Source organism: Streptomyces sp. MS06, assembly GCF_047200655.1.
Classification (GTDB): Bacteria; Actinomycetota; Actinomycetes; order Streptomycetales; family Streptomycetaceae; genus Streptomyces.
Genome location: NZ_JBJZOJ010000030.1, coordinates 1 through 57671, shown reverse-complemented (window position 1 = coordinate 57671; position 57671 = coordinate 1). Strand labels below are relative to the sequence as shown.

The 57671-nt window shown below is 73.4% G+C and carries 45 protein-coding genes, 1 tRNA gene, 1 pseudogene and 1 riboswitch (1 of these 48 running past the window's edge); of the genes and pseudogenes, 20 read left to right on the top strand and 27 right to left on the bottom strand.

Going from position 1 to position 57671, the window contains the following annotated elements:
• Nucleotides 1-233: the 3' portion of a hypothetical protein gene (locus ACL02U_RS18010; RefSeq protein ID WP_412791870.1), read on the top strand. It extends 25 nt beyond the left edge of the window; only the last 233 of its 258 coding nucleotides appear in the window; its start codon lies beyond the left edge, outside the window; the stop codon is at nt 231-233.
• Nucleotides 234-266: 33 nt separating this feature from the next.
• Here ACL02U_RS18010 and ACL02U_RS18005 read toward each other — a convergent pair whose 3' ends face one another.
• Complete coding sequence (locus ACL02U_RS18005) at nt 267-1433, bottom strand: helix-turn-helix domain-containing protein (RefSeq protein ID WP_412791869.1); 1167 nt, start codon at nt 1431-1433, stop codon at nt 267-269.
• A gap of 364 nt (nt 1434-1797) precedes the next feature.
• A complete protein-coding gene (locus ACL02U_RS18000; RefSeq protein ID WP_412791868.1) occupies nt 1798-2238 on the bottom strand; it encodes an ATP-binding protein in 441 nt (146 codons plus the stop codon).
• Nucleotides 2239-2391: 153 nt separating this feature from the next.
• Between ACL02U_RS18000 and ACL02U_RS17995 the strand changes: the two genes are divergently transcribed.
• From ACL02U_RS17995 to ACL02U_RS17985, 3 genes are all read left to right on the top strand, one after another.
• Nucleotides 2392-3267: a helix-turn-helix domain-containing protein gene (locus ACL02U_RS17995; protein ID WP_412791867.1), complete on the top strand. Its 876-nt coding sequence runs from the start codon at nt 2392-2394 to the stop codon at nt 3265-3267.
• Complete coding sequence (locus tag ACL02U_RS17990) at nt 3264-3467, top strand: DUF397 domain-containing protein (protein WP_412791866.1); 204 nt, start codon at nt 3264-3266, stop codon at nt 3465-3467. The genes ACL02U_RS17995 and ACL02U_RS17990 overlap by 4 nt, the downstream gene beginning before the upstream one ends.
• Nucleotides 3468-3971: 504 nt before the next feature.
• Nucleotides 3972-4664, top strand: coding sequence for a hypothetical protein (locus ACL02U_RS17985; RefSeq protein ID WP_412791865.1), 693 nt, complete (start codon nt 3972-3974; stop codon nt 4662-4664).
• A gap of 75 nt (nt 4665-4739) precedes the next feature.
• Here ACL02U_RS17985 and ACL02U_RS17980 read toward each other — a convergent pair whose 3' ends face one another.
• Nucleotides 4740-5543: a hypothetical protein gene (locus ACL02U_RS17980; RefSeq protein WP_412791864.1), complete on the bottom strand. Its 804-nt coding sequence runs from the start codon at nt 5541-5543 to the stop codon at nt 4740-4742.
• 243 nt (nt 5544-5786) lie between these two features.
• On the opposite strand from ACL02U_RS17980, the gene ACL02U_RS17975 reads away from it, so the two are divergent.
• Together ACL02U_RS17975 and ACL02U_RS17970 are read left to right on the top strand one after the other, a co-directional pair.
• Complete coding sequence (locus tag ACL02U_RS17975; protein ID WP_412791863.1) at nt 5787-6338, top strand: YcxB family protein; 552 nt, start codon at nt 5787-5789, stop codon at nt 6336-6338.
• A gap of 214 nt (nt 6339-6552) precedes the next feature.
• On the top strand, nt 6553-8199 hold the full coding sequence (locus tag ACL02U_RS17970; protein WP_412791862.1) for a PucR family transcriptional regulator: 1647 nt from the start codon (nt 6553-6555) through the stop codon (nt 8197-8199).
• A 204-nt stretch (nt 8200-8403) separates the two neighbouring features.
• Here ACL02U_RS17970 and ACL02U_RS17965 read toward each other — a convergent pair whose 3' ends face one another.
• The 5 genes from ACL02U_RS17965 to ACL02U_RS17945 form a co-directional block, all read right to left on the bottom strand.
• Nucleotides 8404-9846 (bottom strand): MFS transporter, encoded by a 1443-nt coding sequence (locus tag ACL02U_RS17965; protein ID WP_412791861.1) that lies wholly within the window; start codon nt 9844-9846, stop codon nt 8404-8406.
• A gap of 218 nt (nt 9847-10064) precedes the next feature.
• Entirely contained in the window at nt 10065-10484 is a 420-nt protein-coding gene (locus ACL02U_RS17960) for an SRPBCC family protein (RefSeq protein ID WP_412791860.1), read from the bottom strand.
• Nucleotides 10485-10664: 180 nt separating this feature from the next.
• Nucleotides 10665-12023 (bottom strand): FtsX-like permease family protein, encoded by a 1359-nt coding sequence (locus ACL02U_RS17955; protein ID WP_412791895.1) that lies wholly within the window; start codon nt 12021-12023, stop codon nt 10665-10667.
• Nucleotides 12024-12025: 2 nt separating this feature from the next.
• The gene (locus ACL02U_RS17950) at nt 12026-12817 is read right to left on the bottom strand and encodes an ABC transporter ATP-binding protein (RefSeq protein ID WP_412791859.1); all 792 of its coding nucleotides are present in this window, start codon (nt 12815-12817) and stop codon (nt 12026-12028) included.
• A gap of 200 nt (nt 12818-13017) precedes the next feature.
• Nucleotides 13018-15639 (bottom strand): AAA family ATPase, encoded by a 2622-nt coding sequence (locus tag ACL02U_RS17945; RefSeq protein ID WP_412791858.1) that lies wholly within the window; start codon nt 15637-15639, stop codon nt 13018-13020.
• A gap of 575 nt (nt 15640-16214) precedes the next feature.
• On the opposite strand from ACL02U_RS17945, the gene ACL02U_RS17940 reads away from it, so the two are divergent.
• Nucleotides 16215-16982 carry a thioesterase II family protein gene (locus ACL02U_RS17940; RefSeq protein WP_412791857.1) on the top strand — a complete coding sequence of 256 codons (768 nt, stop codon included), beginning with the start codon at nt 16215-16217 and terminating at the stop codon, nt 16980-16982.
• Nucleotides 16983-17285: 303 nt separating this feature from the next.
• Complete coding sequence (locus ACL02U_RS17935; RefSeq protein WP_412791856.1) at nt 17286-17552, top strand: PqqD family protein; 267 nt, start codon at nt 17286-17288, stop codon at nt 17550-17552.
• Nucleotides 17553-17598: 46 nt separating this feature from the next.
• Here the strand turns inward: ACL02U_RS17935 and ACL02U_RS17930 are convergent, their stop codons facing one another.
• The 3 genes from ACL02U_RS17930 to ACL02U_RS17920 form a co-directional block, all read right to left on the bottom strand.
• On the bottom strand, nt 17599-17868 hold the full coding sequence (locus ACL02U_RS17930) for a PqqD family protein (RefSeq protein ID WP_412791855.1): 270 nt from the start codon (nt 17866-17868) through the stop codon (nt 17599-17601).
• A gap of 223 nt (nt 17869-18091) precedes the next feature.
• Nucleotides 18092-20902 carry an AAA family ATPase gene (locus tag ACL02U_RS17925; protein ID WP_412791854.1) on the bottom strand — a complete coding sequence of 937 codons (2811 nt, stop codon included), beginning with the start codon at nt 20900-20902 and terminating at the stop codon, nt 18092-18094.
• Between the two features lie 320 nt (nt 20903-21222).
• Nucleotides 21223-22293 carry a fatty acid desaturase family protein gene (locus ACL02U_RS17920; protein ID WP_412791853.1) on the bottom strand — a complete coding sequence of 357 codons (1071 nt, stop codon included), beginning with the start codon at nt 22291-22293 and terminating at the stop codon, nt 21223-21225.
• A gap of 316 nt (nt 22294-22609) precedes the next feature.
• Here ACL02U_RS17920 and ACL02U_RS17915 point away from each other — a divergent pair, with 316 nt between their 5' ends.
• The 3 genes from ACL02U_RS17915 to ACL02U_RS17905 all read left to right on the top strand — a co-directional run bounded on the left by ACL02U_RS17915 (nt 22610) and on the right by ACL02U_RS17905 (nt 24847).
• The gene (locus ACL02U_RS17915) at nt 22610-23260 is read left to right on the top strand and encodes a LuxR C-terminal-related transcriptional regulator (RefSeq protein ID WP_412791894.1); all 651 of its coding nucleotides are present in this window, start codon (nt 22610-22612) and stop codon (nt 23258-23260) included.
• 192 nt (nt 23261-23452) lie between these two features.
• Nucleotides 23453-23959 carry a hypothetical protein gene (locus ACL02U_RS17910; RefSeq protein WP_412791852.1) on the top strand — a complete coding sequence of 169 codons (507 nt, stop codon included), beginning with the start codon at nt 23453-23455 and terminating at the stop codon, nt 23957-23959.
• Between the two features lie 102 nt (nt 23960-24061).
• The gene (locus ACL02U_RS17905; RefSeq protein ID WP_412791851.1) at nt 24062-24847 is read left to right on the top strand and encodes a DUF4097 family beta strand repeat-containing protein; all 786 of its coding nucleotides are present in this window, start codon (nt 24062-24064) and stop codon (nt 24845-24847) included.
• On the opposite strand, the gene mftF is transcribed toward ACL02U_RS17905, so the two are convergent.
• The 6 genes from mftF to mftA are packed head-to-tail and all read right to left on the bottom strand — an operon-like array spanning nt 24828 to nt 29977.
• The gene (gene mftF / locus ACL02U_RS17900; protein WP_412791850.1) at nt 24828-26318 is read right to left on the bottom strand and encodes a mycofactocin biosynthesis glycosyltransferase MftF; all 1491 of its coding nucleotides are present in this window, start codon (nt 26316-26318) and stop codon (nt 24828-24830) included. The two genes, ACL02U_RS17905 and mftF, sit on opposite strands and share 20 nt — an antisense overlap.
• Nucleotides 26315-27079 carry a mycofactocin biosynthesis peptidyl-dipeptidase MftE gene (gene mftE, locus ACL02U_RS17895; protein ID WP_412791849.1) on the bottom strand — a complete coding sequence of 255 codons (765 nt, stop codon included), beginning with the start codon at nt 27077-27079 and terminating at the stop codon, nt 26315-26317. Before mftE ends, mftF begins: the two co-directional genes overlap by 4 nt.
• The gene (gene mftD, locus ACL02U_RS17890; RefSeq protein ID WP_412791848.1) at nt 27066-28256 is read right to left on the bottom strand and encodes a pre-mycofactocin synthase MftD; all 1191 of its coding nucleotides are present in this window, start codon (nt 28254-28256) and stop codon (nt 27066-27068) included. Before mftD ends, mftE begins: the two co-directional genes overlap by 14 nt.
• Before the next feature lie 28 nt (nt 28257-28284).
• Nucleotides 28285-29520 carry a mycofactocin radical SAM maturase gene (gene mftC / locus ACL02U_RS17885; protein WP_412791847.1) on the bottom strand — a complete coding sequence of 412 codons (1236 nt, stop codon included), beginning with the start codon at nt 29518-29520 and terminating at the stop codon, nt 28285-28287.
• Nucleotides 29517-29819 (bottom strand): mycofactocin biosynthesis chaperone MftB, encoded by a 303-nt coding sequence (mftB, locus tag ACL02U_RS17880; RefSeq protein ID WP_412791846.1) that lies wholly within the window; start codon nt 29817-29819, stop codon nt 29517-29519. The genes mftC and mftB overlap by 4 nt, the downstream gene beginning before the upstream one ends.
• A gap of 14 nt (nt 29820-29833) precedes the next feature.
• On the bottom strand, nt 29834-29977 hold the full coding sequence (gene mftA / locus ACL02U_RS17875; protein ID WP_412791845.1) for a mycofactocin precursor MftA: 144 nt from the start codon (nt 29975-29977) through the stop codon (nt 29834-29836).
• A gap of 281 nt (nt 29978-30258) precedes the next feature.
• Between mftA and ACL02U_RS17870 the strand changes: the two genes are divergently transcribed.
• Nucleotides 30259-31830 (top strand): GMC family oxidoreductase, encoded by a 1572-nt coding sequence (locus ACL02U_RS17870; protein ID WP_412791844.1) that lies wholly within the window; start codon nt 30259-30261, stop codon nt 31828-31830.
• 5 nt (nt 31831-31835) lie between these two features.
• Here the strand turns inward: ACL02U_RS17870 and mftR are convergent, their stop codons facing one another.
• The 3 genes from mftR to ACL02U_RS17855 all read right to left on the bottom strand — a co-directional run bounded on the left by mftR (nt 31836) and on the right by ACL02U_RS17855 (nt 34591).
• Nucleotides 31836-32450 carry a mycofactocin system transcriptional regulator gene (gene mftR, locus ACL02U_RS17865; protein WP_412791843.1) on the bottom strand — a complete coding sequence of 205 codons (615 nt, stop codon included), beginning with the start codon at nt 32448-32450 and terminating at the stop codon, nt 31836-31838.
• 174 nt (nt 32451-32624) lie between these two features.
• Nucleotides 32625-33266, bottom strand: coding sequence for a hypothetical protein (locus ACL02U_RS17860; RefSeq protein WP_412791842.1), 642 nt, complete (start codon nt 33264-33266; stop codon nt 32625-32627).
• 188 nt (nt 33267-33454) lie between these two features.
• Entirely contained in the window at nt 33455-34591 is a 1137-nt protein-coding gene (locus tag ACL02U_RS17855; protein ID WP_412791841.1) for a dihydrofolate reductase family protein, read from the bottom strand.
• A 609-nt stretch (nt 34592-35200) separates the two neighbouring features.
• On the opposite strand from ACL02U_RS17855, the gene ACL02U_RS17850 reads away from it, so the two are divergent.
• The 3 genes from ACL02U_RS17850 (at nt 35201) to ACL02U_RS17840 (ending at nt 38319) form a co-directional block, all read left to right on the top strand.
• Nucleotides 35201-35274, top strand: a tRNA-Met gene (locus ACL02U_RS17850).
• A gap of 488 nt (nt 35275-35762) precedes the next feature.
• A riboswitch (cyclic di-AMP (ydaO/yuaA leader) is annotated at nt 35763-35920 on the top strand.
• 11 nt (nt 35921-35931) lie between these two features.
• On the top strand, nt 35932-36993 hold the full coding sequence (locus tag ACL02U_RS17845; RefSeq protein WP_412791840.1) for a M23 family metallopeptidase: 1062 nt from the start codon (nt 35932-35934) through the stop codon (nt 36991-36993).
• A gap of 381 nt (nt 36994-37374) precedes the next feature.
• Nucleotides 37375-38319 carry an aldo/keto reductase gene (locus ACL02U_RS17840; RefSeq protein ID WP_412791839.1) on the top strand — a complete coding sequence of 315 codons (945 nt, stop codon included), beginning with the start codon at nt 37375-37377 and terminating at the stop codon, nt 38317-38319.
• 130 nt (nt 38320-38449) lie between these two features.
• Here ACL02U_RS17840 and ACL02U_RS17835 read toward each other — a convergent pair whose 3' ends face one another.
• From ACL02U_RS17835 to ACL02U_RS17820, 4 genes are all read right to left on the bottom strand, one after another.
• Nucleotides 38450-39982, bottom strand: a complete 1533-nt coding sequence (locus ACL02U_RS17835) for a PrsW family intramembrane metalloprotease (protein ID WP_412791838.1) — start codon at nt 39980-39982, stop codon at nt 38450-38452.
• Between the two features lie 108 nt (nt 39983-40090).
• On the bottom strand, nt 40091-40957 hold the full coding sequence (trmB, locus tag ACL02U_RS17830) for a tRNA (guanosine(46)-N7)-methyltransferase TrmB (protein ID WP_412791837.1): 867 nt from the start codon (nt 40955-40957) through the stop codon (nt 40091-40093).
• A gap of 109 nt (nt 40958-41066) precedes the next feature.
• Nucleotides 41067-42275 (bottom strand): L-2-hydroxyglutarate oxidase, encoded by a 1209-nt coding sequence (gene lhgO, locus ACL02U_RS17825; protein ID WP_412791893.1) that lies wholly within the window; start codon nt 42273-42275, stop codon nt 41067-41069.
• A gap of 304 nt (nt 42276-42579) precedes the next feature.
• The gene (locus tag ACL02U_RS17820) at nt 42580-44001 is read right to left on the bottom strand and encodes an MFS transporter (protein ID WP_412791836.1); all 1422 of its coding nucleotides are present in this window, start codon (nt 43999-44001) and stop codon (nt 42580-42582) included.
• Nucleotides 44002-44709: 708 nt separating this feature from the next.
• Here ACL02U_RS17820 and ACL02U_RS17815 point away from each other — a divergent pair.
• Both ACL02U_RS17815 and ACL02U_RS17810 read left to right on the top strand, forming a co-directional pair.
• A complete protein-coding gene (locus ACL02U_RS17815) occupies nt 44710-46797 on the top strand; it encodes an asparagine synthase-related protein (RefSeq protein WP_412791835.1) in 2088 nt (695 codons plus the stop codon).
• 218 nt (nt 46798-47015) lie between these two features.
• A pseudogene (locus ACL02U_RS17810) lies at nt 47016-47663 on the top strand (AfsR/SARP family transcriptional regulator); the annotation flags it as partial.
• A 414-nt stretch (nt 47664-48077) separates the two neighbouring features.
• Here ACL02U_RS17810 and ACL02U_RS17805 read toward each other — a convergent pair.
• The gene (locus ACL02U_RS17805; RefSeq protein ID WP_412791834.1) at nt 48078-50120 is read right to left on the bottom strand and encodes a sigma-70 family RNA polymerase sigma factor; all 2043 of its coding nucleotides are present in this window, start codon (nt 50118-50120) and stop codon (nt 48078-48080) included.
• A 323-nt stretch (nt 50121-50443) separates the two neighbouring features.
• The gene (locus ACL02U_RS17800) at nt 50444-51205 is read right to left on the bottom strand and encodes a TetR family transcriptional regulator (RefSeq protein WP_412791833.1); all 762 of its coding nucleotides are present in this window, start codon (nt 51203-51205) and stop codon (nt 50444-50446) included.
• A gap of 372 nt (nt 51206-51577) precedes the next feature.
• Between ACL02U_RS17800 and ACL02U_RS17795 the strand changes: the two genes are divergently transcribed.
• Entirely contained in the window at nt 51578-52957 is a 1380-nt protein-coding gene (locus ACL02U_RS17795) for an NAD(P)/FAD-dependent oxidoreductase (protein ID WP_412791832.1), read from the top strand.
• Nucleotides 52958-53228: 271 nt separating this feature from the next.
• The gene (locus ACL02U_RS17790) at nt 53229-55187 is read left to right on the top strand and encodes a SpoIIE family protein phosphatase (RefSeq protein ID WP_412791831.1); all 1959 of its coding nucleotides are present in this window, start codon (nt 53229-53231) and stop codon (nt 55185-55187) included.
• 125 nt (nt 55188-55312) lie between these two features.
• On the opposite strand, the gene ACL02U_RS17785 is transcribed toward ACL02U_RS17790, so the two are convergent.
• Nucleotides 55313-56581, bottom strand: a complete 1269-nt coding sequence (locus ACL02U_RS17785) for an MFS transporter (protein WP_412791892.1) — start codon at nt 56579-56581, stop codon at nt 55313-55315.
• A 163-nt stretch (nt 56582-56744) separates the two neighbouring features.
• On the opposite strand from ACL02U_RS17785, the gene ACL02U_RS17780 reads away from it, so the two are divergent.
• Nucleotides 56745-57296: a MarR family winged helix-turn-helix transcriptional regulator gene (locus ACL02U_RS17780; RefSeq protein WP_412791830.1), complete on the top strand. Its 552-nt coding sequence runs from the start codon at nt 56745-56747 to the stop codon at nt 57294-57296.
• Nucleotides 57297-57671: the final 375 nt, after the last annotated feature.

Genomic DNA, 57671 nt, shown 5'->3' with positions numbered 1-57671 from the left:
TGCTCAAGCGGCTGCACGCCGGGGACCGTGTCACCGGCACGGTGTGGGGCGGGGAGGTGGTGGCGATCGCCGCGGACGGCAGTCGGCAGCGGACGGGCGCCGACCCGGTGAACGAGCCGTTCGGGTTCGTCCTCCTCGGCAGCTTCCTGGGCGTCGGCGGGATCACCGGACTCGGTATCGGCGTGTATCGACTGTCCGCATCGCGCCGCGCCAGGCGCGCTGGACAGCGGTAGCCCCGTCCTGCACCTCCGCCCCCGGACCGGAGGTCACTGCGCGGACCGGCATGTGCGGCAGCGGCCCGGTGCGGGGGCACGGAAGGCGCGGTCGCAGCCGTCGCAGTTCTGGAGCGGATGGCGGCGGGTCAGGCGCAACGGAGCCGGCGGCGAAGACGAGGACGATGACGGGGGCGGGCACGGTGCACCGAAAGGCTGCGGCGACGGTGCACCGAACGGCGGCGGGGGCGGCAGGTCGGCAGTGAGCCGGTGGGCCAGCACGGCGGCCGGGCGGCGCAGCTCCCCGCCGGGTGGAAGGTCGGCGGTCAGCGCCAGCCGTACGGAGCCGGCGGCGACGTCGCGCTCCAGCCAGGCGGCGACGCCGGGGGCGAGGTGGGCGGTGTCGCAGGCGGAGAGGAGCAGCCGCGGGTCGTGCCGTCGCAGACCCGTGAGCAGGTCGGTCGCGGCTGCCAGGAGCGCGGCTGCGGGGAAGGCGGGCTGCGGTACCGCCGGTAGCGGCCTGCGGGGCTTCCGCTTCCGCGCGGTCGGCGGGTTCACGGCCCGCAGTTCCGTGTTCGGAGTCTTCGCGACGGGGAGTTCCCCGTCGGGGGGTTCCGCGACGAAGGGGATCGGGCTCGGGGGTTCCGCGAAGGAGCGGGCCGCGCTCGGGGTTGCCGTGCCCGCCTCCTCCGCGCCGACGGCTCTGGCGCCCGCCGCTCCCGCCGCTTTCGTGCCCGCTGCTTCCGCGCCCTGCCGTTTCGTGCTCGGAGGGGGCGTGGACTGCGTCTCTCCGGGTGCCTGGCGGTACGGCTTCGGCCTGTCACGGGGCCGGCCGCCGGGCCGGTTGCAGGACGTGGTGCGGGTGACGACCCGGCCGTCGGCGGCCCGTAACCGCTCGCGGCGCAGGTAGCCGTGGGCCTCCAGCTCGCGCAGCGCGGCGGCGATGCGGACCGTCCCCTCGGGGAAGCGGGCGGCGAGCGACCTGATGTCGACGCGGGCACCGGCCGGGAGGGACTGGATGTGCGCGGCGAGTCCGATCGAGACCAGGGACAGGTCCGGGTGCTGCACCAGGTGGTTGCCGATCACCGTGAAGCGGGCGGTGTGGCGGGAGTTGTCGTGGTGCAGTCCACCGGAACGGAGTCGGAAACGCCGTTTCGAGTGGTTGTCGGCGGTATCGCGGGACTCGGCGCGCGGGTGCACGCTAGGGTTCTGCGTATCCATCGGGAAGTTGTTGCCTTCCTCGGTGGTCAGGCCCTCGCAGTGGGATCGCTACTCCCGGCGGGGGCCGACTCATGTCTGCGGTTGTCCGGTGCGGTGCCGTGCCCGGCGCTGCTCCGTTGCGCTGAGCGTAGAGCAAGCAACAGGTCCGAAATCCAGCCCGGTTGGGCATATTCACCCGCCCGGGTGAGCTGCCCGCGACGGGCGGGAGGGGTGGGGCTTGGCCGGGTTCCTTTCCTCTCCCGGTCCTTGGAGGAAGGCGCCCGAGCGGCCGGAATCCAGAAAGCGGGACCCCGGTTCTCCGAACCCCCTTCCGCCACCCCGGCAGCCCCGCCACCCCGGCAGCCCCGCCATTCCGGCGGGCCCGTCACTCCGGCAGCCTGACCTCGGCCCAGACCGTCTTGCGCGGGCGGGGCCCTTCCGCGACGCCCCACCGGTCGGCGAGCACGTCGACCAGGAGCAGCCCGCGACCGGACTCGGCATCGTCGTCGACATCCGCCCGGCAGCCGGTGCGCTGCGCGGGGCCGACCGGTCGGCGGTCACCGCGCGTGTCGGTCACCTCGATGCGGAGGGTGCCGGCGACGACGTAGAGCGTGAGCCGGAAGTCCCTGCCGGGGACCCGCCCGTGCGTCACCGCGTTGGCCGCCAACTCGGCCACGATCTGCTCCGCTGCCTCCAAGGGCACTCCCCAGCAGCGCAGTTGGGCGGAGGTCAGCAGACGTGCCAGCCGGGCGCCACGGGGTGTGGGGGACAGCCGCACGCTGAAGTCGCGGACCGGGGCGACGAGGTCGGGAGATTTCTGGTTCACGTCACTCAGCGTGGCGGCGCGCGTCTACCGTGCACAGTGAGGACGCCGGTACGTAGAGCGACTGTCCACGCGTTGTCCGGTCCTGTCCGGACTGTCGGCGGGCCGGTCGCGGGCATCGCGTCCGGGCGGGTTCGTACGACGGAGGGGCGCGGGATGTCCGTGGAAGCGCAGGCGGGTCGGCTCAGGACCGAGGCGGACGAGCCGGGTTGGGAGGTGGACCCGGACGACGACTGGGGGCTCGCGGTCATCGCCACCGTGGGACGGCAGTTGAGGCTGCGCCGCGAGGCGGTGGGCATGCGCGTCCCCGAGTTCGGCGAGGCCGTCGGGTACGGCGAGGACCTCGTCTACAAGATCGAGAGCGGCAGGCGGATCCCCCGCCCCGAGTACCTGGACAGGGCCGACAGGGTGCTCGGCGCGGGCGGACTGCTCTCGGCCATGAAGGAGGACGTCAGGAAGGTCCGTTACCCGAAGAAGGTGCGCGACCTGGCGCAGATGGAGGCGCGGGCGGTGGAGATCGGGGTGTACGAGTGCTGCAACATCGCCGGCTTGCTGCAGACTCCGGAACACACCCGCGCGTTGCTGGAGTCGTGGAAGCCCGCCTATTCGCAAGACGATCTGGAACGCAGAGTGGCTGCCCGGATGGCGCGTCGCGCGATCTTCGATCGATCTCCCGCGCCGGCCCTCGGTTTCGTGCTGGAGGAGGCGACCCTCCGCCGCCGGGTTGGGTGCACAATGGTGCGGCGGCAGCAGCTCGAACGCCTGTTGGAAGTAGGGGCTTTGCCTCACGTCACGCTTCAGCTGATGCCCGTCGACAGCGCTGCGCATCCCGGTCTGAGTGGCAGGATCGAGGTGCTGAAATTCGAGGATGGCACGGCGGTGGGGCGTTCCGACGGGGCATTCAACGGACGCCCGACGTCGGACCCGAGACAGCTTCGAATCCTTGAACTGCGCTATGGAACCATCCGGGCGCAGGCTCTCCCGCCACGGGAGTCCCTGGCGCTGATCGAGCGACTGCTGGGAGAGACATGATCCGCAAGTCGGCTACGGGCAACTCGAGCGAACCAGTCTGGTTCAAGAGCAGCTACAGCAGCGGCCCCGACGGTGACTCCTGTGTCGAGGTGGCCGGTGCTCGCACCGCGGTCCACGTCCGCGACTCCAAGCACCGCACCGCCGGGCCGCGACTCACCGTCGCACCGGGGGCCTGGGCAGAGTTCGTCCGCGCCCTCTGACGGCGGTGTGCAGGTCGACCGGCCGTACCCTGGCGGGTCGGGGAGCAGGGCAGGGCGTAGGCTGCTGCGGCTGATGCCTCTCGGCGGTGGTGCCGCGGTCGACTCGGGGCATGTCCGTCCTGACTGTGAGCATGCCGATCGTGCCGTCGTCTTGACCATGCCGCCGACAAGGCTGCGGCTATCGGTGCCGGGGTGCCGGGGTGCCGGGGTGCCGGGGTGCCGGAGCGCGACAGATTCCCGGAAACTGTTGCACTTTGAGGAAGAGGGACCCGACCCTCTGCGGTGCCGCCGAACGGCTCGGACGCGTGCGGAGACCTTGGCGCCCACCACGCCGTTGCGCGGGTACGCGCGCACGGGAGACCGGGAGACGGCGGAGCGGACAACGCGAGGGCACCGCTCCCGGACTGCGCGGAGGACCAGGATATGCCCCGCGTGAGGGGTGGAAGCTCACCGAAAGGGCGCGGGCCGACTGTGACGCCGACAGGAACGACAGCGAGGACGATGATGAGCGAGGCGGGTATCGCCATGCGGAGGACTGTGGCGGTGGGCCTGCTGGCGCCGCTGTTGTTCACTGCGGCCGGATGCGGCTCGGGTGACGGGAAGAACGCGGAGGACCGGGCGGAGCGGACCTGCCGGACCCTGCTCGGTGAGGACGGAGTTGCCTGGGCCGAGACCCACAGTCCCCAGGAAGCGGGACCGGAGCAAGCCGAGGATGTCGCCTCGGCCAAGGACAGGTTCTACAGGGACGCCAGGTCGTGGACGGCCGACGCCGAGCAGGCGCCGCCCCGCTCGGACACCGAGGTGTGCCGGATCGGCATGCGGGCGGCGAATCCGTACAAGCGCCGTCTCTCGCTCAGCTACGGCGCGTCTACCTTCCCCTTCGACTTCCCGTTCGGCGAGAAGGTCTCCGAGGGGGTTCCGCAGGTGGTCTTCCCGGTCAGCTCCGACGTGAAGCTCGTGGCGCGCCAGTTGAACGGCTTCACCGCGTACTTCGTCTACGTGAAGTGCCTGGTGCCGGGAGCGCCGGCAGGGCAGGAGAACGGAGCGCCGTTGCAGGGCGCCCTGACCGACAGCCTCGTCAACAACGCCGGGCTCCGCGAGTATCTGACCTACCTGCTGCGTTCGGCCGGCACGGTGGCGAAGCAGTTCGGCTGCCGGAACAGGCCCGTCGTCCCGGCCACCCTCCCGAAGCCCTGACCGGGCAGGGGGCGGGACCGCACCGTGCGACGGTCGGCTCGTCCGCAAGAGGGAGAGACCCCGCCGCGGGGAGGATCACTGCACGTCGAACTCGTAGGCGTGGCCCGGGCCCTTGGGGCAGGCGAAGACGCGGAGGTCTCCCCATCTGCCGATGGTGATCCCCGTGACGGGGTCGCTGGCGACGGTGAACAGCAGGTCCATGGGGGTGCCGCAGGTGCGGCAGGGCACCTCGGTGGGTCCGGTGACCTGCCAGGTGGGCCAGCCGCCGAACTTGCAGCCGGCCACGCAGCTGATGAGATCGGCGCCGTCCTCGTCGGCGGTCCGCGCCGCCAGGCGGTCCACGTCCTCGGCGAGGTCGTCCGGCAGCACCTCCGGGTCGGGGAAGTCCGTCAGGGGTACGGGGGTCAGCAGGCACGGTCGGGGCGTGAAGCCGTAGGTGTCGTCCACGTGTCGCAGTGGAGCGGGCGCCGGGACGGGGATAGGCGGCAGGTCGGCCGTCCGCCGCCAGCGGATCTCGACGGTCGGGCAGGCGGGGGCGTGCGGAGCGGGTGGGTTCCCGTGCACGTTCGGGCACCACAGCAGTTGGAAGACGTCCGTGTCCTCCGGCCACCAGTCGCCGGGGGCGTCCCTGCGGAAGACCTGGATCACCGGTATCACGGCGGTCGGCGGCAGACCCGTTTCCGACCGCGCGTCCGGCAGGGAACAGTGCGGCCACGGTTCGTCCGCCGGCCAGAGGAGCGGTCCGGCGACCGAACTGTGCTGCGGCCCGGGTGCCCCCGGAGTCGGAGCCAGCACCACCGCGGGCCGGGCATGTGGGGCGAGGGCGGGCAGGGCGGCGAGGATGGCCTCTGCGGAGGGCCTGCCGGAGTAGGGGAGCACGGGCGGATCCTACGGGGCCGCCCCGGCCCTCTCCGTCATGGAGGCGGGGCCCTCTGCTCCCTCGCGTCACTCGCGTCCCTCGCGTGAGGGGGCCGCGTCGGCCGCGTAGAGGCCACGGACGGACGCGGGTCTGATCACGATACGGATACGGACCGTGGAGTTCCGGTCGGCGTCGGAGAGGCTCTGACCCGGTCCGGGGCCGCGCGTTGCGCCCCGGTGAGGACGAAGTGGGGCTGGTGCGGGATGACGACGGAAACGCCGCAGGTCGACGAGAGACGCGTCGAGTTGAGGCACACGACGACCACCGGACAGTTCCGGGAGGCGATGCGGGGGCACGCGAAGGTGTCGGCGGCCGTACGCCGGCAGCGGGTGGTCGTGGTCGTCGCGGCGGTGCTGATGGCGGTCATGGCGGTGCACACCACGCCGGACGAGATGTACCTGGACTCGGTCGGGGCGTTCTTCGCCGTGGCGTTCCTGCTTTTCGGGCTGGTCGGGCTGCCCTGGATGACGTCCCGGGCGCAGCAGCGCATCCACGCGGACCGTGGGGAGCGGGAGATCACCGTCGAGGATTCGGGGGTGTCCGTGCGGACGGAGCACACCCTCGTGCGGTACGGCTGGGGTGCGATGAGCCGGTACGTGGAGACGCGTCACCTGTTCGTGCTGGTGAGCGCCGACAAGCGGGCTTCCTGCCTGGTGTTCCTGCCCAAGCAGGGGCCGGACGGCACGGACGAGTCCGAGCGGCTGCGTGAGATCATCGGCGCCCGTCTGCCCGCGGGGCGCGCCGCACGCCCGTAGGATTCGGGTCGGGTGGATGTGGTCGCGGGGGTGCGACGCGCTCGCCGAACTGTTGCGCTCTGCCGAGGACGGGGTGGAGGCGGCGGTACGCGGCGCCGCCTGACGGCTCGGATACTTCCACCGCGCGCCCTCATTTTGTATGTTTGTCCTGTCAATGATCGCGTAAAGCCGCGCGCCGTATCGCACCGGCCGCGGGACAGGACGGGTGCTCAGCGTGGACGAGACTGCGCCCGCCGGTGCGGGCATGCGGCAGTTGCTGCTGGCGCTGGGTGAGCCGGTGATCGACGTGGTCGCCGCGCCCGCCGGGCTGGACGCCGAGATCAACGACGTGGCGATCCTGGACGCCGACGAGGAACCGGACGCCTACCACGACGACCTGGTGCTGCTCATCGGGGCGCGCGGGCGCCGGGCCGTCAAGCTGGCGCGGGCCGCAGCGCGCCGGGGTGCGGCGGCCGTGGCGGTGAAGGTGGAGGCGGAGGACGACCGGCAGGCGCTGAAGGACCTCGCCGAGGACACCGGGACGGTGGTGTTCGGGATCCGGCCCGAGGTGCGCTGGGCCCGGCTCGACGCCCAGGTCAGAGAGGTGCTGGCGGACGCCCGCTGGGCCGGGGAACGGCCGGTGGCCGGTCAGCCGGCCGACCTGTTCTCGCTGGCCGAGACGGTGGCCGCGCTCACCGGCGGCATCGTCAGCATCGAGGACAGCGCCAACCACGTCCTGGCCTACTCCCGCTCCGACGACGACGTCGACGAACTGCGCCGCCGCTCCATCCTGGGACGCGAGGGCCCCGCCCACTTCCTCGCGCTGCTGCGCCAGTGGGGCGTGTACGAGCGGCTGCGCGCCGGCGAGGAGGTCGTGCACGTCGAGGAACGCCCCGAGCGCGGCATCCGCAGGCGGCTGGCCATCGGCATCCGCGTCGACGAGCAGACGCTGGGCGCGATCTGGGTCCAGGAGGGCCGGGAGAAGCTGTCGGACAACGCCGAGAGCGCGCTGATCGGCGCCGCCCGCACCGCGGCCCTGCTGCTGGTGCGGCACCGCGCGGGCGCGCCCTCGGACCTGCGGCTGGAGGACGCGCTGCTCAGCCGGATGCTCGAGGGGCACATCGACCCGCGGACGTTCGCCGCCCGCATCGGCGCCGATCTGACGAAACGGGCGGCGGTGGTCGCCTTCGCGCTGCGCGACAGCACCACCGGCGGGGAGGCCGGCCGGCCCGCGTTCGAGCTGCGCCGGGCGGAGCTGACCAACCTCGTCTCGGTGCACGCCGCCGCGTTCCGCCGCCGCTCGCTGGTGGCCGGCGCCGGCACCCGTGTGTACATGCTGCTGCCCGGTCTGCCGGAACGTTCCGGCGAGGGCGCGGTCGGCTCGCTGGCGCAGGAGATCGTGCGCACCGCCGGGCAGCGGCTCCAACTGCAGGTGTGCGCCGCCGTCGGCTCCGTGGTCAAGGGGCTCGACGCGATCGCCGAGTCCAAGGCGGAGGCCGACCGGGTGCTCGACATCATCGCCGCCCGCGGCGAGCGGCGCGTCGCCACCATCGACGACGTACGCTCCGAGGTCCTCGTCGGCGACACGCTCGCCCTGCTGGAGCGGCACCCCAGGCTGCGCGACCCGCGGATCACCACGCTCCTCGCCTACGACCAGGAACACGACACCGGACTGGTCCCGTCCGTGCTCGCCTACTTCGCCGCGCAGTCCAACATGAGGGCGGCGGCCCGCCTGCTGCACGTGCACACCAACACCCTCCGCTACCGGCTGAAGCGGGCGGAGACCATCAGCGGCATCGACCTCGCCGACCCCAACCAGTGCCTCTTCTCGCACCTCCAGCTGCTCCTGGAAACCGGTGCGATGCCCGCCCCGCACCCCTGACCGACCCGGCGGCGGGGGGGGGGGGGGGGGGGGGGGAGGGGGGGGGGGGGGGGGGGGGGGGGGGGGGGGGAGGGGAGGGCGGAACGCCCCCCCCCCCCCCCCTCCTCTCCCCCCCCCCCCCCCCGAGGCCCCTCCCCTGTGCGATGCCGTTGCCTTGTGGCGATGCCGTGCGGCCACTCCGTCCCGGAGTGCCGCACGGGTCGTTCACTGGCCGACCGGGACCGCCTGCGGGCCCTGGCTGTCCGACGGCGAGGTGTACGGTCGCAGCTTCGGCATGAGCAGGGCGAAGAGGCCCGACAGGGCGAAGGCGGCCACCGTCACCCACAGGGCGTTGGTCACGGCGTCGTTGAGGGTGCTGAAGGTCGGCCGCTCGCCGGCGGTGTTGAAGAAGATGACGCCGGCGACCGCCACGCCCAGCGAGTAGCCGAGTTGCTGGAAGGTGGTGAAGGTGCCCGACGCGGCGCCCGCGGCGGTCGCGGGGACCGTGCGCAGCGCCTCGTCCAGGAGCGGCACGATCAGCAGGACCATGCCGGCGCCGGAGACGCCGAGGGCCACCGCGAGGTCCCAGCCGGTCAGGCTTGTTCCCTGGTCGTTGATGACCCAGATCGCGTAGACGAACGCGGCGGCCTGGATGATCCCGCCGGCGAAGATGACGTACTTGCCGAACTTCTTCGCCAGCGGTGCGCCGGCCGGGGTGACGATCATCGAGCCGACGGTCATGCCGAAGATGGTCAGGCCGGTCTTGAACGGGGTGAAGCCCAGCGCGGTCTGGAGGTAGTACCCGAGTGCGATCATGTAGCCGCCGTTGGCCATCCAGAACAGGATCTGCACCACCAGGCCGCGGCTGAACCCCTGGTCGGCGAACAACTGCATCGGCAGCAGGGAGGAGCCGTCGCGCCGCATCTTGGCGCGCTGCTGGAGGACGAAGAGCACGATCACGACCGGGGCGGCGCTCAGCATGCCCCAGATCCACGGCGCCCAGTCGGCCATGCGGCCGTCGATCAGCGGGAACTCGATGAGGAAGACGGAGCTCGCGGCGAGCAGTACGCCGAGGAGGTCCAGCTTCAGCGGATGCTCGGAGCGGCTGTTGGGGACGAAGAAGCTCGCCAGGGCCAGCAGCAGCACGCAGACCGGCACGTTGACCAGGAAGACGACGCGCCAGCCCAGGCCGAACAGGTCGGCGGTGACCATCCAGCCGCCCGCGAGGAGACCGACCACGGATCCCAGGGCGCTGATGGCGCCGATCAGGCCGTAGATCTTGCCGCGTTCGTCGGGTTCGTACATCACCTGCACGGACGACAGCACCTGGGGCACCATCACACCACCGAAGGCGCCCTGCGCCACACGGGCCATCACCAGCGCCTGACCGGTGTCGGCGGCCGAGGCCCACAGGGAGGTGAGGCCGAAGCCGGCCACGCCGATGAGGAAGATCGTGCGGCGGCCGAAGATGTCTCCGAGGCGTCCGCCGGTGATCAGCAGGACGGCGAAGGCCAGCAGGTAACCCGCCATGATCCACTCGAGGTGGGCGTCGGTGGCGTGCAGGTCCTTCTGGATCGGGCGCAGCGCGACGTTGGTGATCGTGGTGTCGACCAGGTCCATGAACTGCGCCACGATCAGGGTGGTGATCGCGATGGTCCGTTTTCTCATGACGGACACTCCTCACTCGACAGGTCGGCGCGCCATCGCGAACACGGCGGCGTCACCGACGGGTTGGGGGACACCGCCTTCGCAGGCGCCCCCGGACGTCCGGAGTGCGGAGGCTGAGCGGTGAGAGGGTCTGGGCCGGCCTGTGCCGGCCGGGTCCGGCCCTGGGCGGCTGCCGGGCTTCCGCCCGGTGGCCGCAAGCGTGCGGCGGTCCCGCTGGATCAGCGGGCGGCCAGTTCCGCGAGGTCCAGGACGCCGGTCGTCAGGCCGGCGGCGAGGCTGGCCCCCTGAGCGGCACCGACCTGGTCGGACGACGGGCCGTCCAGCCGCATCGTGTGGGTGATGAGGGTGCCGCCGTTGTCCAGGGGGGTCAGGTGGCAGATGGACTGGGCGATCAGGTCTCCGCCCGGCCGCGTCTCCATCGTGAAGCCGGTGCCCGACTCCACGGCGGTCAGGACGAACGGCGCGGGCGGGCGGCCCTCGTTGGTCACGGTCCCGGCCGTGCCGGTGGAGAACGGGCCGGAGCGCTCGATGGATATCAGGTCGGGGTTCCAGGCGGGCCAGGTGGCGGGGTCCTCGTAGCAGGTCCACACGGCCTGCGGCGGGGCGGTCGTCTCAGCGGTCTGCGTGGTCTCCCACACGGCGGACTCCTGTCACTTGTTCTATACGTACTTACGCTTAAGACAAATGTACAGATCGCCTCGGGTGGCCGCAACCACCAGCGGGAGACTGCTCAACCGCCTTGCGCGGAAGGCGCGGAGACCCCGGCGCGGACAAGGGACCGGGGGGTTCGGAACAACGGCAAACGGGCGGACCGTTGATCAGGCGGTCGCCGCCTCGACGGCCGGAACGCGCATCCTGCGCCACGCGGTGCCCACGCTCGCCAGCAGCGTCGCGGTCGCGGCGACGGCCACGATCGAGAGGTGGATGGCCAGGGGCGCGTCCGGTACGAGGTCGTCGGTCCTGGCCAGGGTGAAGGGCAGCACGGTCGCCAGCGATGCCAGTGAACCGAACAGCACCCCGGTCAGGGCCAGCAGGACGCCTTCCGCGGTCACCATCCGCAGCACCTGGCGCGGTGTCGCCCCGATCAGCCGCTGCTGGCCGAACTCGCGGCTGCGGTGCGTGGTGGCGGCGATCAGGACGTTCACCAGCATGATGCAGGCGAAGAGGACCACCGTGCCGATGACGACGAAGTTCAGGGTCTCGATGTTGCGCTGCTCCGTCGTCTTGGCGACCCCCTCGGCGGCGGTCGCGGCGTTCTCGATGCTCTGCATGTAGAAGGTGCCGGAGCCGATGCCCGTGAACAGGATGACCGGCATCAGGGCCGTACCGATCCGGTCCGCCCGGCGGCGCACGTTCTGCACCGTCAGGTAGCCGCTCACTCCGCCGAACCGCTGGAGCGGGCCGTCCAGCAGGGCCGTGACACCGCGCATGAGCGCGGGAGCCAGCAGCGCCAGGCCGATCGCCACGAGGATCGACGCCGAGCCGGCCGTCTGCATGATCTCGGCGCTCTTGTCGTGGTCCAGCACGATCGTCATCACACCGAGGTTCACCCCGCCGGCCAGGAACAGCACCGCCGCCGCGATCCTGATCCACCCCATGCGCGGGGAGCCGTCGGCCGTCGCGGCGCTCGCCTCGGCCACCCGCATCCGGGCCGTGCGCCGCGCCGTCACCAGGGCGGCCAGCGTGGCGGCCACCAGGGTGATGACGGTGCCCGCGAACAGCCCGATCGGACCGAAGGCGTACGACACGGCGGGCGCCACCTGATCGGTGTCGATCAGCACGTCCAGCAGCGCGCGGCCGCCGAAGACCGACCAGGGAACGGCACACACCGAGGCGGCCACCGCCAGCACCGCCGACTCACCGACGATCATCCGGCCCACCTGCGCCGGTGTCGCCCCGGCGCTGCGCAGAGTGACCATGTCGGCGCTGCGCTGCTGCACGGCCAGCGTCAGCGTCGAGGTGGCGGCGAAGACCACGAGCAGCAGCCCCCAGCCGCCGACGACGCTCGCCAGGGTGGTCAGCGTCTCCTCGCTGCCGGCGTCCACCGCGTCCCCCTGAGCGGTGTCGAGCAGCGAGGCGAACGACATCAGCATCACGGAGCCGAGGAACAGCACGAGGAAGCTCGCCAGATAGCCGCCGGGGCGGTGCCGCAGCGAACGAAGAGCCAGGGAGATCATCGTCACGCACCCGCCGTCACATGCCGTCGGGCGACCTCGTCACCCAAGTGGGTCATCCGCTCGGCGACGGCCTCGGCGGTCGGCCGCTCCATCCGGCCCACCAGCTCGCCGTCGGCGAGGAAGAGCACGGAGTCCGCGTGCGCGGCGGCCACCGGATCGTGCGTCACCATCACGATCAACTGGCCGTGGACGCGGACGGACTCCTGGAGCAGGGCCAGCACCTCCCGGGCGCTCCGCGTGTCCAGCGCACCCGTCGGCTCGTCGGCGAAGACCACCCGCGGCTCGGTCAGCAGGGCACGGGCGATGGCCACCCGCTGCTGCTGGCCACCGGACAGCTCCGAGGGCAGCCGGCCCGCTCGCTCGCCCAGACCCACCCGCTCCAGCACCGCGCGGGCACTGCGGCGGTCGGGTTTGCGGCCGGACAGCCGCAGCGGCAGCATCACGTTCTGCTCCGCCGTGAGCATCGGCAGCAGGTTGAAGTGCTGGAAGACGAAGCCGATCCGCTCCCTGCGGAACCGGGTGAGTTTCGCCTCGCTCCCCTTGGTCATCTCCACGCCGTCCACGAAGACCCGCCCGGAGCTCGGGCGGTCGAGGCCCGCAGCACACTGCAGCAGCGTGCTCTTGCCCGAGCCGGACGGACCCATCACCGCTGTGAAGGTGCCGGCCTGCAGCGTGAGCGACACGTCCCTCAGTGCCGTGACCGCGCCTTCACCACTGCCGTAGACCCTGCTGACCGAGTCGAGGCGCAGCGCCTCGCCGTCTCCGCCGGGGGTCGGGTGAGTGAACCTGGACATCTGACGTCTCCTCAACGGGCGCCCGGTGCGCCTTCCACAACGACGCTATGGACCGCGCCGAGGAATTTCGATGGGCGCAGCACCCGAGTCGGATGGTGTACCTAGCACACCCCTACCGGGGGCCAGGGCCAGGGACGGGGAGAGGGAAGCGCCCCTCCGGGCACCTCTTGCCCCATGTCACGGCAGGCCTCGCTACGCGATCACCGGGAGGCGAGCTGAAGGTCGGCCGGGAGGTCCTGGCGCCGGGCGATGCTGAGCTTGCGGTAGACGCGGGTCAGATGCTGCTCCACGGTGCTGACCGTGATGTAGAGCTCCCGGGAGATCTGCCGGTTGGTGTAGCCGCGGGCGGCGAGCGTGGCCACCCGGCATTCGGCGTCGCTCAGCCTGTACTCGCTGTCGGGCAGCACGGGTGCCTGCGCGGGACGGCCGACCGGATGCACCTCGGCCCGGACACCGGGCAGGATGCGCTCGCGCAGCGGTTCGGCGCCGCAGGTCTCGGCGAGGCTCCACGCCTGCCGCGAGAAGGCGCCGGCCTTGGCGGCATCGCCGGTGTCCTGCAACGCCCGGCCCAGATCGGCGAGTGCCTGGGCCAGTTCGAGGCGGTCCCCGGACACGCGCAGCTCGGCGACCGCCCGATGCAGCAGGGCGGGCCGGCGGGCGGCCGGCTGCGTCGCCGCCCGCAGCCGCAGCGACGCGCCGTGCACCCAGGGGCGCCGGGCGTCGGGTTTGGCCAGTTGCTGGAGGAGCAACTGCTCCGCCCGCCGGGCGTCCCCGAGCCGCAGCAGCACCTCCGCGGCGTGACCGCGCCACGCCAGTACCGAGGGCCGGTCCAGTCCCCACTCCTGGGCGAGTCGCCCGGCCTCCAGGAAGTCCGCCAGCGCGGGCCGTAGTTGGCCGGTGGCCAGCCAGTGCAGGCCGCGGGCCCGCAGATACGGCAGACCGTGCACACTGCGGAAGAGGGTGTCCGGTACCGGCTGTTCGAGTTGGGCCGCCGCCGCGGCGTGCCGGCCCATCGCGGTGCGCGCCCGGATCAGATGGGCCGCCGGGCTGCCGGCGAAGGCGTTCCCGCTGCGCTGGGGCAGGAACTCCAGTGCGTGCAGGGCGTGTTCCTCCGCGCCCGCGAGGTCGCCCAGACGCAGCAGCGCTTCCGCGTGCAGCGTGGCGAAGACCGCCCGCCACGCGGGGGCCCTGCAGCGACCCGCCTCCGCCAGGCGCCTGCGGCACCAGGCCACGGCGGACTCGGGCTGCTCGGAGTGGATCAGGGTGCGGATCGCCCGGGCGATCGGCAGCAGGGTGGTGTCCTGCAGCGCGGTGGTCTGCAGGAACCACTCGCACGAGGACGTCCCGTCGGCCGGGTCGTCGTCGGGGAGGGGCCAGTCGGTGCCCTCGGCGGGGTCGCCGCACTCCGTGTCGAGTGCCTCGGTGATGTGCAGGCGCGTCTCGTGCGCCTCCGCGACGCGGCCCTGCGCGAGGAGTACCGAGGCGAGCGACTCCATACGCTCCGTCGCCAGCCCGCCGCCGCGCAGCAGGGCCAGCGGCTCACTCAGGTGCTGCTCGGCCGCGGCCGGGTTCAGCCGCCAGGTGATCGCCGCGAGCCGGGTCTTGATCTCCGCGCGCCGCTGGGGATCGGGCTGGCCGGCGTGAGCCACCTCCAGCACGGCCGCGGCCTGCTCGGCGTCGCCGGCCTCGACCAGCTCCTCGGCCGCCTCCCGCAGCAGATCGGTCACCCACTGCGCCTGCGGCAGCGCGGCTCCCGACTGCTGGGAGGCCACCAGATGCCCGGCGACCCGGAGGGCGGCTCGTCCGCCGTCGTGGAGGACCTCCGCGGCCCGTCGGTACAGCTGGGCGCGGTCGGCGGCGTCCATCCGGCTCAGCAGCGCGGTGGGAAGGGCGGGATGGCCGAAACGCCGGTTCTCGACGATGCCCGCGGCGGTGAGCGACGCCAGTTCGCGGGTCACGTCGGGTACGGTCATGCCCAGCAGGCGGGCGACCTCGGCCTCGGTCCCGTCCGTCCCGAGGACCGCGACGGCACGTGCCACGTCCAGCGCCGCCGGACCGCTCCGCCGCAGACAGGTTGCGGCCGCCTGGACGAAGAGGCCGTCCACCGCGGGGAAGTCCGCGAGCGGTTCGCCGGACGCCCGCGGCCCCGTCCAGCGGTACTCCTCGGCAAGGGCACGCAGCAGCAGCGGGTTGCCGCCGCTGCATCTGTGCAGCAGGGCCACGAGGTCTTCGTCGTACCGCGGTCCGGCCTCGGCGAGTGCCGCGGCCGTCTCCTGCGGTGTGAGGCGTTCCAGACGGGCTCGGGTGACGTTCTTGCGCCGCAGCAGCTCTGTCCGGAAGTCGACGTTCGGGGCGTCGTGCAGGGGGGCGGTCAGGACCAACAGGAACGACGCCGAGTGTGCGTGCCGCAGGACGTGGGCCAGGAAGCGCAGCGAGGCGTCGTCCGCGAGATGCAGGTCGTCGACACAGGCCGCCACCGGGGCGTCGGCGGTCACCGCGCGCAGGCCGGCGCAGAAGGTGTTCATGGCAGCGGTCCCCGGGACGTCGTCCAGCGAGGCGGGCGGCGGCAGCGGCCCCGGCCCGGCCGAGGCGAGCAACTGCCGTATCACCCCCAGCGGGAGGGCGCGCTCGGCGGCCGATCCGAAGGCCTGGAGCACGAGCGCGCCGCAGCGCGAAGCCCGTTTGGCGAAGGTTTCCAGCACCTCGCTCTTGCCGCAGCCGACGGCCCCTTCGACCAGGACCGTGTGCACCTCGCCCGACGCGCAGGTGGCGAGACCCTCTTCCAGCGAGTGCAGTACTGCTTCCCGACCAACCAGCGTCACTGGTCCCCCCGTGTCGTCTCGACGTCGTCGGTCGCTCCTACGGCGTCACCGCTTCGGTGACGCAGTGGGCGAAGACGGCTCTCGGCGAGTTGTGAGCTTAGGTCGGCTCTCCTTCGCCGTGCATTAGGTGCGGGGAAGTATTCGAGCCAATCTCGCGCGTTCCGGCATGCGAAACCTGGCCGATTGGCATGCGCCCCCGACGGGTGCTGCGCGGCAATTCGGACGGACGCGGCAATCCGGATGCACGGGGCAATCGATAGGGGGACCGGGGCGCAGAGTAGGGGGTTCCCGCTCTGGCGGACGCGGTCCTTGTGCTGGTTGAATAAGGTAACCCGGACGACTGCGCAGTGCCACCTGGATGCCCGTTCGCGCGTTCTCTCCGAAAGCGGGGCGGGTAGCGCAGAAAACCACTCCTCCGTGCCTCGCAGGGAAATGCACTCGTGTCCTGCCGTGAATTCCGGACATTCGCCAGGCGTGCTGCGGGGGCGGAATCCCAAATTCCTTGCCGCCGCATGACACGCCGAATCCGGGACGGGGCTCCGAACGAGAGCACCTGGAAAGGAAGCCGAGACGTCATGACCGAATCGCTCACCCGAAACGGGGACTGGATCCGCCGGTTCCACCCGGCGGACCGGGCCTCCACCCGCCTGGCGTGCTTCCCGCACGCGGGAGGGTCGGCGACGTTCTACTTCCCCGTGTCGCGCACACTGTCGCCGGACGTGGACGTCCTGTCCGTGCAGTACCCGGGTCGGCAGGACCGACGGCACGAGCCCTGTCTGGGGACGGTTGCCGAACTGGCCGACGCGGTGGTCGAGGAACTCCTGCCGTGGGCGGACCGGCCGCTGAACCTGTTCGGCCACAGTATGGGCGCGTCCCTGGCCTTCGAGGTGGCCCTGCGGCTCGAACAGCGCGGACCGGGACTTCAGGGGCTGTTCGTCTCCGGCCGGCGCGCCCCGTCCCGGTTCCGCCGCGAGACGGTCCACCTGGCCGACGACGAGACGCTGATCAAGGAGCTGGGACGGCTCAGCGGCACCGACTCGCAGGTACTGGGCGACCCGGAGATCCTCCGCATGATCCTGCCGGCGATACGCAACGACTACCGGGCCGCGGAGACCTACCGCTTCACCGGGGACAAGCGGCTGGCCTGCCCGGTCACCGTGCTCGTCGGCGACCGGGACCCGCAGGTCACCGCGGCGGAGGCGGAGGCGTGGGCGGAGCACACCACCGGCGCCTTCCGGCTGCGCCGGTTCGACGGCGGCCACTTCTTCCTGAACGCCCACGCCGCCGAGGTGATGTCCGTCATTTCACACCAAATCGGCGTGCCCGTGGCGGGGTCCCGGTAAGTGGTGACGCCCTCTTCGTGACGGGCGTCGAAATGCGAAAGCGGATACGCCGGGCGCGCGTTCCGCCCCATTCCGTTACCGGAACGTCATCTGTTGGCGGTTTGTTTCCAAGGACTTCACACGGTTGTAAAAATTATATACAATAAGCGCGTCGGGGAGTTCTTTACCAAGATGCGCCGGGAATTACCCGGACTGCTCGAGTGCAGGTGGCGCCTCGTCATCACCGCCGGATCAATGCTCTACCTCTTGTGATGTTCCGACGCCCCTGGATTCGGACGTGGATTGTCGCAAGGAGGGGGATCCATGCATGTGCGGCCCACGCCCGGTGTGACGGCGACTATTCTGCAGAGCGGAGAACTCCTCCTGCGTCCGGGCGGCGGCGAGACGCGCATTTTCCCCAAGCTTTGCGCCGCGATGTGGATAGCCTTGCGGCAGCACGGTGGAGACATCGACCGGGCGGCCGCCGCGCTCGCCGCGATGTGGAATTCCGAATCGGTCATCATCTGCGCCGAACTGGAGATCTGGGTGGACGAGCTGCGGGCCGAGGGGCTCGTGGGGACCACTGCCTGAGCCGCCGACCGACGCTTCGCTCCCGGGAGGGGCGACGGCCGCGCGCTCACGGCACGTTGTGCACCAGCCCCGCGTCGCCGAGTTCGTTCACCCACACGTCGAGGTCGGACCGCATGCAGAGCGGGTCGACGCCCCACAGCGCCGCCAGCAGATCGGCGGCGGGCTCCAGGTGGCCGCCGTTCTGGCGCAGCGCTATCCACATCGCGGTGCTCACCGGCCCCCAGCAACTGCGCACCCCCGAGCGCCTGGAGTACAGCTCCAGGCCCCCGTTCTCCAGAACGACCGCCGTTACACCCAGATTGGGTCGAATGGGCACGATAGCCTCCCCGCGGACCACGTGCAGTCCGCCCTCCCGCGTCTTCGACAGGTGGCCGTACGCGGGGCCCGGTCACCGGGCCCGCGCGACGACGACACCTCTTCATGGTGGCAGGGCGTGTGGGGGTTGCAGAGGGGGGTTGGATCCACTGTTGAGGTGTAGGAGGCACCCGGCCGGCGGAACTGACTGATTTGCGATCGCACGGCGACGGCGCCGCCGCCGATCAGCATGCCTGCGGATTCTGCGGCCCGGCGCTGCCCACCGCGTGTTCGCGATGGAGCGTCAGCCCCGCCGGCAGATCGGCCCGGCCGCTGACGTTGAGCTTGCGGTACACGCGGGTCAGGTGCTGTTCGACGGTGCTGACCGTGATGAACAGGCGGCGGCTGATCTCCCGGTTGGTGTGCCCCAGGGCAGCCAGGGTCGCCACCCGCCGCTCGGCGTCGCTGAGCACCGACTCGGAGACGGAAATGACCGGTTCCGCCTCGTCCTCCCGGGTGAGCTGCTGGGGCACTTTCGGCGCCTGCAGCGTACGGGCCTCCTGCGCGGCCTGCCGGGCCACCACACGGGCTCGACGGTACTGTCCCTGCTCGTGGTGCACCTGGCTCAACTCATCCAGCGCGCGCGACAGTTCGAGCCGGTCGCCGGATTCCTGGAGGGCGTCGACGGCCTTCCTGAGCAGGGACGACCGCAGCTTGACCTGGCTGGCCTCCGCGAGGAGGCGCAGCGCATGGCCGCGCACCCGGGGATTGTCCGCCCCGGGGCGCCGCAGTTCCTCCTCCACGAACTCGCGCGCCGTCTGCGTCTGGTTCATCCGCAGATGCGCCTGGGCCAGGCCGCTTCGCCAGGGCGCCATTATTGGCAGGTCCATGCCATGTTGCTGCATGAGGTCGCCGCATCGCTGGAAGTCGTTGACGGCGGCCAGGATCCGGCCGTGGGCGAGGTGGTGATGGCCGCGGGCGTGCAGGTATCGCATCCCGAACACCGTCTCGAACATGGCGGGCGGCACGGCACGGTCGGGCAGCGACGTCTGCCTGCCCACCGCGATGTCCGACAGCAGCGCTATCGACAGGGGCAGACCGGCGACCACCCCCCAGCTCTGCATGGGCATCAGGTCGAGCGCCGTCCGCGCCTGCGCGCCCGCCTCCGCCAGGTTGCCCTGCCGCAGATGGGCGTCCGCGCGCAGTGCCGTCAGCACCGCCTGCCAAGTCGTGGCTCCGCACTCCTGCGCCTGCTGCCGCAGCGAGTCGCACCAGGGGGCCGCCAGATCCGCTCTGCCCGCGTAGATGAGGGCGGACAGGGCGCAGGCGATGGCTTCCAGCGTGTGGTCGCCCAGCCGGCAGCTGCGCAGTATCTGCTCGGCCTGGTGCGCCACCCGGCTGCTGCTCCGGGCGTCCAGTGCCGCGGCCAGGGTCGCTCCGGCCTGGGCCCACACGTTGCCGTTCACCTTGGCCGACTTCCGGCCCAGCGTCAGGTCGGCGACGGGTGAGGCGTTCCGCTGGGGCCGTCGCGGTGAACCGTGGATCCACTCCTGGGTCAGCCGTAGCTCCGCCGCCGTCTCGGAGTCCGACGTGGTGTCCGCCCTGCCGAGGATCTCGGCGGTGACCTTCTCCGCGTCCTGGCTGCCCTGCCACAGGAGATGCCGGGCCAGCAGCGCGGCCTCGCCGCAGTGCAGCCTCCCCGCGTTCAGCGCCTCGTGCAGCGGGGCCAGGTGGCGGGCGGCGGCACTGGGGTTGGCACGCCACTCGATGCGCATCAGCGCCTCCCGGACCGCCGTACGGGAGGCGTCGTCGACGCAGGTGCCGAGGGCCAGTGTCAGGCACTGGACCGCGAACTGGGGGCGGTTCAGCGACAGCGCTTCCGCAGCCGCCTCCCGCAGTGTGTCGGCCGCCCACTGCCCCTGACCGCTGTCCGCGGCGATCAGGTGGTGCGCCACCTCGGAGGCGGCGATCCCGTGTTCGTGGAGCAGGGACGCGGCCCGCAGGTGCAGCGCCGTGCGGTCGACCGGCTTGAGGCTGTTGAGCACCGCCGCGCGGGCCGCCTGGTGTCGGTAGAGGTGGCCGTCCAGCAGGCCCGCGTCCTGGAGTACGTCGATGATCTGGGCGGCCGTGTCCTGTCTGACGCCGATCAGCCAGCGCACCATGTAGGGGGAGGAGTAGTCGCCCAGGACGGTGAGTGCCTGCGCCACCTCCAGCAGCAGCGGATCCCAGCGGTGCAGGCAGTCCAGTACGGCACGGCGGAAGGCGCTGCCCGGTGCCGACGCGGATTCCTCCTCGGGGCCGGGGGCGTCGCGGAATTCGTGGCCGCCGGCCGAGGCGTCCTGGAGCAGGGCGCGCACCAGAAGGGGGTTGCCGCCGCTCCACCGGTGCAGGCGCTCGGCGCCGACCGAGTCCGCGGTCACCGCCGGGTGCTGCGCGGCCAACCGCTCCACGCCCTCCCTGCTCAGCATGGGCAGCTTGATCAGGTAGTGTGGACGGCGGGTCAGTTCGGCGCGCGAGCGCATGGGGGTGGCGGCCCGGTGGTCCCATTCGCTGAAGACCAGCATCACCCGGGCGGCGCGGATACGGCGCTGCAGGAACAGCAGCACCTGCAAGGAGACCGAGTCGACGAACTGCAGGTCGTCGACGGCGATGATCAGGGGACGGTCACGGGCGAGGTCGAGCAGTACGGAGCAGATGCCGTGGACCCGGGTGACGTGGGACTGGCGGATCGTCACGGAGTCGGTGTCGTCCTCGGCGACGGGTGCCGAGACCGTCACCATGCGTGCCACGTCGCCGGCGACCGCCGGGGGCAGGGCCGGGCTGCGGAGTAGCTGGTCCAGCACCCCCATCTGCAGGGTGCGTTCGGCGCGGGAGCCGGTTGCGTTGAGGACCAGGGCCCCCGAGGCGGCGACCCGGTCGGTGAACGCGTCGAGCAGGGCGGTCTTTCCGCTGGCTAAACCGCCGTTGATCAGGACCACCTGCCCCCGGCCGGAAGCGCTCTCACATTGGAGTCGTTCGAGTAGATCCATGGGTCGATCGCGTTCGACGAGCGTCATGTCGTCGGACCCCCCCGCTATACGCGTGTGTGGCAAGGACGTATGACTAAGACGTGCGACCGAATATAGCCCAACCCCCGCGCCTCTGGTGAAGCTTTGTGCTAGTAGCTGACGGGTGTCGGGTGATCGCTCTGTGTGTACGCACGTCGAAAAAGGCCGGGGCTTCCGCGATGTCGGAAGTCCCGGCCGGGCCGCACCCCGACGACGGGGGTGGCGTCGGGGTGCGGCGGTCCGTGGTTGCGGCTCGGCGGCCGCATGGTGGAGCGCTGATCTATACATACTTACGTATGTGACAAACGTACGTCAGGAAGCGTGGGCCGTCAAGTCGCCTTGCGCTGCCGCCTGATGGGCTCTCCCGCCCGGTGCAGGTGCGCGAGCGCCTCGCGGTAGGACCGGATCAGCCCGGTCTCGTAGTAGGGCACGCCGATCTCCGCGCAGTACTTCCGCACGATCACCTGGGCATGCCGCAGATGGGGCGTGGGCATGCTCGGGAACAGGTGGTGCTCGATCTGGTAGTTGAGCCCTCCGAGCATCACGTCCGTGAGCCGACTGCCCCGCACGTTGCGGGAGGTGAGCACCTGGCGCCGCAGGAAGTCGGGCCGCTCGTCGCCGGTGAGGGTGGGCATGCCCTTGTGGTTCGGGGCGAACGCGCAGCCGAGGTACACCCCGAAGAGGCACTGGTGCACGGCGAGGAACGCCACGGCCTTGCCGGGGGACAGCACCAGGAACAGCGCGGACAGGTAGGCCGCCAGGTGCAGGACGAGCAGCGCGCCCTCCAGCAACCGGTTCTTCATGGAGGGCGAGCGCAGCGCCCGCAGGCTCGACACGTGCAGGTTGAAGCCCTCCAGCGTCAGCAGCGGGAAGAAGAGTAACGCCTGGTGGCCCCCGATGAATCGGGCCAGGCCGCTGCTGTTGCGCGCCTGCTCGGTGGACCACACCAGGATGTCCGGAGCGACGTCGGGGTCGAGCTCCTCGTGGTTGGGGTTGGCGTGGTGACGGGTGTGCTTGTTCATCCACCACCCGTAGCTCATGCCGATGGCGAGGTTGCCGAGGAGGCGGCCCCACGTCGCGCTGGGACGGCGTCGATGGAAGACCTGCCGGTGAGCCAGATCGTGTGCGACGAGCGCCACTTGGCCGGACACGAAGGCCATGGCGGCGGCGACGGCCAGCTGCCACCACGTGTCGCCGAGTACGAGGAAGGCCGCCCCGCCACCCAGCAGAGCCGAGATCACCAGGCCGAGCCGCACCGCGTAGTAGCCCGGACGCCGGTCCAGCAGGCCCGCCGCGCTGATCCGTTGGGAGAGTCTGGCGAAATCGCTGCCGGCACCGGAGGGCCGCGCGGGGGCGGCGGGCGCTGCGGTCGCGGTGGGAGCGTCGGTGGAGAACGTCATGCAGCCGAGTCTGCGGACGAACGTTCCGTGCCGACAGCAGGCCAGGTACCCGATCCGTCGGGGGGACTCCCTCCGGTCCCCCCGGGGGTTACCACCACCCCTACGCCACTGACCTCGCACTTCTCCACGGAGCCACGCCGCGGACGAGGGGTCGTCCCCCGTCCGTGACGGACAGAAGATAGGGGGCGCAGGGCCTCGACTGCCACTTGGGCGGACGCGGACTGGGTAGATTCGTCGCAACGGCGGGCGCCGGCACCCGTTCGGCGCCCGTGGTTCCGTGATCCCTGACGACCTCTCGGCAATGTTGGAGACCTCCGTGCGCGTGGTGCTCGCCGAAGACCTCTTCCTCTTACGCGACGGGCTGATCCGCCTGTTCGAGGCCTACGGCTTCGAGGTTCTCGCGGCGGTCGACAACGGGCCCGATCTCAGCCGTGCCCTCGACGACAGCCGTCTGGAGGTGGCCGTCGTCGACGTCCGGCTGCCCCCCTCCCACACCGACGAGGGGCTGCGCTGCGCGCTGGCCGCCCGCCGGAAGCGGCCCGGAATGCCCGTGCTCGTGCTCTCCCAGCACGTCGAGCAGTTGTACGCGCGCGAGCTGCTGGCCGACGGCAGCGGCGGGATCGGATACCTGCTGAAGGACCGCGTCTTCGACGCCGACCAGTTCGTCGACGCGGTGCGCAGGGTGGCGGGCGGCGGTACCGCCATGGACCCCCAGGTCATCTCGCAGCTGGTGGCCAGGCAGTCCTCGGAGGGAACCTCGATCGGTCGACTGACCAAGCGCGAGACCGAGGTGATGGAGCTGATGGCGCAAGGACGCTCCAACGCCGCCATCTCCGCCCAACTCTGCATGACCGAACGCGCGGTCGCCAAGCACACCGCCAACATCTTCGGCAAGCTCGGCCTGGCCCAGTCCGAGGACGACAACCGCAGGGTCCTCGCGGTCCTCGCCTACCTCGACCAGAACTGAGTCCGGGGATGGACCACACGCGTCCGGTCCCGGCTCCCCGCCGTGCCGCACCCCTTACCGCCCACTGCCGCGGCCCCGCCGTCGGCAGGCGGGAACAGGGGTCCGTCGGGGGTGTCCCACGCTTCGGAGCCGGCCCTAGCCTGACGCAATGCCGACGACATCTTCGACCGGTACCGGTGCCGAGGCGGCACCGTGACCCGCCTCCCGTATCCGCCGCAGGACCGCGCCTCGGCGCGGCAACGACGGTGGGACGCGGTGCGCACCTGCGCGCGCACCGCCCTCGCCCGGCTGGCCGCGCCCCTGCCGACGACCGACGCCCCGCCGTCCGTCCTCCCCTCTCCCGCGGCGGAGGAGGACGACGCCCCGCCGCTCGCGACCGCCCCCACCGGTCAGGTGCGCGCAGTGCACACGGTGATGCCCTGGGACGATCTGGTGGGCAGCGCTCAGGTGAGCGTCCGCCTGACCTGGTCCCCCCTGGTCGGCCGGTTGATCGGACTCGACGACGGCGTGCCGCCGCCCTCGCCCGCCCCCGACGGCCACGGCAACGGCCCGCCGCGGTCCCTGCCGGCCACGGGCGGCACGGCCCGCCGGCCACCGACCACCCGGACGACCCAAACCACCCGGACGGCCCAAACCACTCGGACGGCTCCGACCGCCCGAGTGGCCAAGACGTCCCGGACGGTGCCGGTCCAGCCGTGACCGACCGGCCGCCGGGCACCGGACGTCGGCGGGCACCGATCCCTGGACTTGACCCCCCCCATGCGGGCCCCCGAGCCCGCTCTGACGATTGGTGAAGGCGCGATGGCGTTCTACGAATTCATGGCGGACGGCCCGGTGACCGCGCGGGTGCGCATCACCGGAGGAAGCTGCGCGGTCCGGGCGGGCGACGCCCCCGGCGTCACCGTCGAGGTGGCCCCGGCGGTGTCCTGGCGCTCCGGCGACCGCAAGGCGGCCGAGAGCACCGAGGTGAGCTACCACAACGGTGTCCTGTCCGTGGACCGGGGACAGCCGGGCGACCGGCTCAAGGGACGCATCCGGCTCTCCGTCACGGTGCCGGCGGGCTCGGCGCTGGAGTACGCCTCCGATTCGGCCGACCTCGTCTCGCACGGTCCGCTCGCAGCGCTCGTGGCCGACACGGGCTCAGGCGGTGTGGAGGCCGACAGCGTCATCGGCGACGTACACCTCGACCTGGCCTCCGGGGACACCCGGCTGGGCAGCGTCGGCGGCTCCCTGACCTTCGCCACCCGTTCCGGCGGGATGCGGGTGGCGCACGCGGGCGGCCCGGTCAGCGGCAAGTCCGCGAGCGGCGACATGCGGCTGGGCACCGCCGAGCGGGAGGTCCGCGTCGAGACCTCCTCCGGTGACGTCCGCATCGAGACGGTCCGCGGCGGCCTCGTGCAGGCCACCACGTCGTCCGGCGACGTCAGCGTCGGCGTGGCCCGGGGCATGGGCGTGCGGACCAGCCTGCGCACCAGGAGCGGTGACCGTCACGGCGACCTCGTCGACGGCGCCCCCTCCGAGGGAGGCGGAGAGGTCATCGCGGACATCACCACGGCCAGCGGCGACATCACGCTGCGCCGCGCCTGAGGCGACGCGGCCCGCGCCGCCTCGGGAGCAGGCGGCGCACGCCGTTTCGGTACGCGACGCGGGGGCGCAGCGCCGCCGTCGAGCGGCCTCTCAGTGCGGAGATCCATACGCCGGAGCCGTAGGCGAGGTCGTCGAGGCGCCGTGCGATGCCGTAGGCGACGGGACGCGGCCGGGCGGCGGCGTAGCGCCGGCCCGGCAGTTCCAGGGCGACGTCGGTGACGGCCGCCACCGCCGCCGCCCGCCGTACCCGGCGCGAGGCGAGGCAGCCGACGGCGGTGAGCGGCCACCAGTGGCGGGTCAGCAGCGCCGCGCCCTGGCCGAGCGCCGCCAGCGTGCCCAGTCCGGTGAGCCGCACGGCGTGCCGCACCGGCCGCTCGACCCCTTTCAGCTTCTCCACGTTGCGGGCGGTGACGCCGATCGCGATGCTTCCCGCGACGGGTAGGGACCAGCGCCGCTGCGCGAGCAGGGCGAGGAGCAGTGCCGCGCACCAGGGCGCCAGCACGGCGGGGGCCATGTGCTCCGGGTGCCGCTCGGCGAGGGGGTGGGCACCGGTGCCGTAGAAGGCCTTGCGGCGGAACCAGTCGACATGGTTCACCCGGTGCTCGTGGGCGGCCTGGGCAGCGGGTTCGTAGCGGACCCGGTGCCCGGCCCGGACGACCCGCCAGCACAGGTCGACGTCCTCACCCACCCGCATCCCGGCGTCGAAGCCGCCCAGGCTCCGCAGCACGTCCGTCCGGGCGACCACGCATGCTCCGGGCACCCAGGAGACCGGGGTGCCGGGGCGGACGGCGGCCGGGTGGCCGCCGAGGTCCAGCGAGGAGCGGACGCTCTCGTAGCGGCCGAGCCAGCGGCCGGAGTCCGCAGTGGCCAGCGCGGTGATCCTGGGCGCGGCCAGGGCGACTTCGGGGTCGGTGAAGTGCCGCAGCAGCGTGGGCACCGTCCCGGGCGCGAGTACGACATCGGAGTCGACGAACGCCACGTAGGGCGTGGCGACCTCGCGCAGTCCGGCGTTGCGGGCGCCCGCAGGCCCGAGGTTGGTGGTGAGGGCGATCAGACGGGCCTCGTGCCGTGCGGCGACGGCGGCGACCGGGCCGGGGCTGCGGGAGGCGTCGTCCACGACGATGACCGGGGTGCCGGCCGGGGGCCGGATACTCGCCAGGAGACGGTCGAGCTCGTACGGCCGGTCGCGGACCGGGACGACGTAGCTGCACGCCGGACCGGAGCCGCCGGGGCCGGGAAGCGGCGGCAGGTCCCGCACGGACGGCTGGGCGAGGCCGGTGTCCAGCAGGCGCTCGGCGAGGACGGCACCGGCCGCGCAGCGCACCCGCAGCGTGCGTCCGGTGAGCAGCGGCACGGCCCGGGGGCCGAGCCGCAGCAGGCGGGTCGGATGGCCGCCCAGGAGGGTCCGCCCGGAGTCGAGGACCCGGGTGGTCCTGTCGAGGGTGACCACGAAGCCGTGCGGGAGCGTCATGGGCGCGTCGGCTCCCGTCCGCCGGCGGGACGCGGCGCGTCCCCGGCGTCGACGAGACGGCCACGGGCGTCGGCCCGTCCCGCGGTGACGAGCCGCACGGCCGTGGACACCATCTCCTCGAGCAGGGCACGCCCCTGCTCGGCCGTGGCACCGGTCGGATCGCCGAGCACTCCGGACGGGGAGACCGCACGCACCCCATCGGCCACGAGGTGCGGCAGCAGCACCTCCAGCGGCCGGGTGTCGCCGGCGACCGCGGCGGACAGCCGGACCTGCTCGGGCGCCAGGTGCAGCATCAGGGACGTCTCGCTGCGGCCGGCGTGCGCGTCACCGCCGGGTGTCCCGCAGCCGAGCCACGCCACGTCGTGGCCCTCGCCGCGGAGCTGCGCGAGGGCCGTGCCGACGGCGACGGCGTTGCCGCCGTGCCCGTTGACGAGGACGGTGCGGCCGGCCCACAGCGACAGCGACCGCACCGTCTCCACCAGGACGATGCGCAGTGCCTCCAGCCCGATGGACACCGTCCCCGGGAAACCCGCGTGTTCCCCGCTGGCGCCGTACGCGATGCAGGGCGCCGCCAGGGCCGGCCGTGCGGAGAGCCGACGGGCCGCGCCGCGGGCCACGGCCTCGGCGATGACGCCGTCGGTGTGCAGCGGGAGGTGCGGCCCGTGCTGCTCGACGGAGCCGACGGGCACCAGGACCAGCGCACCCTCCGCGACCTCGGGCCACGCCGACCGCGCCAGCTCCACCCCGTCACCCCACGGCACGCGGAACACCGAGGGCGCGGGTGAAGCCGTCCGGGACCACCAAGTCGTCCGGGCCCAGCTCGGCGGCGGAGGAGTGCCCGAGGCCGAGGACCGCGGAGTCCAGGCCGGAGCGGAGGATGTCCAGCACGTTCTCCACGCCCGCCTGCCCGTTCGCGGCGAGCCCCCACAGGTAGGCGCGGCCGATGAGGACGGCACGGGCGCCGAGGGCCAGGGCCTTGGCGACGTCGCCGCCCCGCCGGACGCCGCCGTCGAGCAGCACCTCGATCTGGTCACCCACCGCCTCGGCGATCGCGGGCAGCAGGCGGATGGTGGCGGGAGTGGTGTCCAGGTTGTTCCCGCCGTGATTGGACACCGAGATGCCGGAGACGCCGGCGTCGACGGCGCGCCTCGCGTCGTCGACCCGGGCCACGCCCTTCAGCAGGAACGCGCCGCCCCACTCCTCCCGCAGCCACTTGACGTCGTCCCAGGTGGGCGGCGTCGTCTGCATCCACTCGCCGTACGCGCCGAAGAAGGTGGGGGCCGGGCCCCCGGCCGGCCGGAGGTTGGGGACGGTCAGGTCGGGCAGCCGCCGGGACGAGGCGAACGCCCACAGCCAGCGCGGGTGCGGCAGGACGTCGGGCGCGAACCGGAGTGCCGTCCTGAGGTCGATCCGCTCGGGGATCGCCGGACTGCCCCAGTCCCGTCCGTGGGAGAACGACCAGTCCAGGGTGGCGATCAGTGCTCTGGCCCCGGCCGCCCGGGCGTGCTCCATCTGCCGGGCCATGGCCTCCCGGCTGCCCATCCAGTACATCTGGTAGAACGTGTTCGCGTTGGCCCGGACGACCTCTTCCACGGGCATGCTGGCGAACGAGCTCAGCCCCATGATCACGCCTCGGTTCGCCGCCGCGCGTGCGACGGCCACCTCGCCGTCGGGGTGGACCGCCTGGACACCGGTCGGTGAGATCACCACCGGCAGCGCGGACTCCACCCCGAGCACGGTGGTGCCCAGGTTCCGCTCGGCGTGATGGCCCACGACCCGGGGAGCGAAGCCCAGTTCGGCGAACGCAGCGGTGTTGTCGTCGATGGTCCGGCCGCGTTCGGAGCCGGCCACGAGTGCGCCGTAGACGGTGCTCGGAAGGTACTTCTCGGCGCGTCGCTGCGCCTCCGCGACGGTCTCGAACCAGGGGTTTCTGCCCATTGCCGGGGACTCTCTCTCGCTGGGGACGTCAGGTCGTGCCGTCGGCCGGGTCGGCCAGGGGGTCCTCACAGCACGCAGCGACCGGAGGCCGGTCGAGGTCCGCGCGCCGGGTGAGGACGACGTCGACGGGACGGGGGCGGGCCGCGGTGCGGTGGGAGTGGTCACCCGACGGCTTGGGTACGGTGCGGCCCCGTTCGGCGAGCAGTTTCTCGCCGTGTCCCCGGACGCATTCGGGATCGGGCCCGTCGAGCGGCAGTCCGGTGAAGAACTTGGCGGCCATGCAGCCGCCCTTGCAGGTGTCGTAGAAGGCGCACGAGTGGCACGCCCCTCCCTGTTGCGGCTCGCGCAGCCGCCGGAACAGGTCGGAGTCGCGCCACACGCCGACGAACCCGTCCGGCCCGCGGACGCTGCCGGCGAGGAACTCGTCGTGGATGGCGAACGGGCACGCGTACACATCGCCGACCGGGTCGATCAGACACACCACGCGCCCGGCGCCGCACAGGTTCAGACCCGGCAACGCCTGTCCGAAGGCGGACAGGTGGAAGAAGGAGTCCCCGGTGAGCACCGTGTCGCCGTGCGCGACCAGCCAGTCGTAGAGCTGCCGTTGCTGCCCGGGCAGGGGGTGCAGTTCGTCCCAGACGTCGGCGCCCCGCCCGGAAGGGCGCAGCCGGGTCAGCCGCAGTTGCGCACCGTACCGGTCGGCGAGCACCTTGAAGTCGTCCATCTGCGGGATGTTGTACCGGGTGCAGACGACCGACAGCTTGAAGTTCTTCGCCCCGGCGGCGGCCAGGTGGCGCATCGCGCGCAGCGCGGTGTCGTACGAACCGGACCCGCGCACCGCGTCGTTGACCTCGGCGGTGGCGCCGTCGAGCGAGATCTGCACGTCGACGTAGTCGTCGGCGGCGATACGCCGGGCGGTCTCCGGGGTGATCCGCGCACCGTTCGTGGAGAACTTGACACCGATGCGACGGGCGGTGGCGTAGTCGAGCAGTTCCCAGAAGTCGGGGCGGACCGTGGGCTCGCCGCCGCCGATGTTGACGTAGAAGACCTGCATGGCCTGCAGTTCGTCGATGACGGCCTCGGCCTCGGCGGTGGTCAGCTCCCTCGGGTCCCGGCGGCCGGAGCTGGACAGGCAGTGGGTGCACGACAGGTTGCAGGCGTAAGTGAGTTCCCACGTCAGGCAGATCGGGGCGGCGAGGCCGTACTCGAACAGGTCCACCAGGCGGGAGCCGGGCCGGGTCGTCACGGGGATGGCATGGGTCATGCGGTCGGTTTCCTTTCGACCAGCATCGACGAGCGGGCCAGGGCCGCCATGGCCCTGCCGTACCGGAGGACGTCCCCGTCGGCGACGTCGGCGGCCGTGCAGGCGGCCCGAGCGGTGGGTGCCGAGGCGAGGGCCTGGAGCACGTGGAGGAGCCCGCGGTCCTTGAGGAAGGTCAGTTGCCGGGTGCCGAAGTGGTACAGCAGGGCGCCGAAGGGCTCCGGCCGGACCGCGACCTGCGGATGCAGGTCCCAGGCGCGGTCCAGGTCGAGGTCGGTGACGGACGAGGGTCCGGCGGACATCGTGGGGGCCGGCTCTAGTAGACGCCGCACATGCCGTCGATCGAGATCTCTTCGATCAAATCGTCCACGGCGAGGGGGGATTCGTCGGTGGCTGCGGCGGACGGGGGCGTCCGGTCGGCCGAGTCGGAGTCGGTGCCGGACGGGTTGGGCTCGTGCATGTGACTCTCCCTTGAGGATCCGAGTGGTGGCGCAGGGGGGAGCAGGGCAGAGCGGGCCGCACTCGGTCGGGCGTGTGTCGTGCCGACCGCACCGTGCGTCCCGGGAACAGTACTGGCATGCGGTGCCAAAAGGAAGGGCCGACGGTCGAGGACACCGCTGCGAACGGGCGAGGCCTTGCGCCCAACGGCCTTGGCGGGCTTGGATCCTGAGCCATGACACCAGGCCGGTACCCCGCTCTCGTCGCCGCCGTCGACGTCCGCGCGGCTGCGGGCCGACTGCCGTGAACCCCCGGCCCGACGTCGTCGTGGTCGGCGCCGGAGGCGCCGGTGCCGTCCTCGCGGCCCGGCTGAGCGAGGACGCCGACCGGAACGTGCTGCTGCTGGAAGCCGGCCGAGTTCCCCGCGGTGCGGCCGGGTTCGGCCCCGCACTGCTCGACGCGCGGTTGGTGCCGGGCGCACAGCCGGATCATCCGGCCGTGCACGCCCACGCCGTACGACTGGCTCCGCACCGGCCGTGGCAGGTGCCCCGCGGGCGTGTCCTCGGCGGATCCACCACGGTCAACGGCGGCTACTTCATCCGGGCCCGGCGCGAGGACTTCGACCGCTGGGCCGCCGCGGGGAACCCCGCCTGGGCCCACGACAACGTCCTGCCCCTGCTGCGCGCCCTGGAGACCGACCTCGACTTCGGTCCCGGCCCGGCGCACGGGCAGAGCGGGCCGATGCGGATCACGCGCAGCCGCCTGGCGCACCCGGCCGCCTCCGCGTTCCGCGAGGCCGCCCGCGCACTGGGCTTCCCTGCCGAACCCGACAAGAACGACCAGGCCCCCGCGGGCTTCGGCCCCGTGCCCTCCAACTCGGTCGACGGCGTGCGCCGCAACACCGGGCTCAGCTACCTGCCGCCCGAGGTGCTCGACCGCCCCAACCTCACCGTTGCCGATGGCTGTTCGGTCCAGCGTGTCGTCGTGGAGCGAGGCCGCGCCACCGGTGTGCTGGCCGAACGCGGCGGCGACCGCACCAGGTTCGACGCGGGCACCGTCGTTCTCAGCGCAGGCGCCCTCGCCACCCCGCGCCTTCTCCTGCTCTCCGGGATCGGCCCGCACGCCGACCTCCGGCGCATCGGTGTCCCCGTGGTCCACGACGCGCCCGCGGTCGGCACCCGCTTCGGCGACCACCCGCAGCTCGTGCTCGACTGGGCACCGCACCACGACCTGGGCGAGCCCGCCGGGTCCTGGCTCGGCGGCTGCCTGCATCTGTCCTCCGCAGGCACCTCGGCCCCGCGTGCCGGTCGCGGCCCGGGCGATGTGGAGATCCTCCAGTCCCTGATTCCCCTGGCCGGACTCACCGGCGGTGCCGTGCGCGTCCCCGGCGCCCCGCTCCCCTTCCTCGCCTCCGTTCAACTCCCCCATCCCACCGGGCGCCTGCGCCTACGGTCCGCCGACCCCGCTGTGCCGCCCCGTATCGACTACCGCTATCCGAGCTCCCCGGAGGTCCGGCACCGGCTGCGGACCGCCGTTCGCGTCACCGCGGAACTCCTCGGCACGCCCCCCTTCGCGGCACTCACCTCCGGCCTGACCGAACCGGTGTCCCGCTTCCTCGACGACGACCGCGCCCTGGACCACTGGATCCGCGGCCGTCTCGGCACGGCCCAGCACACCTGCGGAACCGTCCCGATGGGGCCCGTCGACGGCCCCGCCCGCGGCGCGGTCGACCAGTTCGGCCGGGTGCACGGCGTCCGCGCGCTGCGCGTCGCGGACACCTCCGTCCTCCCGGACACCCCCCACCGCGGCCCCGCCGCGACGGCCGTCCTCGTGGGCGAGCTGATCGCCGACGCGATCCGGCGCGACCTGCCCTGACGCGGTCACACGGCGCCCAAGCCCTCGTCCAGCCGCCGGAAGGCGAGGTCGAGCAGCCCGCTCAGCTCGGCGCCCTCCTCCGCCAGCCAGTGCTCGTACGCCGTGACCGCGGCGGCGAGCACGGTGTGGCCGAACAGCCGCGGCACCATGTGGGACGGCGGCAGACCCAGGCGCCGCGCCACGAAGTCGGCCACGATCGCGCGCCATGACGCGTAGCGCAAGGCGGAATCGGCCTGAAGGGTGGGCACCGTCAGGATGAGTTCCATCCGCTGCCGGTGCCAGGGCACCACGCCCGCGTCGAACCGGTTGAACTCCACGACGCCCTCGCGCAGCGCCGCCATCACCGGCACACCGGGGTCGGAGGCGTCCAGCAGGGTCCGGAACCTGCTCAGTTGCTCCTCGAAGTCGCCCCAGACCAGGTCGTTCTTCGAGGCGAAGTAGCGGAAGAAGGTCCGTCGGCCGATACCGGCGGCCCCCGCGATGTCGTCGACCGTCGTGGAGTCGAAGCCCTGCCGTGCGAACAACTCGAAGCCGAGCCGCTCCAGATCGGCACGCGAGGTGACACGCGGACGCCCCGTCCTGGCCGGCCGGTCGGCCACGCCGCGCGAAGGCGACTCCATACAGGGCTCCTTCCGCAGGGCTTCAACATACCGCCGCCCGCCTGCGGGCACGGCCGCAACGACGTGGCCACCCTCCGACGGCTCGGAGACCGGGAGAGGGGCCTGCCTGCCGACCGGCCCGCACGGGACGGTTCCCGCCACGGCGCGCTGCACCGCGGGCCGGTACCGGGCCGCTCAGTAGCGCTGAGCCTTGGCGATCTCGGCGGTGAGCCTGGGTTCCAGGGGCTTGCGGCTGATGGCGAGGGGGTGCGCCTTCTCGCCCGGCTTCAGGTCCTCGGCGCCGACGTAGCGGGTCTCGGCGACCTTGCCGTCGGGGTCCCGGAAGTCGACCTGCACGGCGTAGGAGGCGGTCTTGTCGGTGCTGTTGGTGATGTTCACGATCAGGGCGAGCAGGCCGCCCGTCTGGGGTGTCGGCATGCCGGTGAGCGATACGTCGGAGATCGCGTTGCCCCGGCCCTCGACGTTCTCGAGCGCCTTCCGGGCGGCCGCGTTGGCGCGCTCCGCCTCGGCCGAGACCGATGCCTCGAACTCCGAGGCGCGGGCCGAGGCGGAGGATGCCGCGGCCGAGGCCCTGGCACGGGCCGACGCCTTGACGGACGCCCCGAGCGAGGAGAGGGCGGACGGCGGGGTGCCGGAGAACGAGGCGGTCTCCGGCCCGGTGGGAGTGGGAGTGAACGAAGGGCTGCTGCCGCCGCTGTCCGTGCTGCAGGAGACGAGCGACGCGGCGGTCAGCGCCGCCAGCCCCAGCCCGGCCAGTGTTCCGGCGACCGGGCGCTGCCGGACGGGGTTCCGTGCGCGGGGTGCACCAGTGCTCATGGGGTGGCTCGCTCTTCGTCGTGGCAGCCCGGGCGCCGCCCGGCGGCTGCGCATGTCGGACGTCCTGAAAAGTGCGTGGAGGGCATCACCGGACCATTGCGTCACGGTCGCCGCGCGTGCGCACGCCGGAGGCGGTGACGGAGGGACCGGTGCCGCCATCCGGTGGAAGGACCGCCGCCCCGGCGGAGTCAGCCCCCCACCAGGTGCCGGTTCGGTTCCTTGGCCCGCTGCTCGTACTCCGGCAGTACGACGACGACGGCGCCGCCCGACGTCAGCAACGCGTTCCCGTCGGCGCCCGCGACGAAGGTGTCCGGCTCGCGCCAGGCGGTCACCACCCGGCGGACGCCCGCGTCCAGGATCAGCCGGGCGCACGGGGCGGGGCGGGAGGCGCGGCGGGCGCAGGGCTCCAGGCTGCTGAAGACGGTGGCGGTGGCCAGCCGCGGGTCGCCGGGCGAGATCTTGGCCAGGGCCGCCTCCTCCGCGTGCACCACCGGGTCCGCTCCCTCGCGGGAGTGGCCGCGGGCCAGTTCGGACCCGTCGGACGCGACGACCACCGCGCCCACCGAGAACGCGGTCTCCGACGGGGGGCACTGCGCCGCGAGGTCGCAGGCCAGCTCCAGCCACCGGCGGTCGGCGGCCGAGACCGCCGGTCCGGTGCCCGGCGCCGTGGGGGCGTAGCGGGCCAGGACGACGTCCTCGATGCGGCGGGTCTCCAGGAGGCGCAGCCGTCCGCCCTGGTAGGCGCCGGGCCCGAACAGGCGGGGGGCGTCCGGGTCGCCCACGAGGAGCGGGGCCAGGACGAGCTGCAGTTCGTCGGCCAGGCCCTGCTGCAGAAGCTGGGTGTGGACGGTGCCGCCGCCCTCGACCATGAGACGCCGCACGCCGCGCTCGTCGTACAGGTGCTCCAGCAGGGGCCGCCAGTCGCGCAGCTCCGGGCCCAGGGACACGACGTCCGCCGCCAGGCCGGCCCGCCGGGCCCGCTCGGCGCCCTCGTCCGTCGTACAGACCAGCTTGGCACCGCCGGTGTGCCAGAAGCGGGCCGCCGGATCCAGATCGCCGGACGCGGTCACCGCGACCTTCAGCGGGAACTCCGGCCGGCCCGCCGCGACGCGTGCGGCACGCCGCTCCGGAGAGTTGACCAGCAGGCGCGGGTTGTCGGCGCGGATGGTTCCGGCCCCGACCAGGATCGCGTCCACCGACGCCCGCACCTCGTCGACCCGGTCGAAGTCGGCCGGGCTGGAGAGCAGGAGGCGCTCGGGGCCGGTGTCGTCCAGGTAGCCGTCGAGGGAGACGGCGGCGGAGAGGAGGACGTGGGGGAGGGGCATCGGGTGCTCCAGGGCGGGGCTCGTGCGTACGGAGGGCGGGCGATGTGCGGGCGGGTGTGCGGGCGGGTGTGCGGGTGTGCGGGCCCAGGCGGGTCGGGGGGCCCGCGGGTGTCGGCGGGCCGGCGGGCCGGCGGGCCGGTGGGGTGGCGGGCCGGCGGGCGTGGTGTGGGCGGGGTGGCGGGTCGGTGGCGGCAGGGCGGCCGCCGGGCGTGCCGTCCCCCGTGCGCGGGGGAATGCACCCCGGGCCCTCGGGCCGCTGCCGCACCGCTTCATCCTGGCCGTTCCCTCCGGGCCGCGGGCCGCCGGCTGCTCGCCGCCGGTGCCGCCGAGCGTACGAGACCCGCGGACGATCGTTCGTGCCCGGCCGGCCCGGACCGCGGCCTCTCCGGGGCCCGGCGGGCTCCGCCGGGACCGGCCGGTGGCGGAAGCGGGGTGGCGCCGGGGCCGGTGCGGGGCCGACGGAGGTGCGGGATGGCGGAGGTGCGGGATGGGGGTGCCGGTGGTGCCGGTGGTGCCGGTGGCGAGGGTGGGCTCCGGGCGGTGGTGAGGGGCCCGGGGGAATCGATTCGCTCTTCGCGCCGCACATGCCGTACAGTGAAGGCACGCCGACGCGGGGTGGAGCAGCTCGGTAGCTCGCTGGGCTCATAACCCAGAGGTCGCAGGTTCAAATCCTGTCCCCGCTACTGAAGGCCGAGGGCCGGAAGCCGAAAGGTTTCCGGCCCTCGGCTTTTCTGCGTGACGGGAAGTGTGGAGCCCGCTCGCGCGGCGCGGTCCTCTCCGGTGCGGCGGTCCCCGGCGCCGGGTGGCTTCCGTCGGTCACGGATTCCGGCGCGGAAGTCGGCGTAGGGGTCACCGCGGAGGGCGTCGCCGAGGCCGTCGAAAGGCCACCGGGAAATCGCCGCGACGGTCCTCGGGGCAGGCGTCGGGAACGTCGTCACGGTACGTCAGCGGGCGACCTCCCTCCGATAACAACTGACACAACGTCAGTTTCGGGGTGCTCGGCGCCCCCCTCTCGAGACGGGGTCAACTAGCCCGTTTTCGCCCGTTCATGACCTGTAAGTCCAGGCCGAAAATGTTAATGATCAAGCCGAACGGCTTGGAATCTCGCCTACGCGTCTATTAACGTTCGATAACGCAGCGCGCTTGTCCCAGCCGTCACAGGAGGCGGCTACGTGCTCACGCGCCGAATCCCGTCAGGGAACCGGGGAACCACCGTATTGGGGTGAATCGGGCGCATGGCTCCGTCTGAGGGCGGTCGGCATGCGCGCGTAGGAGACCTTCCCGCTCCGAACCCGTCAGCTAACCCGGTAGGCGAGACGGAAGGAAAGGAGTACGCCCGCGTGGCGTCCAACCGGCTTGCCCCCGAGGCCCCGTACGTGCCGAGTCAGCGCGGCCCAGAGACGTTCGGCTACGGCGACCACCGCAGCGACGAAGGCCCCTGGGAGGAGTGGAACCCCACCGAGGAGTCCGTCCGTCCCGTCCGCGGTCGGCACCGCGTCGTCAAGCAGCGCGGCGGCGGACTCGCCCGCAGCTCCACCGTGCTGGGCGTCGGCGTCATCGCGGCCGTCGGCGCGGGCGGCATGGCCAGCGCGCAGACCGGCAAGCCGCCGGTGTCCATCTCGCTGCCCGACCTGCCCTCCGTCGGTTCGCTCATCTCCGACGGTTCCGGCGACGCCGGTGGCTCGCAGGCGGATGCGGCGGGCGGAACCGCCACGGCGCCGCTCAGCGGCGTCGGCATGACCGTCTCCGACAGCCGGCAGGGCTCGGCCGACGCCGGAGAGGCGCTGCGCAACCGCATCATGGCCCAGGCCGAGTCGCAGCAGGTCCAGGTCGACGCCAAGGCACAGGCCGCAACCGAGGCCTCCCTCGCCGAGGAGACCGAGAAGGCCGCCGCCGCCGCGGAGCAGAAGGCCGCCGAAGAAGCCGCCGCCGCCAAGAAGAAGGCCGAGGCGGAGGCCGCGAAGAAGGCCGAGGCCGAGCGCCTGGCCGCGCTGGCCCGCCAGTACACGCTGCCGGTCGTCTCGTACACCATCACCTCCACCTTCGGGGAGGCCGGCTCGCTGTGGTCCTCCGGCTACCACACCGGCCTCGACTTCGCCGCGCCCACCGGCACCCTGATCAAGGCGGTGCACAGCGGCACCGTCACCGAGGCGGGCTGGGCCGGTTCCTACGGCTACCGGACGATCCTCACCCTGGACGACGGCACGGAGCTGTGGTTCTGCCACCAGTCGTCGATCAACGTCAGTGTCGGCCAGAAGGTCAGCACCGGTGATGTCATCGGCCGGGTGGGGGCCACCGGCAACGTCACGGGCCCCCACCTGCACCTGGAGGTCCACCCCAACGGCCAGGCCACCGCGACCGACCCGATGGCGTGGCTGCGCGGCAAGGGCCTCACTCCCTGACCAGCGCTCCCTCCCGTTCCCCGGGGCGGTTCCGCGCCCCGCCCGGACCCGATGCGGGCGCCGGGTCCCCGACCTCGGCGGGCTCCCCGCGCCCGGAACCCTGCCGCCCCCACCGGGAGTGTCCCTCAGGGTGGCGCTCCGCTTCCCACTCGCACCCCTGACCCCCGGCGGTCCTGACGGCACCCCCCGACGTCGGGTCCGCCGGGCCTCCGCCGCGCCGGCGGCCGCACCCCGGGACCGGGCCCGACGACCGCCGGCCGGCGCGGCGTCCGCCACCGCCCGGGAACGGAGACCGCGGCCCACCCGGGACCGCGGGGAGGCGGCGGGGCCGGTCACCCCGCACCGGAATAGCCGCACGCACCGGCCGCGTTGACGCACACCATGACTTCTCTGCGCAAACTCGGCAGTTCCGACCTGGAGGTCTTCCCGCTCGCCCTCGGCGGCAACGTCTTCGGCTGGACCGCCGACCAGGACCTGTCCTTCGCCGTGCTGGACGCCTACGCGGCCGCCGGAGGCAACTTCATCGACACCGCCGACTCCTACTCGGCCTGGGCCGAGGGCAACCGGGGCGGCGAGTCAGAGACCGTCATCGGCAGGTGGGCGGCCGCCCGCGGCAACCGCTCCGACCTGGTGATCGCGACGAAGGTCAGCCAGCACCCCGAGTACCGGGGCCTGAACGCGGACACCATCAAGGCCGCCGCGGACGCCTCGCTGCGCCGCCTGGGCACCGACCACATCGACCTGTACTACACCCACTTCGACAAGCCCGAAGTGCCGGTCGAGGAGATCATCGGTGCGCTGGACGAACTGGTGAAGGCGGGCAAGGTCCGCCACATCGCCGCCTCCAACATCTCCGCCGAACGGCTGCAGGCGTCCCTCGACTTCTCCGACCGCGAGGGGCTCGCCCGCTACGTCGCACTGCAACCGCACTACAACCTGGTCTCGCGGGACACCTACGAGGGCGCGCTGCAGGACGTCGCCGCGCGCGCCGGTCTGGCGGCGGTGCCGTACTACGCGCTCGCCTCGGGCTTCCTCACCGGCAAGTACCGGCCCGGCACGACGGTCGACAGCGTGCGGGCCGGCGGTGCCGCGAAGCACCTGGAGACCGAGCGGGGCCGGAAGGTCCTCACCGCTCTCGACGAGGTGGCCGAGGCCCACGGCAGGCCCGTGCCGACGGTGGCCCTGGCCTGGCTCGCCGCCCGCCCGACGGTCGCCGCCCCGATCGCCTCCGCGCGCACCGTGGAGCAACTGCCGGCCCTGCTGGGCGTGGCCGACCTCGAGCTCACCGAGGAGGACCTGGCCAGGCTGAGCGAGGCCTCCGCCTGACCCGCCCGCCCGCCGCGCAGCCGCCGGGGCCCGCGTCCGGCGAGGTGCCGGCCCGGTGTCCGGCGGGGTGCCGGCCCGGTGTCCGGGCCGGCCCGGTGTTCCCCGGCCGCCACGGCCGCGCGCCCGGTGGCTACGGCCGGTACGGGTGGTGCGCCTGCCCCGACGGGGCCGTTCCGTGCCCCCAAGCCTGCGCCGGACCGGATGGCGGCGGGACCGGCGGTCTGGCCGCCGTCGCCCCGGCCGATCCGGGCGCCGGCACCGGTGCCGGCCCGGGTGCCGGCCCGGCGGGGGCCGCTGCGGAACCCCGCCAGACCTGCTGGAGGGGGAGAGCCGGGCGGGTCGGGTGGCCGGGGGGCCCGGGGTACGGGTAGCCGGGGTAGGCCGGGTGCGGGTAGCCCGGCAGGAGCGGTGGGTAGGCCGCCGCCGGCCGGCGCGGTGCGGTCACCCGCGCCGCGTACTCCAGTGCCGGCCGCGCCGCCTCGCGCCGCCTCCACAGCTTCTGCAGCAGCTCCTGCTCGCGCACGGCGAAGTCGGCGCCCGCCCGCCCCCGGTGCGCGCGGCGCCGCAGGAACGCCAGCGTCGTCGCGTCCGCCTCGTACCCCGCGACCTCCCGTGCGGCGGGTTTGCCGAGGTGGTGGCGGGCGTAGTCGCGGGCCGTGCGGCGGGCCCGCATCGAGCCGAGCGCGAACGGCTCGGCCGGCGTCAGCCAGCCCGCGGCGACGTACGCCGGCAGTTCCTCGCGCACGGCCCGCAGCTCACGCTGCCTGATCCAGATCACCAGCCAGGTCAGCAGCCCGAACGCGGGCGCCATGAATCCGCCGTAGACGGCGAAGAACCCGAGCGGGCCGAAGGTCGCCGAGCCGTTCCAGAAGGCGTGCATGCCCATCGCGAGCAGCAGCCCGCACGGAGGGACGAGGAAGCGGCGCAGCCGCTGCCGCTCGGCGGAGAGCGCGGCGATGCCGAAGCCGATGCCGGTGCACACGGTGAACAAGGGGTGCGCGAACGGCGACATGACGACGCGCACGAAGAAGGTCGCCGCGGTGACGGAGGGTATCCCGCGGCCGCCGCTGAGCTGGTCGGAGCCGAAGGCGTTTCCCAGGTAGAGGATGTTCTCGGTGAAGGCGAAGCCGGTGGCGGTGACACCGGCCGTCACCACCCCGTCGACGATCCCGGTGAAGTGGCGGCGGCGGAAGAGGAAGACGAGCAGGACGGCGGCGGCCTTCGAGGACTCCTCCACGATGGGCGCCACCACGGTCGCCCCGATGGTGTTCGCGTCGACCGGGTCGGCCGTCGAGGTGGCTATCCACCGGGTCGCGAAACTGTTCGCGATGATGGCGATCAGCGCCGCCGCACAGGCCCCCCAGGCGAACGCGAACAGCAGGTTCCGCCACGGAGCCGGGTCGACCCGGTCCAGCCAGACGAACGCGGCGACGAGCAGCGGCACCGGCAGCACGGCGAGGCCCAGACCGACCAGGAAGCCCTCGGTGCCGGTCTCCCGGCGTACCAGGGCGAGGATGACCAGCCCGGAGAGGGCGAGCAGGGTGATGAGGGCTCCGTAGCGCACCGAGGCGCGCTGCCACCAGTGCCGATGCCGGAAAACGCCGCCGGGGACGCCGGGGTCGGGGTGCGGTGGATACGTCGGGAACGGGGGACTGGTGGCCACGGCATGACCCTAACGAGACAGGGGCGCCGCCCGCGACGGTGTTCCCGGCTGCCGCCGGCCGTCGGCCCGTGCGGGGCGATGCGGTGCCGGCGGTGCGGGAAGAAGGCGTCAGGCGCCGGCGGAAGGGTGGTCGGGGTCGTCACGGTGCGCTGCGCGACGGAAGAGGAGGTCGTGCACGACATGACCCTTGTCCAGCCCCTGGCCCTCGAAACGGGTCAGCGGCCGGAAGGCGGGGCGCGGTGCGAAACCGCCGTCGGCCCGGGTGTTCTCGAACGCCGGGTGCGCGGTCAGGACCTCGAGCATCTGCTCCGCGTACGGTTCCCAGTCGGTCGCGCAGTGCAGCACCGCCCCCGGCCTCAGCCGGGCCGCGGCCAGGGTCAGGAACTCCGGCTGGATGAGCCGTCGCTTGTGGTGCCGCTTCTTGGGCCAGGGATCGGGGAAGTAGACGCGCAGCCCGTCCAGGGAGTCCGGGGCGAGCATCTCGCGCAGCAGGATGATCGCGTCTCCGTTGGCGACCCGGATGTTGGACAGTCCGTTCCGGTCGGCGAGACTGAGCAGGTTTCCCTGACCTGGCGTGTGCACGTCGACAGCGAGGATGTTGGTCCCCGGGTCCCCGGCGGCCATCCGGGCCGTCGCCTCGCCCATCCCGAAGCCGATCTCCAGCACCACGGGTCCGCCGTTGCCGAACAGCTCGGCCACGTCGACGACCCGCTGCCCGTCGATGTCGAGTCCCCACTCGGGCCACAGCCGCTGCAGTGCGTCCGCCTGCCCTGCCGTCACCCGGCTCCGCCGCGGCTGGAAGCTGCGGATGCGCCGCTCGAAGTGCGATCCGGCCGGGTCCGCCTTCGGGCCGTCGGGGAACCGCGGCTCGCCCTTGGCCCGGCTGTGCCGGACGGAGACCCCGGGGGTGTGCGGGGGCCGCTCGTCGCCGGGGGCGGGCCGGGAGGTTTCGGGAGTGCTCAGGGAGTCAGACACAGTGAGGTCGATTTTACGGGGCGCGCGCGGCCTGTCTCCGGCCGGCCGAGTCGGCGGCCCCGGACGGGGGCCGCAGCCGAGGGCGGGGCCGGCGCCGCCGGTGCGGCGGTCACGCGGAGTCGAGTACCGCCAGCGCCCTGCGCGCCACCTCCCTGCCGATCGGCAGGGAGGCCGTCGCCGCGGGGGACGGCGCGTTCAGCACGTGCACGGCCCGGGCGCCCTCCCGGAAGAGGAAGTCGTCGACCAGCGTTCCGTCCCGCAGCACCGCCTGCGCCCGCACCCCGGGCGCCGCCGCGACCAGATCGTCGTCGGTGACCGCGGGCAGCAGTCTGCGCACCGCCGCCGCGAACGCGCCCTTCGACAGGGACCGCCGCAGTTCGCCCGCTCCGTACCGCCAGTGCCGCCCGGCGATCCGCCAGGCACCGGGCCAGGCCAGCGTCCCGGCCAGTTCGCGCGGCCGAACCACCCCCCACCCGTAGCCCTCCCGGGCGAGCGCCGGCACCGCGTTGGGTCCTATGTGGACGCCGCCGTCGATCCCCTTGGTCAGGTGCACGCCGAGGAACGGGAACGCCGGGTCGGGCACCGGATACACCAGGCCCCGCACCAGTCCGGGCCGCGCCAGCTCGTAGTACTCGCCCCGGAAGGGCACGATGCGCGCCTCGGGCTCGTCGCCGGTCAGCCGGGCGATCTCGTCGCAGTACAGCCCGGCGCAGTTCACCAGCATCCGCCCGCGCACCACGTCCCCGCCCGCGGTCCGTACGGCGACGCCCCGCTCCGGCCGCCGGTCGATCCGGACCACCCGTGCCCCGTAGCGGATCTCGGCACCCGAGGCCTCGGCGAGGTGGCGGGCGACGCCCGTGAAGTCGCAGATCCCCGTCGTGGCGACGTGTATCGCCGCCAGCCCCCGCACCTCCGGCTCGTACTCGGCGATCTGGGCGGCGCCCAGCTCCCGCACCGGGATGCCGTTCTCCCGGCCCCGCTGGACCAGCGCGTGCAGGCGGGGCAGTTCCGAGCGGTCCGTCGCGACGATCAGCTTGCCGGTGACGGCGTGCTCGATGCCGTACTCCGCGCAGAACTTGACCATCTCCGCCGCGCCCCGCACCGCGTACCGCGCCTTGAGGGAGCCCGGGCGGTAGTAGACCCCGCTGTGGATGACTCCGCTGTTCCGGCCCGTCTGGTGCCGGGCCGGACCGGGCTCCTTCTCCAGCACCGTCACCCGCGTGCCCGGCGCCGCGCGCGTGATCGCGTACGCCGTCGACAGGCCGACGATCCCGCCGCCGATCACCAGCACGTCGCAGTCGTACGCACCCCGCCGAATGTCCCGCACCTGCCGCGGCACCTGCACCACCTCCCGCTACCGATAGTGCACTGCGCCACTGACAACGTCTTCAAACGCCGCGGGTACCCGCCGTTGCCCCGCCGTTGTACCGGTGTGCGCGAACGCGGACCGCGGCCCCGCCGACCGGCCGGGCCGAACCGGCGCGGGACCGGTCGGGCCGAACCGGCTCGGGACCGGCTCGGGACCGGCGCGGACCCGGTCGGGCGGAACCGGCCGGCTCGGAGCGCCGGCGGCCGCCGCGGGGCCGCTCCACCACCGCCGCGCGAGCCGGACCGGCCGCACGCTACGCCGGGGTCAGCAGCGGCCGGGCCCGCTCCCGCAGCTCCACCACGCGCGGCTCGTCCCCGTAGGGCTCCAGCCGGTGCAGCAGGTCCTTCACGTACTCCGTCGTGCGCGCCGACGAGATCCGCCCCGCGACCTCGACCGCCCGCACTCCCTGCTCGCAGGCCGCGTCCAGGTTGCCCGACTCCAGTTCGGCGACCGCCGACACCACCAGGCGCAGTCCGTGCGACCGCACGAACTCCTCCGTCGGCTTGGACAGCGCCTGCTCGGTGAACCGGCGCACCTGGCGGGGTGCCTTCAGGTCGCGGTAGCACTCGGCGGCGTCGGCGGCGAAGCGGTCGTAGCCGTAGAAGCCCAGCCAGGACGGGTCGTTGTCGCCTGGGCGGGACCGCTCCAGCCAGGCCTCCGCCGACTTCAGCGCGGCTCCGGCGGCCTGGGCGTCCGAGGCCCGCGCGTGCGCGCGGGCCTCGACGAGGCGGAAGAAGCTCATGGTGCGGGCCGTGGCGGCACCGCGGTTGCGTTCCAGCGCGGCCTGCGCGAGGTCGACGCCCTCGTCGCCGAAGCCGCGGTAGGTCGCCTGCAGGGACATGGACGCCAGCACGTACCCGCCGAGCGGCACGTCCGCCGCGGCGCGCGCCAGCCGCAGCGCCTGGATGTAGTAGCGCTGCGCCGCCTCCTGCTGCCCGGTGTCGAACGCCATCCAGCCGGCGAGGCGGGTGAGTTCGGCGGAGGCCCCGAACAGGGACCGCCCCACCTCGTCCGAGTAGGAGCCGAGCAGCAGCGGCGCGGCCTCCACCCGCAGGCACTCCGGGACCATCGACGAACGCCAGTCGCCGCCCCCGTACTTGGAGTCCCAGCGCCTGGCGTCCTCTGCGGCCTCCCGTAACTTCTGCACGTCGCTGTGGCCGACCTTGAGCGGTGCGCCGGAACCCTCCGCCGGGATCGCCTCGCGCGCCACCGAACTGTCGGCCGGGGTTATCAGCCATCGTGAGGCGGGCGTGGCGTAGGCGCTCACCGCGAAGGAACCGGCCAGCGACTGCCAGATGCCGCCCGAGCCGGCGCGCCGCCCGGCGAGGTCGAGCCGGTACAGCTCGGTCGCCGATCTCACCGCCTGTCCGACGTCCCGGGGGAAGGCGAGGCCCACCTCCGGTGCGGGATCCGCGTCCGCCAGGCCGATCTCGTGGAGCGGCACCGGCCGGCCCAGCTTCTGCCCGATGGCGGCGGCGATGAGGTGGGGTGCCGCACCCTGCGGGACCATGCCCTTCGACACCCAGCGCGCCACCGAGGTCTTGTCGTAGCGAAGTGTCAACCCGCGCTGGGCGCCGAGATCGTTGACGCGCCGCGCGAGTCCTGCGTTGCTGATTCCCGCGAGGGCGAGAACGGCGCCGAGCTTTTCGTTCGGCCCGCGTTGCTCCCTGGACATGCGCCACCCCTCGACACAGACGGCTGCCGCACTGGCATAACCACGCGGCATTCGTACGTAAACCCAGCGTAGTTCGCCGCATCCCAAGCGTTAAGGGGCATTGTTCCGGATGGCGGGATTGTGGTCCGTACTGGAGTGCGGCGCCCTGCACGCAGGGTTGCCGTGTGCTCCGGGGCGTGTGGCCGTGCGCCTGTCCGTGCGCTCTTCTCCGGCCACCGGGGGAGCGGTTCCATGGTCCTTGCGTGGGTCGGCCCGCTGTACTGGATCCAGTGGGCTGGGGGACACCGCCGCCTACATCCCCGCGGGCGGCGGAACGGTCCGGGAGGCGTCTCCGCCTCCCGGACTGCGCACCGGCCGGGTGGTGCGCGCGACCTGTACGGAGCGTGTGCACCTCGCCCGCCCGCGCCTGCCGATCTCCGCCAAACATCGCTGATTTGGCTGAAAATCGACCCTTCTTCCCGCGGGTGATTTCCCCTCCGACCATGCACGTTCGGGGCGCACCCAGCGTTCAGAGGGAGCGTACCGGGGGCGCATTCGCGTCGCGGCGCTCACGGGGCGCAAGGGGCTCGCGGATGGCGCACACCGGGCGCCGGGGGCGCGTTGACCGGATCGCGGGCAGCGCCGTCGCCCCTCCGAGGCGCCCTCTTCGTGGCAGCATGGTGACCCGTTCGTACGGAGCACTGTGGTCCACGGCCTGTGGAGGCGTCGATGCGGTGGTTGGTGGGTTGGAGCAGCACCGCCGCGGTAGCCGCCGGAGTCGGCTCCGCCGGAACAACCGGGCACGAGGGCGAGACCGTGCACCCGGTCGGCTCCCAACTCCTCTGGGGCGACCCCGACCCCCTCTGGGCGGTCGGCGACTGGCGGCCCGACGAGGTGCGGGTGATCAAGGTCGACCACCAGACCCGGATCGCCGTACTCGGCCTGTGCGGCGCCAGCGACGAGCAGTTGCGGGTCGGATTGTTCGCCGCCCGCGGCGGCGCCCTGCGCCATCTCACCGCCTGGCCGGGCAGTTACACGGCCGTCGTCCAGGTCGGCCGCCGGGTCACCGTCTGCGGCGACCTCGCCGGCGCCCGCCCCGTGTTCCACACCCCGTGGGCCGGCGGCACGGCCTACGCCACGGCCGCGCTGCCGCTGGCCGACCTCGTCGAGGCCCACCTCGACTTCGGGCACCTCGCAGCGCTCCTCGCCGCCCCGGACGTACCGGCCGCGGTGCACGAGTCGACCCCCTACGCGGACGTACGGCGCGTCCCGCCCGGGCACGCGCTCATCCTGCGGGCCGGGGCGCGCGAGATCGTCGGGTACGAGCCGGTCGCCTCCCTCGCGGTGGCGGCCCCGTCCGCCGACCCGGACAGCGCCCTGGACTCCGTGCGGGACGCGCTGGTGGCGGCCGTGCGCGCCCGCCTGTCCGCCCCCCGGCACCTGCCCGACCTCGATCCGGGGCCGGTACCCGGCATGGGCCCGGCGGAACGGCGGGCCGCCCGCGGGATGCCGGTCCCCGGCATCGGCGCGGACCTCTCCGGCGGCCCGGCCTCCGGCACCCTCGCCCTGCTCGCCGCCGGCCTCCCCGGCAGGCCGGGCACCCTCCTCGGCCACGGCACCGGCGCCGGCGAACGGCTGCTCGCGGTCACCTTCAACGACCTGGCGGTCGCCGGCCCGGAGGCCGAGATGCAGCGGGCCGGCTCGCTCGCCGCCAACCCGCGCCTGCACCACGTGGTGGTCACCGGCGGCGAGGAACTCCTGCCCTACGCCGACCTGGACGGCCCGCTGACCGACGAACCCGGGCCCGCGCTGATCACGGCCGCCCGCCACCGCGCCCGCCTCGCCGCCGGCAGCGCCGACCACCTCGTCGGCCACGGCGCCCGGCAGGTCCTCGACGCGCACCCCGCACGCCTGGCGGACCTGCTGATGGACCGCAAGCGGCGGCAGCTGGTCCGCCCGGTCGCCGCGCTCGCCCGGGCGGACGGTTCGGTGCTGGCCCCCGCACGCGTCTACGCCGCGGCCCGCCGACTCGCCCGCACCCCCTACCGCGCCGGCCTGGAAGCCCTCGCCGAACGCCTCGTGGACCGGCGCTTCGCCGAACCCGCGGGCGCCGCAGGGGCCTCCCTGGAGGCGCTCACCTGGGCCGGGCCGGGCCCCGCCGCACGCTGGCTGACCGGAGAGGCCCTCGCTGAAGTATCGGTTCGCCTGAGGGGTGCGCTGCACGGGTCCGGAGCGGGCCCCGGTCAGCGCCCCGGCGACTACCGGGCCCGGGCCGCTCTCGCCCGGCACGCCGCCGACCTGCGCGTACTGGAGCAGGCGGCGGAGATCCGCTCCCAGCGCCTGCACGCCCCCTTCCTGGACAACCAGGTCGTGCGCGCCTGCCGCGCCCTCCCCGAGACGCTGCGCGTACAACCCGGCGCACGCGCGGACATCCTGCGCACCGTCCTCCACGGCGCCGGCGTGACCGACCTGCCGGCCGGCTGGGGCTCCCCGTCCCACGCCTCCCGTGCGGCCGCCGCCCACACCGGGCTCCGCGTCGCCGCGGAGCCCGTCGCCGCCCTCTTCGACACCCCGCTGCTCGCCGAGGCCGGGCTGGTCGAGGCCCGCGTCGTCCGCCAGGCCCTGCGCGAGGCGGCCGCCGGCGCCCCGGTCCCCCTCGACGGCCTCGCCGACCTGGTCTCCCTGGAACTCTGGCTCCGCCGGCTGCTGGCCCGCCGGGGCACCTGCTGGACCGGGACCCCGGCACGCGCCCGCGCGGTACCGGCCGGTATCACGCCGCGCGGCCGGGCCCTGGGAGCAGCGGCACGCAGAGGCTGAAGCGGGGCCGAAGCAGGACTGGTGCCGGACTGGTCCGGGGCCGAAGCCGGGCTCGTCCAGGGCCGAGCCGGACTGGTCCGGGGCCGAAGCAGGGCTGGTCCGGGGCTGGTCCGGGGTCGGTGCTGGAACTGACGAGGAGTCGGGCCCGCGGGAGCCCGCCACGCCGGATGCCGTGAACCGCTGCGCCGCTCCGGCGGGTCCCCGGCGACAATGAAGCCGTGCGGTACGGAATCCTGGGCGTCACCCAGGCGCAGGACGAACACGGCGGTGCGGTGCCTCTCGGCGGCCCCCGCCTGCGTGCCCTGCTCGCCGCTCTCGCTCTCCGCCCCGGACGCGCCGCCGCCCCCGGCACGCTGATCGACGAGATATGGGCGGGCGAGCCGCCGCGGGACGCCCCTGCCGCGCTCCAGGCCCTGGTCGGCCGCCTCCGGCGGGCGCTGGGCAGGGACGCCGTCACCTCGGAACCCGGCGGCTACCGGCTGGCCGCGGCCGGGACGGACGTGGACCTCTTCGTCTTCGAGGAACTGGTGCGGCAGGGCACGGCGGCACTCGCCCGGGGCGAGGACGCCGCCGCCGTCCGCGACCTCGACGCGGCCTGCGCCCTGTGGCGAGGCCCCGCTCTGGCCGATCTCCCCGACCGGGGTCCGGCGGCCCGTCCGGAGGCCCTGCGGCTGGAGGCGCTCCGGGCCCGCGCCGAGTCACGGCTGCGACGGGGCAGGGCGCCGGAGACCGTCCCGGAGCTGACCGAACTGGTCGCCGCCCACCCGTACGACGAACCGCTGCACGCCCTGCTCATCCGCGCCCTGCGGGAGACGGGCCGCGCAGCCGACGCGCTCGCCGCCTACGAGGCGGTCCGCCGCACGCTTGCCGAAGGGCTGGGCACGGACCCGGGGCCGGAACTGCGGCAGCTGTACCGGGAGTTGCTGGGCAGCCACCGGGCGTCCCCGTACGCGGGCGCCGGGCCGCCGAACCACGCCCTGCCCGCAGCGCACCACGGGTCCCCGTCCCCGTCCGCCCCGCCCGCCTTCCCTCCGGCGGCCGTCTCCCCGCCGGCCGACTCCTCGCACGTGCCCTCCCCGGTCGGCTCCCCGCCGGTCGGCTCCTCGCGGGTCGGCACCCCTGCGGGGCCCGGTACGGCGCCGACCGCGCCCTCCGTTCCCGCAGCTCCGGCTCCTCCGGTCTCCGCCTCCGCGGTCCCCGCGCCCGTGTCCCCGGTACCCGCGGTCCCGACTTCCGCGGTCCCTGACAGGCCTCCTTCCGGTTTCCGGTTCCCGCCCGCCTCAGGAGCAGGTGAATCGGGACTCCGCCCAGTCGGCCGTGGCGAGCCGGTCGAAGGGGTGCAGCGGTTCCACCACCAGCCGTACGGTCCGGTGCCCGGTGAGGTCCACATGGACGGGAACGGCCGGGTCCCCGCCCCCGACCGCCGCGGAGCGCCACAGCCGGACCCCGTCGGCCTGGACGGAGAAGCGCACGCCGCCGAGCCCCAGCATCATGTCGTCGACGCCGACCAGCGCGTCGTAGGCGGTGCAGGTGCGGTTGAGGTCCACGGTGACGGAGGACTCGCCGCGCACCGTCACCCCGTGCGCGTACCGTTCGCCGCCGATCGACAGCCCGTACCGCTGCCACACCCAGCTGCTTCCCGCCAGCCGGATCTCCGGCTGCGTTCCGTCCCCGCCGACGTCGTACGACAACGCGTTGAGCCGGTAGGAGACGCGGGGTGGCGGCGGGCTCGGGGTCGGGGTCGGAGAGGGCGGCGGTGTGGGCGTGGGGGACGGCGTCCGGGCCGGCCGGGGCGCGGGTGCCGGTGTCGGCCGCGGAGTGGGCGTGGGGGACGGGGTGAACGCGGCGGGTTCCGGTGCCCGCTTCCGCGGTGCCGGGGCCGGCGCGGGTGGCGGGGCGGGCGTCGGCGGTTCGGTACCGACCACCGGGGAGGACACCGGGGGTACGGCTGCGGGCCTGCCGGGCGGGCTGCCGCTGCCGGCGAGCGCCAGCGCCACCGCCGCGGCGGCCGCGGCGACCAATCCGGCGGCGACGCCGGCCTTCACCGGGGCGCCGAGCCCCTCGGAGACCGCCGCACCGCCGCCCGCCCCCGCCGCGGCGGTCGTGCCCCCGCCCGCCGCGGCCGCGGCTCCCGCGGCTCCCGCCGCACCGGCTCCCGCCCCGCCCACGACGAACCCCAGTGCCTTGGCGTACCCGGCGGCACCGAACCAGCCGATCACGGCCACCGGGACCACGGCGGGGATGCCGCTCGCGACCTCCTCGATCTGGCCGGCGGCCAGCCGGCACCTGGCGCACTCCTCCAGGTGCCTGCGCAGTCCCCGCTCGGCGCGGGTGCGCAGTTTACGGCGGGCGTAGCCGCCGAGCAGGTCGGCGTAGCGGGCGCACTCCTCGTCACCGGCCAGGGTGCTGCTGACGTGGGCCTGCAGGTAGGCCTGCTTCAGTCCTTCGCGGGCGCGGCTGGCGAGCACACGGGTGCCGTTGGCGTCCAGCCCGAACAGGTCGGCGACCTCGCTCGGCGACTCGTCCTCGACCTCGGTGTGCCACAGCACCGCCTGCCAGCGTTCCGGCAGGGAGCGGAAGGCCTGCATCGCCATCGACTGCTCGGCCACGTGCATGGCGCGCACGTCCGCGCCGAGTTCCAGGGTGTCGTCGTCGGACACCTCCGAGGCCCGGGCGGCCTGGGCGGCGAACACGGCGAAGTCGTCGACGAGCTGCTCGCGTCCGGCAGACCTGATCCAGTGCGCGGCGACCCGGCGCACGGAGGTGAGCAGGTAGGCGCGGACCGCGTGTTCCGGGCCGGAGCCCCCGCGCACGGCTTGGAGCACACGGGCGAAGACCTCGGCGGTGAGGTCGTCGGCGGTGTGCGCGTCCCGGCAGCAGGTCCGCGCGTACCGGCGCACCGCGTCCGCGTGCCGCCGGTACAGCTCCTCGTAGGCGGTGTCGTCGCCCGCCCGCATCCGCTCGATCAGGTCCGCGTCGGACGGAGGCCGCTCCCGCGGCGGTGGCAGGACGCCGTCCGCAAGCCACTCGCGCTGCGCCGGCACGGTGCCGTCGTCGCCCGCGGTCACCGGTGGGCCGGCGTCGAGGACCTGCGTGTCACCGTCCGAAGCCGCCGACCCCCCGGACGTGCCGGGCGGTTCCGGCGAGCCGGGTGCCGTGTCGCCCCCGGACCCTCCGACCGGCGCGGCGGGTGCCGCCGCCGGTCCCCGCCGCCCCGGCGGGATGTTCGCGGGGCCGCCTTGGTCGGGCACCTGCGGTGGTCTGTCGCCACCGGCCTCCGTACCGCCGTCACCGCGTGGCTCGTTCCGCCCGTCAACGCTCATCGCGGAAAGCCCCCGCCGCCAGCCCAACCCGTACCGACCACCGGGTCAGAGTGCCACAGCCGGGTGCGGTGCGGCCCCGGCCGGGACGCGCATCCACTCGTCCGTGGCAACTCGCCGGCACCGGCTACCCGTTCTCACCCGCCGGATGCCGGGGCGGACGCCCGAGGGGGATGACCGGGCAGCGCCCGGAGGCGCGGGGCAGGTCCTTGCACCCGTCCCGCGCCGGAACGCGCGGCGCGCGCGCCCGCGCCGCGACGCACGCACCCGGCACGCCCCGCGTCGCAACACACGAAGTGCGCGCCGCGAGGCACACCCGGCACGCCTCACATCGAGCGGAACCGCAGCCCCTCCAGCAGGATGTCCAGCAGCCGCGCCGAGGCCGCCGCCTGCTGAGCCGCGTCCGGCAGCGCGGGCGCCGACGTCGCGATCACCAGCAGTACGTCCGCGACCGACACGTCCGGCCGGAGCTGCCCCGCCGCACGGGCCCGCTCCACGAGCCGGCCCACCACCTCCAGCAGCGCCGACGCGCCCGCATCGTCCTCGACCGAGGCCCCGCCCTCCCCGGGCAGGAGCCGGAGCTCGCCCTCTCCGGGCTGGGCCCGCTGCTGCGGCACCCGGGCCTCGCCGCCGGTTCCGTCGGACTGTTCCTCGGCGACCCCGACCCGCAGCACCTGCGGTGGCAGCAGGCGTCCCGCGCCGGACGCCACCGAGGTGCGCAGGAACCGCGACAGCGCCGACCACGGCTCGTCCTCCTGCCCGAGCGCGGCCCGGGCCTGATCGGTCAGCCGGGAGGTCTCCTCCTCGGCGATCCGCCGGACCAGGACGTCCTTGCTCGGAAAGCGCCGGTACACCGTCCCGACGCCCACCCGCGCCCGCCGCGCCACGTCCTCCATCGGCGCGCCGTACCCCAGTTCGCCGAACACCTCGCGTGCCGCCCGCAACACGTGCTCCAGATTGCGCTGTGCGTCCACGCGCAGCGGCGCGGTCCGTGCGCCGTCCCCGCGTCCGTTGCCCACTGCCGTGTCCGCCGCCCCGCCGGTGGCCACGGCGGAGGCGGACGACCAATGAGAGTCCTGAATGTGCATCAATGTTCCCCCGGTAATGACGTCTCCCCCCGGAGACTCTCCTCATCTAAGGCCGGGCGTGCGGAACAAGCCTCGCGTGCCCGGAACCCCGTCGCGGAGCCCATGAGCGCCTCCCCCTACACCCCGTCGCCAGACGAAGATAGTTGAGCTGGAGTCAATTCAGAAGGGGCACGTTCCGCACGGAGCGCCCCTCGATCGGAGTACGGGTCGGGTACCTCCCGGTTGATCCGCTTACCGCCTCCCCAAGCACCCCCGCTGACCTGCGCACCCGTCCCGCACTCCGGTGTTTCGGCCAACTCGGGATGTTTCCGGCTCGCCGCCGCGGTCCTCGCCGGGGCTGTGGACAAACCGCAGCGACGGGTGCGTCATGGGATGGTGAAGGAACGTGCGCGCATTCTCGTTGTCGGCGGCGGCTACGTCGGGATGTACACGGCTCTGCGGCTCCAGCGGAAGCTGAGGGCGGAACTGCGGCGGGGCGGGGTCGAGATCACCGTCGTCACCCCCGACCCCTACATGACCTACCAGCCCTTCCTGCCGGAGGCCGCCGCCGGGTCCATCTCCCCGCGCCACGTGGTGGTACCCCTGCGCCGTGTGCTGCCGCACTGCCGGATCGTCGTCGGCGAGGTCACCGCCGTCGACCACGAGCGGCGCACCGCCACCCTCACCACCCTGGCCAGCGAGGAGGAGAGCGCCGGTCCGCAGCGGCTCGCCTACGACGAGATCGTCCTCGCGCCCGGTTCCGTCTCCCGGACCCTGCCCGTCCCCGGACTCGCCGAGCACGGCATCGGCTTCAGGACCGTCGAGGAGGCCATCGGGCTGCGCAACCACGTCATCGAGCAGATGGACATCGCCTCCTCCACCCGCGATCCGGCGATCCGGGACGCGGCACTGACCTTCGTCTTCGTCGGAGGCGGGTACGCCGGGGTGGAGGCGCTGGGCGAACTGGAGGACATGGCGCGCCACACCGCCCGCTACTACCACAACGTCCGCCCCGAGGACATGAAGTGGATCCTCGTCGAGGCCTCCGACCGCGTCCTCCCCGAGGTGGGTGCCGACCTCGGCCGCTACACCGTCACCGAGCTGCGCCGCCGCAACATCGACGTCCGGCTGGACACCCGCCTGGAGTCCTGTGCCGGCCGCGTCGCCGTGCTCAGCGACGGGGCACGCTTCCCGACCCGTACGGTCGTGTGGACGGCCGGCGTCAAACCGCATCCCGTGCTCGCCGCCACCGGCCTGCCCCGCACCGACCGCGGCCGGCTCTCCTGCACCGCCGAGCTGACCGTCGAGGGCACCGGCCACGCGTGGGCCGCCGGAGACGCCGCCGCGGTCCCCGACACCACCGCCGACGAACCCGGCGCGACGACCGCCCCGAACGCCCAGCACGCGCTGCGCCAGTCCAGGGTCCTCGGCGACAACATCGTGCGCTCCCTGCACGGCGAGCCGCTGCGCGCCTACGCCCACCGGTACGCGGGTTCCGTCGCCTCCCTGGGCTTCCACAAGGGTGTGGCGCACGTCTACGGCCGCAGGCTCAAGGGCTATCCGGCCTGGTTCATGCACCGCGCCTACCACCTGAGCCGCGTCCCCACCTTCAACCGGAAGGCACGGGTGCTCGCCGAGTGGATCCTGTCGGGACTCTTCAAACGGGAGATCGTCTCCCTCGGATCACTCGAACATCCTCGCGCCGAGTTCGAACTGGCGGCCGGTGGGAAACCGCCGGAGGGCTCCGGGGGAGACCCGAAGGGGTCCTCCTGACCGGATCCGGGAACTGGACCACCCGCCCCGGCGTCTGACCGTTACTCAAGAGGCCGGACAGTGATCCGGACGGAAACCCACCGGCGCCGCGTCCCTGCCAGACTGGTCCCCTACCCGGCCAGGCCGATCATCCGACCGCAAAACCGATGGGGTCGTAGGCCGTGCTCCGTTCCCCGGGTGCTGCAACAATGTGCGGCCACCGCCGTCCGGCCACCGGAGTCCCGGCCGGGCCCCGCAGCCGGCCGACGACAACTACACGAGGCAAGGATTCGTGAACTTCACGCGCTGGAGCGCCCGTCTCCCCGGAACGCAGCGCCGCGCCGCAGCGCGGACCGAGTCGCCCACCACGGACCGGCGGAGCGAAGGCGCCGTCCCCGCGGCCCGCGCCGGCCGGACCGCCGACCGCACCGTGTCCGGCCCCTCGGTCGACACCCTGCCGGCCCGCGAGGTCCTCGAACGCGTCCCCGCGCTCGTCGCCCTCGTCCACGGCCCCGACCACCGCCTCGCCCACGTCAACGGCGCCTACACGGCGGCCTTCGGCCCCCGCACCCCCGGACGGCCGGCTGCCGAAGCCCTTCCCGAACTGAAGGAGCTGGGCCTCCTCCCCCTCCTCGACCAGGTGCTGCGCAGCGGCAGGCCCCGCACCCTGAAGTCCCGCAAGGCCCCCGACGGCCGCTCCTACACCTTCACCTGCACGCCCGTCGCCCCCGCCACCGGCGACATCGCCGACGCCGACCGCGGAGACCGCAAAGACGGCGGAGACCACGGAGACCCCGGTGAGCCGGGCGGCGCGAGTCCGGCGGGCGGCAAGGGCCCGGTGGGCGACGGTGGCGACAGGAGCGACAGGGAAGGCGAGCCCGACCAGCCTGACGGCTCTGGCACGCGAGCCGAGCCGGAGGGGACGGAGGAGGCGGGCGAGGCCGCCGGAGCCGAGAAGAGCGAGAAGACCGAGAAGACCGAGAGCGCCGAGAAGGAAGTCAAGACCGACAAAGCGGATAAGACCGGCAGGACGGGCGGGACGGGCAGAACGGAGAGGCTGGACAGGGGAGTGCTGGTGTTCGCCACCGACGTCACCGACCACGCGGAGGCGGCCGAACGGCTCCGGGCCAGCGAGCGCCGCCAACGGGAGACCGCCGTCACCCTCCAGCGCTCGCTCCTCCCACAGGAGCTCGAGGAACCCGACGACCTGCGCATCGCCGCCACCTACCAGCCCGGCGGCACCGAGGCCGCGGTCGGCGGCGACTGGTACGACGTGATCACCCTCGGCGGCGGCCGCACCGCCCTCGTCATCGGCGACGTCATGGGACGCGGCGTCCGCGCCGCCGCCGTCATGGGCCAGCTCCGCACCGCGGTGCGCGCCTACGCCCGCCTGGACCTGCCGCCGCACGAGGTACTCCAGCTCCTCGACGGCCTCGCCACCGAGATCGACGCCAACCAGATCGCCACCTGCGTGTACGCGATCCACGACCCCAGCGAGGGCCGGCTGGTGTACGCCTCCGCCGGCCACCTGCCGATCCTGGTCCGCGACGAGACCGGCACCGTGCGGCGCGCCGACGAGCCCACCGGTCCGCCGCTCGGCACCGGGGGCTGGATCCACGCCTCCGGGTCGATCCCGCTCGGGCCCGGCGCCACCGCCGTCCTGTACACCGACGGGCTGGTGGAACGCCGCGACGAGGACCTGGACGAGGGCATCGCCTCGCTGGAACGCGCCCTCGCCGGCGCCACCGGCACCCCGCAGGTCGTCTGCGACCGCCTGGTGCGCACGGCCGGCGTCACCGCCGACCACGACGACGACGTGGCGGTCCTCGTCCTGCAGCACCCGGCCCGCACCGGCCGGGACGGCGACCTGTTCCGCATGGCGGCCCTGGAACTCCTCGGCGGGGTGGAGGCCGCGCCCCGCGCGCGTGCCTTCGCCTCCGGGGTCCTCACGAGCTGGCGCTTCCCCACCGAACTGCACGACCTCGGCGTCCTCGCCGCGAGCGAGCTCGTCGCCAACTCCCTCCAGCACGGCACCCCGCCCATGCGGCTGCGACTGCGCCGCACCGACCGCCGCCTGATCGTCGAGGTCACCGACGGCGACGACCATCTGCCGCGCCGCCGCCGCGCGGAACCCGCCGACGAGTCCGGCCGCGGCATCGCCATCATCGCCACGATCGCCGCCAACTGGGGATCCCGCCGCACCCCGGACGGCGGCAAGGCGGTCTGGTGCGAGTTCGTGCTGCCCGGCTGAACCCACTGCCCTGCTCCGTGCCCGAGAGCCACGCACCGGGAGCCACCCATCGGGAGCGTCAGAGCCGGAATGTCGGACCCGGGGCGTCGGACCCGGAGCTCCGGGTCCGACGCTCGCCGTCCGGCTCAGGCGTCGCTGGTGGCCGGCTCCGGCCGGCCCCGCATGACGATCCGGCTTCCGGCCCGCCACGGCCGGTCCTGGACGGTGGTGAGCATCCGCCCCAGGCGCACTGCCAGCAGCGTGATCCCCAGCGAGAACAGCACGAACACGACGATGTAGGGCGCGGGCCACGAGGCGCCCAGCGGACCGCCCACCGCCGGCCCGATGGCCAGCGCCAACTGCTTCACCAGGGCGAACGCGGAGTTGTACTGCCCCGCCAGCCCCGACGGCGCCAGGTCGGCCACCAGGGGGCCCAGGGTCGGCGAGAGCATCGCCTCACCCAGCCCGAACAGGGCGTAGGTCGAGATGAAGGCCGCCGTCGCCATGGCCGTACTGCCGTGCCCGAGCCCCGCGTACCCGGCCGTCAGCCACGCCACCGCCCAGATCAGCCCGACGGCCGCGATCACCCGCGAGCGCCGCCGCCGCTCCACGAAGCGCAGCACCAGGAACTGGGCCACCACGATCATCCCGGTGTTGGCCGCGAGCGCGGTGCCCAGCGCGGACGTGGAGATACCGGCGGCCTCCACGCCGTAGGCGCTCAGCCCCGATTCGAACTGCCCGTAGCAGGCGAAGAACAGCACGAAGCCGAGCACCAGCAGCTGCACCATGGCCCGGTCCCCGAGCAGCAGCCGCCGGCTCGCCCGCACCGGCTGCCCCGGAACGCCCTCGAAGCGCGGGGCACGCGGGATGCGCACCGTCGCCATCACCGCGGCCAGCAGCACGAACATCGCCGCCTCGGCGGTGAACAACACGGTGAACGAGGACGCCCGGGCGGTGTCGACGAGATGCCCGCCGATGAGCCCGCCGGCACCGAGCCCCAGGTTCTGCAGGAAGAACTGCGTAGCGAACGCCCGCGACCGGGTACGGGTGGTGGAGCAGTCCACGATCATCGTCGCCAGCGCGGGCTGCATCACGGCCTGCCCGGCTCCCAGCGCCGCGGCCGACGCCAGGACGGTGGCCGGGTGCGCCGAGAGCCCCAGGCTCAGCGCCCCCAGCGCGGCGGTGACCAGGGCGGCGAGCAGGACCGGAAGCGGACCGCGCCGGACGATGGCCCGCCCGGCGAACGGCAGCACGACGAGCGCGGCCACGGCGAACACGGCCAGCACCAGCCCCGCCGTCACGGCACCCAGCCCCCGCACCTGCGCCACGTACACGTACAGGTAGGGGACGGTGAAGCCCAGCCCGAACGCGCTGAGTGCGTTGCCCACGTGGATCCGGCGCATCGCTGCGCCCATCGCCCTGGTCACGTTCACCTCTCTCAGATCTCTGGACGGCGCCGCCGCGACTGCCGGACGGCGCCAGGTCTTACAACCGAAGACTTAGAAGATAAATTTCGAAGTTGAACTCTACACCTCGAAGGACTTCGACACCAAGCCGTCGCGTGCCATACTGGCGGGCATGGTCGACACCCCCGGCAGCCCCGGCGAGCCGACACTCGAAGAGCAGATCGCCGCGTACCGGCGCGAGTTCCAGGACCTCGACCCGCAGGTGGAGAAGATCGTCTCGGCGTTGTCCCGCCTCAACCGCCGGATGAACGTCGCCTACGGCCGCCAGACCTCGGAGCTCGGCATCAGCAACGCGGAGTGGGAGGTCCTGAAGGCCCTCGTGCTCTCCGGCGCGCCCTACCGCCTGGGTCCGAGCGATCTGGCCAAACGCCTCGGCCTCACGCCGGCCGCGATGACCCACCGCATCGACCGCATGGTCGGCGAGGGGCTGGTCACCCGGGAGCGGGACGAGGCCAACCGAGTGCGGGTCATCGTGGAGCTGACCTCCGAGGGGCGTGAGAAGTGGGTCGAGGCCATGCGTCTGGCCTCCGTCTTCGAGGAGGACCTCCTCCAGGACCTCTCCCCCCTCGAACGGACCGCCCTCGGTGAGGTCCTCACCCGCCTGCTCCGCAGAGTGGAGCACGCCCAGCCGGACGCCGGCGGCCGCCTCACCGACCTGGATTAAAGACCTTGACAGCGGATGCTTGACACCTCCCTGCCCGATCCGTAAGGTTCTTCGGGTTGCCACGCGGCCGTAACGGCTCTGTGTCGGCAACCGCAGCCGCGCGAGCGGCAACCCACACCACAGCACGATCTCCCGACCGGGTTGATTTCGGCGTGCCCGAATTCAATTCAGTCGGACGGTCGTCGCGGACTCGAAGGCGCGGGCATCCCGATTTGGGAATACCGGCCGGAGTTCGCTAAGGTCTGGGGCGTCGGAACGGCCCAACGGCCGGGAAGGCGAATCCCGCTGACTGGGAGTCAGGCCCGAAAGGATCTGATAGAGTCGGAACCGCCGGAAAGGGAAACGCGAGAGCGGGAACCTGGAAAGCACCGAGGA

Excerpts from the sequence above, each read along its gene's own strand:
- ACL02U_RS17965 (WP_412791861.1), bottom strand. The coding sequence starts at position 9,846 with ATGAGAAAACGGACCATCGCGATCACCACCCTGATCGTGGCGCAGTTC.
- mftC (WP_412791847.1), bottom strand. The coding sequence starts at position 29,520 with ATGACCCATGCCATCCCCGTGACGACCCGGCCCGGCTCCCGCCTGGTG.
- mftB (WP_412791846.1), bottom strand. The coding sequence starts at position 29,819 with ATGTCCGCCGGACCCTCGTCCGTCACCGACCTCGACCTGGACCGCGCC.
- ACL02U_RS17780 (WP_412791830.1), top strand. The coding sequence starts at position 56,745 with ATGGTCGACACCCCCGGCAGCCCCGGCGAGCCGACACTCGAAGAGCAG.
- ACL02U_RS17925 (WP_412791854.1), bottom strand. The coding sequence starts at position 20,902 with ATGACGCTCGTCGAACGCGATCGACCCATGGATCTACTCGAACGACTC.
- ACL02U_RS17855 (WP_412791841.1), bottom strand. The coding sequence starts at position 34,591 with ATGCCCCTCCCCCACGTCCTCCTCTCCGCCGCCGTCTCCCTCGACGGC.
- ACL02U_RS17840 (WP_412791839.1), top strand. The coding sequence starts at position 37,375 with ATGACTTCTCTGCGCAAACTCGGCAGTTCCGACCTGGAGGTCTTCCCG.
- ACL02U_RS17920 (WP_412791853.1), bottom strand. The coding sequence starts at position 22,293 with ATGACGTTCTCCACCGACGCTCCCACCGCGACCGCAGCGCCCGCCGCC.
- ACL02U_RS17800 (WP_412791833.1), bottom strand. The coding sequence starts at position 51,205 with ATGCACATTCAGGACTCTCATTGGTCGTCCGCCTCCGCCGTGGCCACC.
- ACL02U_RS17935 (WP_412791856.1), top strand. The coding sequence starts at position 17,286 with ATGCATGTGCGGCCCACGCCCGGTGTGACGGCGACTATTCTGCAGAGC.
- ACL02U_RS17820 (WP_412791836.1), bottom strand. The coding sequence starts at position 44,001 with ATGTCCAGGGAGCAACGCGGGCCGAACGAAAAGCTCGGCGCCGTTCTC.
- ACL02U_RS18005 (WP_412791869.1), bottom strand. The coding sequence starts at position 1,433 with ATGGATACGCAGAACCCTAGCGTGCACCCGCGCGCCGAGTCCCGCGAT.
- mftD (WP_412791848.1), bottom strand. The coding sequence starts at position 28,256 with ATGGGCAGAAACCCCTGGTTCGAGACCGTCGCGGAGGCGCAGCGACGC.
- mftR (WP_412791843.1), bottom strand. The coding sequence starts at position 32,450 with ATGGAGTCGCCTTCGCGCGGCGTGGCCGACCGGCCGGCCAGGACGGGG.
- ACL02U_RS17950 (WP_412791859.1), bottom strand. The coding sequence starts at position 12,817 with ATGTCCAGGTTCACTCACCCGACCCCCGGCGGAGACGGCGAGGCGCTG.
- mftA (WP_412791845.1), bottom strand. The coding sequence starts at position 29,977 with ATGCACGAGCCCAACCCGTCCGGCACCGACTCCGACTCGGCCGACCGG.
- ACL02U_RS17905 (WP_412791851.1), top strand. The coding sequence starts at position 24,062 with ATGGCGTTCTACGAATTCATGGCGGACGGCCCGGTGACCGCGCGGGTG.
- ACL02U_RS17955 (WP_412791895.1), bottom strand. The coding sequence starts at position 12,023 with ATGATCTCCCTGGCTCTTCGTTCGCTGCGGCACCGCCCCGGCGGCTAT.
- ACL02U_RS17940 (WP_412791857.1), top strand. The coding sequence starts at position 16,215 with ATGACCGAATCGCTCACCCGAAACGGGGACTGGATCCGCCGGTTCCAC.
- ACL02U_RS17995 (WP_412791867.1), top strand. The coding sequence starts at position 2,392 with ATGTCCGTGGAAGCGCAGGCGGGTCGGCTCAGGACCGAGGCGGACGAG.
- ACL02U_RS17975 (WP_412791863.1), top strand. The coding sequence starts at position 5,787 with ATGACGACGGAAACGCCGCAGGTCGACGAGAGACGCGTCGAGTTGAGG.
- ACL02U_RS17795 (WP_412791832.1), top strand. The coding sequence starts at position 51,578 with ATGGTGAAGGAACGTGCGCGCATTCTCGTTGTCGGCGGCGGCTACGTC.
- ACL02U_RS17805 (WP_412791834.1), bottom strand. The coding sequence starts at position 50,120 with ATGAGCGTTGACGGGCGGAACGAGCCACGCGGTGACGGCGGTACGGAG.
- mftF (WP_412791850.1), bottom strand. The coding sequence starts at position 26,318 with ATGACGCTCCCGCACGGCTTCGTGGTCACCCTCGACAGGACCACCCGG.
- ACL02U_RS17990 (WP_412791866.1), top strand. The coding sequence starts at position 3,264 with ATGATCCGCAAGTCGGCTACGGGCAACTCGAGCGAACCAGTCTGGTTC.
- ACL02U_RS17785 (WP_412791892.1), bottom strand. The coding sequence starts at position 56,581 with ATGGGCGCAGCGATGCGCCGGATCCACGTGGGCAACGCACTCAGCGCG.
- ACL02U_RS17985 (WP_412791865.1), top strand. The coding sequence starts at position 3,972 with ATGAGCGAGGCGGGTATCGCCATGCGGAGGACTGTGGCGGTGGGCCTG.
- ACL02U_RS17860 (WP_412791842.1), bottom strand. The coding sequence starts at position 33,266 with ATGAGCACTGGTGCACCCCGCGCACGGAACCCCGTCCGGCAGCGCCCG.
- ACL02U_RS17815 (WP_412791835.1), top strand. The coding sequence starts at position 44,710 with ATGCGGTGGTTGGTGGGTTGGAGCAGCACCGCCGCGGTAGCCGCCGGA.